52 protein-coding genes and 2 pseudogenes (1 of these 54 running past the window's edge) are annotated in these 57,671 nt (G+C 57.5%); 21 read left to right on the top strand and 33 right to left on the bottom strand.

The window, feature by feature from the left end; genetic code table 11:
* From ACP7A4_RS18300 to ACP7A4_RS18285, 4 genes are all read left to right on the top strand, one after another.
* Positions 1–347 carry the 3' end of a LysR family transcriptional regulator gene (locus ACP7A4_RS18300; protein WP_048366344.1) on the top strand. The gene continues 577 nt to the left of window position 1, outside the view, so 347 of the gene's 924 nt are visible here — the last part of the coding sequence; its start codon lies beyond the left edge, outside the window; it ends in the stop codon at positions 345–347.
* 113 nt (positions 348–460) lie between these two features.
* Positions 461–1,030, top strand: a complete 570-nt coding sequence (locus ACP7A4_RS18295) for a peptidylprolyl isomerase (RefSeq protein ID WP_203303881.1) — start codon at positions 461–463, stop codon at positions 1,028–1,030.
* A 102-nt stretch (positions 1,031–1,132) separates the two neighbouring features.
* Positions 1,133–2,965, top strand: coding sequence for an ABC transporter ATP-binding protein (locus ACP7A4_RS18290; protein WP_059762035.1), 1,833 nt, complete (start codon positions 1,133–1,135; stop codon positions 2,963–2,965).
* Positions 2,966–3,122: 157 nt separating this feature from the next.
* Complete coding sequence (locus ACP7A4_RS18285) at positions 3,123–3,416, top strand: hypothetical protein (RefSeq protein ID WP_203303883.1); 294 nt, start codon at positions 3,123–3,125, stop codon at positions 3,414–3,416.
* Between the two features lie 18 nt (positions 3,417–3,434).
* Here the strand turns inward: ACP7A4_RS18285 and ACP7A4_RS18280 are convergent, their stop codons facing one another.
* Positions 3,435–4,559 (bottom strand): GNAT family N-acetyltransferase, encoded by a 1,125-nt coding sequence (locus ACP7A4_RS18280; RefSeq protein ID WP_426247912.1) that lies wholly within the window; start codon positions 4,557–4,559, stop codon positions 3,435–3,437.
* 258 nt (positions 4,560–4,817) lie between these two features.
* Between ACP7A4_RS18280 and ACP7A4_RS18275 the strand changes: the two genes are divergently transcribed.
* Positions 4,818–6,110, top strand: coding sequence for a putative porin (locus ACP7A4_RS18275; protein ID WP_048366349.1), 1,293 nt, complete (start codon positions 4,818–4,820; stop codon positions 6,108–6,110).
* A gap of 62 nt (positions 6,111–6,172) precedes the next feature.
* Here ACP7A4_RS18275 and ACP7A4_RS18270 read toward each other — a convergent pair whose 3' ends face one another.
* The 6 genes from ACP7A4_RS18270 to aceK form a co-directional block, all read right to left on the bottom strand.
* A complete protein-coding gene (locus ACP7A4_RS18270; protein WP_059762032.1) occupies positions 6,173–6,412 on the bottom strand; it encodes an anti-sigma factor family protein in 240 nt (79 codons plus the stop codon).
* Complete coding sequence (locus ACP7A4_RS18265) at positions 6,406–7,008, bottom strand: RNA polymerase sigma factor (RefSeq protein ID WP_059762031.1); 603 nt, start codon at positions 7,006–7,008, stop codon at positions 6,406–6,408. The genes ACP7A4_RS18270 and ACP7A4_RS18265 overlap by 7 nt, the downstream gene beginning before the upstream one ends.
* 85 nt (positions 7,009–7,093) lie before the next feature.
* Positions 7,094–8,215 (bottom strand): beta-ketoacyl-ACP synthase III, encoded by a 1,122-nt coding sequence (locus ACP7A4_RS18260; RefSeq protein ID WP_059762030.1) that lies wholly within the window; start codon positions 8,213–8,215, stop codon positions 7,094–7,096.
* A 207-nt stretch (positions 8,216–8,422) separates the two neighbouring features.
* Positions 8,423–12,334 carry an ATP-dependent RNA helicase HrpA gene (gene hrpA, locus ACP7A4_RS18255; RefSeq protein ID WP_426247911.1) on the bottom strand — a complete coding sequence of 1,304 codons (3,912 nt, stop codon included), beginning with the start codon at positions 12,332–12,334 and terminating at the stop codon, positions 8,423–8,425.
* A gap of 146 nt (positions 12,335–12,480) precedes the next feature.
* Complete coding sequence (locus ACP7A4_RS18250; RefSeq protein ID WP_426247910.1) at positions 12,481–15,453, bottom strand: amino acid adenylation domain-containing protein; 2,973 nt, start codon at positions 15,451–15,453, stop codon at positions 12,481–12,483.
* 351 nt (positions 15,454–15,804) lie between these two features.
* Positions 15,805–17,514, bottom strand: coding sequence for a bifunctional isocitrate dehydrogenase kinase/phosphatase (gene aceK, locus ACP7A4_RS18245; RefSeq protein ID WP_203303887.1), 1,710 nt, complete (start codon positions 17,512–17,514; stop codon positions 15,805–15,807).
* A gap of 138 nt (positions 17,515–17,652) precedes the next feature.
* On the opposite strand from aceK, the gene ACP7A4_RS18240 reads away from it, so the two are divergent.
* A complete protein-coding gene (locus ACP7A4_RS18240) occupies positions 17,653–18,546 on the top strand; it encodes a DMT family transporter (protein ID WP_059762026.1) in 894 nt (297 codons plus the stop codon).
* A gap of 32 nt (positions 18,547–18,578) precedes the next feature.
* Here the strand turns inward: ACP7A4_RS18240 and ACP7A4_RS18235 are convergent, their stop codons facing one another.
* The 3 genes from ACP7A4_RS18235 to cysK form a co-directional block, all read right to left on the bottom strand.
* On the bottom strand, positions 18,579–19,445 hold the full coding sequence (locus ACP7A4_RS18235) for a DMT family transporter (protein WP_203303888.1): 867 nt from the start codon (positions 19,443–19,445) through the stop codon (positions 18,579–18,581).
* A 323-nt stretch (positions 19,446–19,768) separates the two neighbouring features.
* Positions 19,769–20,707 (bottom strand): aspartyl/asparaginyl beta-hydroxylase domain-containing protein, encoded by a 939-nt coding sequence (locus ACP7A4_RS18230; protein WP_203307780.1) that lies wholly within the window; start codon positions 20,705–20,707, stop codon positions 19,769–19,771.
* A 277-nt stretch (positions 20,708–20,984) separates the two neighbouring features.
* Entirely contained in the window at positions 20,985–21,959 is a 975-nt protein-coding gene (gene cysK, locus ACP7A4_RS18225) for a cysteine synthase A (RefSeq protein ID WP_059762023.1), read from the bottom strand.
* Positions 21,960–22,169: 210 nt separating this feature from the next.
* Between cysK and ACP7A4_RS18220 the strand changes: the two genes are divergently transcribed.
* Together ACP7A4_RS18220 and ACP7A4_RS18215 are read left to right on the top strand one after the other, a co-directional pair.
* A complete protein-coding gene (locus tag ACP7A4_RS18220; protein WP_047276083.1) occupies positions 22,170–23,015 on the top strand; it encodes an AAA family ATPase in 846 nt (281 codons plus the stop codon).
* Between the two features lie 21 nt (positions 23,016–23,036).
* Positions 23,037–24,215, top strand: coding sequence for a vWA domain-containing protein (locus tag ACP7A4_RS18215; RefSeq protein ID WP_059762022.1), 1,179 nt, complete (start codon positions 23,037–23,039; stop codon positions 24,213–24,215).
* Positions 24,216–24,266: 51 nt separating this feature from the next.
* Here the strand turns inward: ACP7A4_RS18215 and ACP7A4_RS18210 are convergent, their stop codons facing one another.
* The 6 genes from ACP7A4_RS18210 to ACP7A4_RS18185 form a co-directional block, all read right to left on the bottom strand.
* Positions 24,267–25,196: a biotin-dependent carboxyltransferase family protein gene (locus tag ACP7A4_RS18210; protein ID WP_426247909.1), complete on the bottom strand. Its 930-nt coding sequence runs from the start codon at positions 25,194–25,196 to the stop codon at positions 24,267–24,269.
* Positions 25,193–25,897: a 5-oxoprolinase subunit PxpB gene (gene pxpB / locus ACP7A4_RS18205; protein WP_426247908.1), complete on the bottom strand. Its 705-nt coding sequence runs from the start codon at positions 25,895–25,897 to the stop codon at positions 25,193–25,195. Before pxpB ends, ACP7A4_RS18210 begins: the two co-directional genes overlap by 4 nt.
* On the bottom strand, positions 25,894–26,643 hold the full coding sequence (locus ACP7A4_RS18200) for a 5-oxoprolinase subunit PxpA (RefSeq protein ID WP_426247907.1): 750 nt from the start codon (positions 26,641–26,643) through the stop codon (positions 25,894–25,896). Before ACP7A4_RS18200 ends, pxpB begins: the two co-directional genes overlap by 4 nt.
* A 178-nt stretch (positions 26,644–26,821) precedes the next feature.
* Positions 26,822–27,355 (bottom strand): DUF2937 family protein, encoded by a 534-nt coding sequence (locus tag ACP7A4_RS18195; RefSeq protein WP_426247906.1) that lies wholly within the window; start codon positions 27,353–27,355, stop codon positions 26,822–26,824.
* Between the two features lie 12 nt (positions 27,356–27,367).
* On the bottom strand, positions 27,368–28,144 hold the full coding sequence (locus ACP7A4_RS18190; protein WP_059762018.1) for a class II glutamine amidotransferase: 777 nt from the start codon (positions 28,142–28,144) through the stop codon (positions 27,368–27,370).
* 35 nt (positions 28,145–28,179) lie between these two features.
* On the bottom strand, positions 28,180–28,671 hold the full coding sequence (locus ACP7A4_RS18185; RefSeq protein ID WP_059762055.1) for a hypothetical protein: 492 nt from the start codon (positions 28,669–28,671) through the stop codon (positions 28,180–28,182).
* Positions 28,672–28,771: 100 nt separating this feature from the next.
* On the opposite strand from ACP7A4_RS18185, the gene ACP7A4_RS18180 reads away from it, so the two are divergent.
* Positions 28,772–30,817: a S9 family peptidase gene (locus ACP7A4_RS18180; RefSeq protein WP_426247905.1), complete on the top strand. Its 2,046-nt coding sequence runs from the start codon at positions 28,772–28,774 to the stop codon at positions 30,815–30,817.
* A gap of 29 nt (positions 30,818–30,846) precedes the next feature.
* On the opposite strand, the gene ACP7A4_RS18175 is transcribed toward ACP7A4_RS18180, so the two are convergent.
* The gene (locus tag ACP7A4_RS18175) at positions 30,847–31,140 is read right to left on the bottom strand and encodes a hypothetical protein (protein WP_048402530.1); all 294 of its coding nucleotides are present in this window, start codon (positions 31,138–31,140) and stop codon (positions 30,847–30,849) included.
* A gap of 82 nt (positions 31,141–31,222) precedes the next feature.
* Here ACP7A4_RS18175 and ACP7A4_RS18170 point away from each other — a divergent pair, with 82 nt between their 5' ends.
* The 4 genes from ACP7A4_RS18170 (at position 31,223) to ACP7A4_RS18155 (ending at position 33,363) form a co-directional block, all read left to right on the top strand.
* Complete coding sequence (locus ACP7A4_RS18170) at positions 31,223–31,909, top strand: spermidine synthase (protein ID WP_010656469.1); 687 nt, start codon at positions 31,223–31,225, stop codon at positions 31,907–31,909.
* 52 nt (positions 31,910–31,961) lie between these two features.
* Entirely contained in the window at positions 31,962–32,336 is a 375-nt protein-coding gene (locus ACP7A4_RS18165) for a YajD family HNH nuclease (RefSeq protein WP_048366367.1), read from the top strand.
* A gap of 144 nt (positions 32,337–32,480) precedes the next feature.
* Positions 32,481–32,948 carry an RNA methyltransferase gene (locus tag ACP7A4_RS18160; RefSeq protein ID WP_059762016.1) on the top strand — a complete coding sequence of 156 codons (468 nt, stop codon included), beginning with the start codon at positions 32,481–32,483 and terminating at the stop codon, positions 32,946–32,948.
* A 79-nt stretch (positions 32,949–33,027) separates the two neighbouring features.
* Positions 33,028–33,363 (top strand): DUF2892 domain-containing protein, encoded by a 336-nt coding sequence (locus ACP7A4_RS18155; protein WP_203303893.1) that lies wholly within the window; start codon positions 33,028–33,030, stop codon positions 33,361–33,363.
* 191 nt (positions 33,364–33,554) lie between these two features.
* Here ACP7A4_RS18155 and ACP7A4_RS18150 read toward each other — a convergent pair whose 3' ends face one another.
* The 9 genes from ACP7A4_RS18150 to ACP7A4_RS18110 all read right to left on the bottom strand — a co-directional run bounded on the left by ACP7A4_RS18150 (position 33,555) and on the right by ACP7A4_RS18110 (position 41,515).
* Positions 33,555–34,604, bottom strand: coding sequence for an AI-2E family transporter (locus tag ACP7A4_RS18150; RefSeq protein ID WP_059762014.1), 1,050 nt, complete (start codon positions 34,602–34,604; stop codon positions 33,555–33,557).
* Positions 34,605–34,677: 73 nt separating this feature from the next.
* Positions 34,678–35,496: a DUF4892 domain-containing protein gene (locus ACP7A4_RS18145; protein WP_426247904.1), complete on the bottom strand. Its 819-nt coding sequence runs from the start codon at positions 35,494–35,496 to the stop codon at positions 34,678–34,680.
* Positions 35,497–35,641: 145 nt separating this feature from the next.
* The gene (locus ACP7A4_RS18140; protein WP_059762012.1) at positions 35,642–36,496 is read right to left on the bottom strand and encodes an alpha/beta fold hydrolase; all 855 of its coding nucleotides are present in this window, start codon (positions 36,494–36,496) and stop codon (positions 35,642–35,644) included.
* Between the two features lie 12 nt (positions 36,497–36,508).
* Positions 36,509–37,309 carry an alpha/beta fold hydrolase gene (locus tag ACP7A4_RS18135; RefSeq protein ID WP_426247903.1) on the bottom strand — a complete coding sequence of 267 codons (801 nt, stop codon included), beginning with the start codon at positions 37,307–37,309 and terminating at the stop codon, positions 36,509–36,511.
* Between the two features lie 111 nt (positions 37,310–37,420).
* On the bottom strand, positions 37,421–37,864 hold the full coding sequence (locus ACP7A4_RS18130) for a hotdog fold thioesterase (RefSeq protein ID WP_059762010.1): 444 nt from the start codon (positions 37,862–37,864) through the stop codon (positions 37,421–37,423).
* 22 nt (positions 37,865–37,886) lie between these two features.
* The gene (locus tag ACP7A4_RS18125; RefSeq protein WP_426247902.1) at positions 37,887–39,560 is read right to left on the bottom strand and encodes an AMP-binding protein; all 1,674 of its coding nucleotides are present in this window, start codon (positions 39,558–39,560) and stop codon (positions 37,887–37,889) included.
* 134 nt (positions 39,561–39,694) lie between these two features.
* Complete coding sequence (sixA, locus tag ACP7A4_RS18120; protein WP_426247901.1) at positions 39,695–40,144, bottom strand: phosphohistidine phosphatase SixA; 450 nt, start codon at positions 40,142–40,144, stop codon at positions 39,695–39,697.
* Complete coding sequence (locus ACP7A4_RS18115; protein ID WP_059762007.1) at positions 40,141–40,470, bottom strand: DUF4389 domain-containing protein; 330 nt, start codon at positions 40,468–40,470, stop codon at positions 40,141–40,143. Before ACP7A4_RS18115 ends, sixA begins: the two co-directional genes overlap by 4 nt.
* A gap of 19 nt (positions 40,471–40,489) precedes the next feature.
* Complete coding sequence (locus ACP7A4_RS18110; protein WP_059762006.1) at positions 40,490–41,515, bottom strand: NAD(P)H-dependent glycerol-3-phosphate dehydrogenase; 1,026 nt, start codon at positions 41,513–41,515, stop codon at positions 40,490–40,492.
* 265 nt (positions 41,516–41,780) lie between these two features.
* On the opposite strand from ACP7A4_RS18110, the gene ACP7A4_RS18105 reads away from it, so the two are divergent.
* From ACP7A4_RS18105 to fabB, 3 genes are all read left to right on the top strand, one after another.
* The gene (locus ACP7A4_RS18105; protein ID WP_426247900.1) at positions 41,781–43,652 is read left to right on the top strand and encodes a response regulator; all 1,872 of its coding nucleotides are present in this window, start codon (positions 41,781–41,783) and stop codon (positions 43,650–43,652) included.
* Between the two features lie 248 nt (positions 43,653–43,900).
* Positions 43,901–44,416 (top strand): 3-hydroxyacyl-[acyl-carrier-protein] dehydratase FabA, encoded by a 516-nt coding sequence (gene fabA / locus ACP7A4_RS18100; protein WP_032859207.1) that lies wholly within the window; start codon positions 43,901–43,903, stop codon positions 44,414–44,416.
* Positions 44,417–44,427: 11 nt separating this feature from the next.
* Entirely contained in the window at positions 44,428–45,648 is a 1,221-nt protein-coding gene (gene fabB, locus ACP7A4_RS18095; protein WP_048366380.1) for a beta-ketoacyl-ACP synthase I, read from the top strand.
* A gap of 65 nt (positions 45,649–45,713) precedes the next feature.
* Here the strand turns inward: fabB and ACP7A4_RS18090 are convergent, their stop codons facing one another.
* A complete protein-coding gene (locus ACP7A4_RS18090) occupies positions 45,714–46,685 on the bottom strand; it encodes an amidohydrolase family protein (protein ID WP_238938536.1) in 972 nt (323 codons plus the stop codon).
* A gap of 176 nt (positions 46,686–46,861) precedes the next feature.
* Between ACP7A4_RS18090 and ACP7A4_RS18085 the strand changes: the two genes are divergently transcribed.
* The gene (locus ACP7A4_RS18085; RefSeq protein WP_426247899.1) at positions 46,862–47,278 is read left to right on the top strand and encodes an OsmC family protein; all 417 of its coding nucleotides are present in this window, start codon (positions 46,862–46,864) and stop codon (positions 47,276–47,278) included.
* A 64-nt stretch (positions 47,279–47,342) separates the two neighbouring features.
* Positions 47,343–48,203, top strand: coding sequence for a pirin family protein (locus ACP7A4_RS18080; protein ID WP_059762003.1), 861 nt, complete (start codon positions 47,343–47,345; stop codon positions 48,201–48,203).
* A 58-nt stretch (positions 48,204–48,261) separates the two neighbouring features.
* Here ACP7A4_RS18080 and ACP7A4_RS18075 read toward each other — a convergent pair whose 3' ends face one another.
* The 3 genes and pseudogenes from ACP7A4_RS18075 to ACP7A4_RS18065 all read right to left on the bottom strand — a co-directional run bounded on the left by ACP7A4_RS18075 (position 48,262) and on the right by ACP7A4_RS18065 (position 51,369).
* Positions 48,262–49,017 (bottom strand): methyl-accepting chemotaxis protein, encoded by a 756-nt coding sequence (locus tag ACP7A4_RS18075; protein ID WP_426247960.1) that lies wholly within the window; start codon positions 49,015–49,017, stop codon positions 48,262–48,264.
* A 102-nt stretch (positions 49,018–49,119) separates the two neighbouring features.
* Positions 49,120–49,944 (bottom strand): annotated as a pseudogene (locus ACP7A4_RS18070) (cache domain-containing protein); the annotation flags it as partial.
* A gap of 105 nt (positions 49,945–50,049) precedes the next feature.
* On the bottom strand, positions 50,050–51,369 hold the full coding sequence (locus ACP7A4_RS18065; protein WP_165599915.1) for a Na+/H+ antiporter family protein: 1,320 nt from the start codon (positions 51,367–51,369) through the stop codon (positions 50,050–50,052).
* A 306-nt stretch (positions 51,370–51,675) separates the two neighbouring features.
* On the opposite strand from ACP7A4_RS18065, the pseudogene ACP7A4_RS18060 reads away from it, so the two are divergent.
* Together ACP7A4_RS18060 and ACP7A4_RS18055 are read left to right on the top strand one after the other, a co-directional pair.
* A pseudogene (locus tag ACP7A4_RS18060) lies at positions 51,676–52,965 on the top strand (HAMP domain-containing protein); the annotation flags it as partial.
* Positions 52,966–53,067: 102 nt separating this feature from the next.
* Entirely contained in the window at positions 53,068–53,823 is a 756-nt protein-coding gene (locus tag ACP7A4_RS18055; RefSeq protein ID WP_371260616.1) for a methyl-accepting chemotaxis protein, read from the top strand.
* Between the two features lie 26 nt (positions 53,824–53,849).
* Here the strand turns inward: ACP7A4_RS18055 and ACP7A4_RS18050 are convergent, their stop codons facing one another.
* From ACP7A4_RS18050 to ACP7A4_RS18040, 3 genes are read right to left on the bottom strand one after another with little or no spacing between them, the layout of a single operon-like run.
* Positions 53,850–55,184 (bottom strand): sensor histidine kinase, encoded by a 1,335-nt coding sequence (locus ACP7A4_RS18050; protein WP_426247898.1) that lies wholly within the window; start codon positions 55,182–55,184, stop codon positions 53,850–53,852.
* A complete protein-coding gene (locus ACP7A4_RS18045; protein WP_426247897.1) occupies positions 55,181–55,849 on the bottom strand; it encodes a response regulator transcription factor in 669 nt (222 codons plus the stop codon). The genes ACP7A4_RS18050 and ACP7A4_RS18045 overlap by 4 nt, the downstream gene beginning before the upstream one ends.
* A complete protein-coding gene (locus ACP7A4_RS18040; protein WP_059761997.1) occupies positions 55,849–56,163 on the bottom strand; it encodes a PepSY domain-containing protein in 315 nt (104 codons plus the stop codon). Before ACP7A4_RS18040 ends, ACP7A4_RS18045 begins: the two co-directional genes overlap by 1 nt.
* A gap of 215 nt (positions 56,164–56,378) precedes the next feature.
* Here ACP7A4_RS18040 and queD point away from each other — a divergent pair, with 215 nt between their 5' ends.
* Positions 56,379–56,735, top strand: coding sequence for a 6-carboxytetrahydropterin synthase QueD (gene queD / locus ACP7A4_RS18035; protein WP_059761996.1), 357 nt, complete (start codon positions 56,379–56,381; stop codon positions 56,733–56,735).
* Positions 56,736–57,671: the final 936 nt, after the last annotated feature.

Genomic DNA, 57,671 nt, shown 5'->3' with positions numbered 1-57,671 from the left:
AGCTGCAAGTGGTGATCCGCGATTCGGGGCGCCAGCAACCACGGGACATGGGCTGGCTGGGCGCCGAACAACGCTGGACCGTTGGCAGCTTGGCCACCGCTGCCGCCTTTGTCGGTAGCGGCCTGGGTTTTGCCTGGCTGCCCCGGCACATGATTGAACGCGAAATACACGAAGGCGTACTCAAACCTTTGCCGCTCCATCAGGGCGGCAACCGCCACCCGGTGTTTTTCCTGTACAGCAACAAGGACAAACCGCTGGGGCCTGCCACCCAAATACTTGTCGAGTTGTTACGCACCTTTGATACAGCGCCGCTGGACGCAGCGTTTGCTGCGCCACTGCAAGCGTGAACAGCGGTGGGCAGGAACCGGATTCGCGCATATCCTGTCCAACGATCGCTACACCTCGCCCCATTGCCTGCGTGACATAGACCCGTCACCCCACTTTTCAGGATTACTGAACCATGTTTAAAAAGATTGCCCTCGCCGCTGGTGCCCTGCTGTTTGCTGCCAACCTGATGGCTGCCACGCCTGCACCGACCAAGGCGCCGCATGTACTGCTGAACACCAGCTTCGGGGAAATTGAAATCGAACTGGACCCGGTAAAAGCACCGATCAGCAGCAAGAACTTTCTGGAATACGTCGACAGCGGTTTCTACACCAACACCATTTTCCACCGGGTGATACCGGGCTTCATGGTGCAAGGTGGCGGTTTCACGGCTCAAATGACACAAAAAGACACCAAAGACCCAATCAAAAACGAAGCCAGCAACGGCCTGCATAACGTGCGCGGTACGTTGTCGATGGCACGCACTTCCAACCCGGACTCGGCCACCAGCCAGTTTTTCATCAACGTGGCAGATAACGCATTCCTCAATCCGGGCCGTGATGCCGGTTATGCCGTGTTCGCCAAAGTGGTGAAAGGCATGGACGTTGTCGATCAAATCGTTAACTCGCAGACCACCACCAAGCAAGGCATGCAAAATGTGCCGATTGACCCGGTTCTGATCAAGTCCGCCAAACGCGTGGACTGATGGATTGAGTCTTGCAGGGAGCGCTGACCGGTAAATACCACGCCATCGGGTGCTACCGGCCACACCACTAAAGGAGCGCCCGCACAGCGGGCGTCAGTGACCATGCTCTACCGTCGTTTCGAACAACTGATCGATATTTTCCGCAAGCCTCCCACCGATGCACCGCCCTCCACCGTGTGGGCGTTTTACCTCTATTACCTGCGTCAGGTATGGCCGATTTTTGCCGCACTGCTCGTGGTGGGGCTGGTCGCGGCCCTGGTTGAAGTCGCGCTGTTCAGCTACCTGAGCACCTTGATCGACCTGGCACAGGGCACGCCCAACACTGACTTTTTCAGCCTCCACAAGGGTGAACTGATCTGGATGGCCGTCGTGGCCTTGATCATTCGCCCGGTGTTCTTTGGCCTGCATGATCTATTGGTGCACCAGACCCTCAGCCCGAGCATGACCAGCCTGATCCGCTGGCAGAATCACAACTATGTGCTTAAGCAAAGCCTGAACTTCTTCCAGAACGATTTTGCCGGGCGCATTGCGCAACGCATCATGCAAACCGGCAACTCGTTGCGCGACTCAGCGGTGCAAGCGGTGGACGCGCTGTGGCACGTGTTGATCTATGCCATCAGCTCGCTGGTACTGTTCGCCGAAGCCGACTGGCGCCTCATGCTGCCGCTGCTGACCTGGATCGTGCTTTATATCGGTGCACTGTATTACTTTGTCCCCAAGGTCAAGGAACGCTCGGTGGTGTCCTCCGAAGCGCGCTCTAAACTGATGGGCCGCATCGTCGACGGCTACACCAACATCACCACCCTCAAGTTGTTTGCCCACACTCAATTTGAGCAACAGTACGCCCGCGAAGCCATCATCGAACAAACCGAAAAAACCCGGCTGGCCAGCCGTGTCGTCACCAGCATGGACGTCACCATCACCAGCATGAACGGTCTGTTGATTGTCAGCACCAGCGGCCTGGCCCTGTGGCTGTGGAGCCAGTCGTTGATCAGCGTGGGAGCCATTGCGCTGGCCACGGGCCTGGTGATCCGCATCGTCAACATGTCCGGCTGGATCATGTGGGTGGTCAACGGCATCTTCGAAAACATCGGCATGGTCCAAGACGGGCTGCAAACCATTGCCCAGCCAGTGGCGGTGACTGACCGCGAAAATGCCCCGCGCCTGAACGTGACCCGCGGCGAGGTGCGCTTCGAACACGTGGACTTCCACTACGGCAAGCGCAGCGGCATCATCAGCGACCTGAACCTGGTGATCAAACCGGGCGAAAAAATCGGTTTGATCGGCCCCTCAGGCGCAGGCAAATCGACACTGGTCAACTTGCTGTTACGCCTGTACGACCTCCAAGGCGGGCGCATCCTGATCGACGGTCAGAATATTGCCGAAGTGACGCAGGAAAGCCTGCGCGAGCAAATCGGCATGATTACCCAGGACACCTCGCTGCTACACCGTTCGATTCGCGACAACTTGCTGTACGGCAAACCGGATGCCACCGACGAACAATTATGGGCTGCCGTGCATAAAGCCCGCGCCGACGAATTCATCCCGCTGCTGTCCGACGCTCAGGGCCGAACCGGCTTTGACGCCCATGTGGGTGAGCGCGGGGTCAAATTGTCGGGTGGCCAGCGCCAGCGCATCGCCATCGCCCGCGTGCTGCTCAAGAACGCGCCGATTCTGATCATGGACGAAGCCACTTCGGCCTTGGACTCTGAAGTGGAAGCAGCGATTCAAGAGAGCCTTGAAACCCTGATGCAGGGTAAAACCGTGATCGCCATCGCTCACCGCCTGTCGACCATCGCGCGCATGGACCGCTTGGTGGTGCTGGAAAAAGGCCAGATCGCCGAAAGCGGCACGCATGCCGAACTGCTCGCCCGGGGCGGTTTGTATGCACGCCTCTGGCAACACCAAACGGGTGGATTTGTCGGGATCGATTAAGCCAGAACAATAGCCTGCCGAACTGGCAGGCTATTCCTACAACGTGAGTCGGCCGATTATCAGCCCCCCCTCTCCCCGTTGAGTCGAGCGAACACTACAGTGAAGTACAGACGCGAACTGCTCGCGTCTTCACTGACGTTTTCAATGGACTGAACTCATGAACCGACTCTGCATCTTTTTAATCACGCTCACACTTGCTTTGCCATTCACTACATTTGCCCATGCGGCAGAGGCTCACCAAGGCGATGCAGCACAGCTGCAACCCACCAAGGTCAAAAAAAACCGGCTGCCGGGCAATGGCCCTTACGTGTACATAAATTGCGTAGCCATGACCCCGGACGGGCCCCTCCCGGTGCTGCCTTTTCGCTCGACCTACTCAACGCCAGCCCAATTAATGGCCAACCAACGCGATCTGTCGCAGTGCGAAAAACGTAACGACGCACCTGCCTGATTTGAGGGTGTGCACTGCTCAGTCTTGCCTATAGGGCAAGGCTGAGCGGGCTTCTTGGGCATAGGCCAACACACCTTCACGCTCGCGCCGTAAAAAATCACTGACTGCCGCTTTCAATCCCGCGTGGCGCAGGTAATGCCATGAGTGAGTAATCACCGGTTCAAAGCCGCGAATCAACTTGTGCTCACCCTGTGCTCCGGCATCAAAGCGCTGAATACCCTGTGCGATGGCGTAATCCATGCCCTGGTAGAAACACGTTTCAAAGTGCAACCGGTCGAACTCAGCCAGGCAGCCCCAGTAGCGCCCATACAAACTGTCGCCCCCCACCAGGCTAAAGGCCATCGCCACCGGCTGATTGGCTTGTTTGGCCATCACCACGCGAATGGCCTCTGGCATGCGCTCGGCCAGCAGACTGAAAAACGCGCGGGTCAAATACGGGGTGCGGCGGCGTATGGCGTAGGTATTGGCGTAGCAGGCGTAGACGAAGTCCCATTGTGCTTCGCTGACCTGATGGCCTTCGAGCCATTCAAACTCGAACCCCTGCCCCGCCACTTGCTCACGCTCTTTGCGCATCTGCTTGCGTTTGCGTGAGCTGAGCGTATCGAGAAAGTCCTGAAAGTCGCGGTACTCGCGATTTTGCCAATGAAACTGGCAGCCCAATCGTTGTAACCAGCCCGGTTGCTGTGCCAAAGCGTTATCGGCCAACGGGTCGGTGAAGTTGATGTGCGCACTGGACAACCCCTCGCTCTCCAGATAACCGGGCAATGCCGCCAACAGCGCGAACCCGTCTTCGGCGCGGGCCGCCAGTAAGCGCGGGCCACTGACCGGGCTAAATGGCACGGCCGTCAAAAGCTTGGGGTAGTAGTCAATGCCCGCACGCTCGCAAGCATCCGCCCACTCGTGATCAAACACGTATTCGCCATAGGAGTGCCATTTGCGATAACTGGGCAACGCAGCGTGCAACTGCCCATCTTCGTAATGCAGCAAATGCTCGGGCTGCCAACCTGAATGCGGCCCAAGGCTGGCGCTGTCTTCCAGGGCACTGAGAAAGGCATGACGCAGAAACGGTTGCGAGGCAGGCACCAGCGCATCCCATTCCTGAGCGCTGACAGCCGACAGGCTGTCCAGACGATGTAACGGCATTGAAAAACCTCAGCACGCGGCGTAAGGCCGCGATGGTAACACCCCGCCAGCGACGATGACGCTGTCACAGACTTGCTATCACTCTGCCACTTTTCTGTCATATCCAGCCGCGATACTGACGCCGCTTCTTAGATCGCGGGGTTATGAGTGGTCGTCGGCCTACACGCCGCAAGTCCACCCGCACCGCTTCAATTCAGAGCCCATAAAGGGCCGTTTTTCCTGGGGTGGCTAGGGCCATCTCACCACTGGGAGATTCATATGCGTCTTGTATCTACACGGGTTGCGGCGGGACTGTGTGGCGGCTTGGCTATAGCCATGAGTATTCCGGCCAGCGCCGGGGTCGATGCCAAACTGCTGGAAATGCTCAAGGCCAACGGCTCCATTTCGCCAGCTCAATACGCTGAATTGCAAACCGAACTCACCAGTGAAAAACAGGCCCAGCAAGAAGCTGCCGCCAATCAGGTGAAGAAGTCTGATCTGAGCGCCTTCGAACAAAAAGTGGCCTGGGCGGCCAAGACTGAATTCAAGGGCGACGTACGCGTGCGTCAGGAAACGGTCAAAATCGATGGCGAATCTGACGGCAAAAACAAGGACCGTCAGCGCATTCGCGCTCGTTTGGGTGCCTACACCGAAATCAACCCGCAAGTGAACACCGGTATTCGTATTGCCACGGGCGGCGGCGACGATGCGCGCTCCACCAACCAGGACCTGGACAACTACTTCGACAAGAAGCAGCTGTGGCTGGATCAGGCCTACATCGACTACCACCCCACGGCGATTAATAACCTGCACCTGATTGGCGGCAAGATGCCACAGCCGTGGGTCAGCACCGGCGATGTGATCTGGGACAGCGACATCAACCCCGAAGGCCTGGCCGCCACCTACAAACACAACCTGGGCAACAGCGGCGTCGAGATGTTCGGTAGCGCGGGTTATTACACCCTCAAGGACAACGTCGACGGCGAAGGCGTGCAATTTCGCAATGACCTGAGCATGTACGCCGGCCAGTTGGGTGCACGTTTCGCCCCGACCGACAGCCTGAAAGTGACGCTGGGCGGCAGTGTTTACGGCTACAAAAACGACGAAGACAGCAAGTGCCCCACCACCGGCACCAAAACCACCCCGTGTGCACTGGCGGTCAACGGCAACAGCACCGACGAGTTCCGTCTTTACGAAGGCTTTGGTCAGGTCGATATTGCCAACCTGCCGTTGCCCCTGTCGCTGTATGGCCAATACGTGCATAACGCCGAGACCGACAGCGATCAGGACGATGCGTGGCTGGTGGGCTTCAAAAGCAAGTACAACGCCTTCAGCCTGGACTACAACTACCGCGATATTCAGCGTAACGCCGTGGTCGGTGCCTTCACTGACTCTGACTTCGCGAACGGCACCACCGGTTCTCGCGGCCACAAGGTCAAACTGGGCTACGAGATCGACAAGAACTTCGGGGTTGGCGTGACGTACTTCCTGACCAAAGCCGACTACGCCACCACCACCCAGAAAGATGCCAACACCAATACCTTGCAACTGGACGTTGAAGCCAAGTTCTAACGGCACCTGGGCTTAAGAGAACGCGTCGTCGATCCCCACATCCGTCGACGACGTTTGTTCTTTTAGCTTTCACTCGAGCGCGAGCGCTCACGCATCATGCGCTCAACCGTACTGTCCAGATCGGCCGGTGGCGTCTCGGGCAGTTTTTTCAACGTCGCCCCCAGCAAGCGCATTTGTTTGATGAACCGGCGGCAGTTGGGACAAAACAACAAGTGATGACGCACCAACAACCGTTCACGAAACGTCAACTGACCATCCAGATAATCGCTTGAGCGGGCTACTTGCTGTTTGCAGGTCAACATTCACCGGTTTCCTCGAAATGCTCCACGGTCGCGAAGACTTTAAGTCGGGCTCTGTGCACGAGCACCCGAACATTAGAGAGCGATATCTCCAGAAGATTACAAATCTCCTCCAGCTCCAGCCCTTGACGCTCGCGCAACACCAGCACGCTGCTTTGCAGCTGCGGCAAGCTCAACAAAGTGTGCTCCAGGCAGTCACGCAATTCGTCTTCGGTGAGCAAGGCTTCAGGTGTGTCCTGATGCCAGGCGAAAGGCGCCAGCAACCAATGGCCATCACTGGAGAAGCGCTCATCATCGATCGTGCCGTGGGGCGATGGCAGGTCGTCGAGCAGCACTTCGCGGCGATTTTGTTTATAGCGATTTTTCGCACAATTGGCCGTGATGGTCAGCAGCCAGGTTTTCAGGCTTGAGCGGCCCTCAAACCCGGCCAGGTTGCGCACCACCGACAACCACGCATCTTGCACGGCTTCATCGGCGTGCCGATTGCCGACAATCGCGTACGCCACGGCACGCATCGGGCTTTGATAGGTACTGACCAGCTCGCGAAAGGCCCGTTCATCACCGGCCAGCAAGCGGGTTAATAATTCAGTGTCTGCCATTGGGTCTCACAGCGATTGAAGTGGCTGGCGCAGGCGACGAACCTGATTGTTCGCAGCCTGTGCCCGTGACGACACCCTCAAGGGATCAACGCTTGCGCAAAATCACGCTACCAATGGAGTAGCCCGCGCCGAACGAGCTGAGGATCGCCAGTGCACCGCTTGGCAAGTCGTCCTGATAAGTGTGGAAAGCAATCACCGAACCCGCCGAGCTGGTGTTGGCGTAGGTGTCGAGAATCACCGGGGCTTCTTCAACCGACGCTTCGCGACCCAACAGTCGCTTGACGATCAGGTGGTTCATGCTCAGGTTGGCCTGGTGCAGCCAAAAGCGCTTCACATCCGCTACGTTCAATTGGTTTTCTTCAAGGTGCTGACCGATCAACTCGGCCACCATCGGGCACACCTCACGGAATACTTTGCGCCCCTCCTGTACGAACAGTCGGTCCGGGCTGTCCGCCGGCTCGTCTGAGGCACGGTTAAGAAAGCCAAAGTTGTTACGGATGCTGTTGGAGAACGTGGTCAGCAGTTTGGTGCTGACAATATCGAACTGATGCGCGGAGGTCGCCAGGTCGGCACGCTCGACGATCACGGCGGTCGCCGCATCACCAAAGATAAAGTGGCTGTCACGGTCACGGAAATTCAAGTGGCCGGTGCACACTTCCGGGCTTACCAGCAGCACGGCCCGGGCCTGACCCAGTTGCACGCTGTTGCTGGCGGTCTGAAGGCCAAAAGTGGCCGATGAACAGGCCACGTTCATGTCAAAGCCGAAACCCTGGATGCCCAGTGCCTGTTGCACTTCAATGGCAATGGCCGGGTATGGGCGTTGCAAGTTGGAGCAGGCGACGATGACGCCGTCGATATCGGCAGCGGTTTTACCCGCACGTTCCAGCGCCTGTCGGGCGGCGCCGACAGCCATTTCGCACAACACAGACATCTCGTCATTGGAGCGCTCTGGCAAATGCGGGCGCATGCGTTGCGGATCAAGAATGCCGTCCTTGTTCATCACAAAGCGGCTTTTGATACCGGAAGCTTTTTCGATGAAAGCAGCGCTGGACTCGGCCAGAGGCTCGATCTCGCCGGCCTCGATGGCGCCAGCGTTATCGGCATTGAACTGTTGCACATAGGTATTGAAAGACTGCACCAGCTCTTCGTTGGAGATGCTGTTGGCCGGGGTGTACAGGCCGGTGCCGCTGATGACGACGTTATGCACGGTCGTTCCTCTGTTCTGATCAAGCAGAAAATACTGGCACCTTAGTGCCAAGTCATAAAAAGGCTTACCCCTGCACATGAGAGGTAAACGCCTTGGATCAAATTCGTGTCTGGACTTTATAGCCGCGAAGTTTGCCATAAAAGGCAACATTTGGCGTTATGTGAGCAACAAAGCCCCTCGCCCCGACCCTCTGCCTACGGCTGAGGGTCAGGCCTCCACTCCACTCCATTGCTTGCTCAAGCGCTTGTCAGAAATCGGCACTTTGGCGCCCAACTGCTGACCGAACAACGACACGCGGTACTCCTCCAGCCACCAGCGATACAGCTCCAGTTGCGGGTCGCGCTTGCCTTCCTGGGCATGCTTGGAGGCGCGCGCCTGATACTGCGCCCATAACCCGCTCAATTCAGCGCTCCACACCCGGTCTTTCTGCACCTGACCCGGCAGTTTTTCCAGTCGTAACTCAATGGCCTTCAAATACCGCGGCAACTCCTTGAGCCACACCGCCGGCGTCTCGCGCACAAAGCCTGGGTACACCAAGTGGCTCAGTTGCTGCTTGATATCATTCAAGGCCACTGCTTGCGCCAGATCAATCTTGCCCTTGAAGCGCTTTTGCAGGCCGTGCCACAGCTTGAGAATGTCCAGCGTCAGTTTGGCCAGTTTCTCGGCGTGCTCAGTCCAGCCTGCGCGTTTGCGCTCGGCCAACGAAGCCAGCCCGGCGCCATCGCGCGGCAACACCGTCTCGCCTTCAAGGATGCAGCTGTCGAGACTGGCCAGCAGAATGTCTTCTACCAGGCTATCGACCCGGCCCAGCTCGCGGTACAGCAACCCCAACTCGGTCAGGCCCGGCAACTTGCCGCGCAGGAACTTGGCCGGCTCGGCCAGTTGCTGCATCAGCAAACGCTGTAAAGCGCGGCGGTGCTGATATTCGGCCTCAGCCGGCGTCGAAAAACGCCCCTCCTTGACCGTGTTGCCCTCTTCCACCAACGCCGGGTACACCGTCATCGAGAGCCCGGCGATTTTTTGTTGGGTTTTCTCGGCCACCGGGGCAAACACTTTGGCTTCAACCGGCTGCTGGTTTTTGGCCGTTTGCGGCACCGCCAGCGCCGCCTGACTGGCCTGCGCAAAGCGTGCCGTCAGTTCAGCCAGATCGCGGCCTTCACCGAGGAATTTGCCATCAGCGTCCACCACTTCGATGTTCATCTTCAGGTGGTTTTCGACTTGCTGCGCGGCCTCTGCCCACGCCTCGTCACTGACCCGCGCACCGGTCATGCGCAATAATTCGCGGCCCAAGGTGTGCGGCAACGAACCCTGCGCAAACGCCATCCGCTCCAGAGCTGCTTTGACGAAGTCCGGCACCGGGACAAAGTTTTTGCGCAACGCTTTGGGCAAACTGCGCACCAAGGCTATGCACTTGGCCTCGATCATGCCGGGTACCAGCCATTCCAGACGCTCTGGCGGTAACACCGGAAGCAACGGCGCGGGCACTTTGACGGTCACGCCATCGCGCGGGTGATTGGGTTCAAAGTGGTAGCTCAACGCCAGGGTCAAATCCCCCAAATGCAGGGTGTCAGGGTAATGCCGGGCAGTGATTTCGGTGGCTTCGCGGGCCAGCACGTCTTCTTCGCGCATGATCAGCAGTTGCGGGTCTTTCTGGCTGTTGACCCGGTACCAGCTGTCAAACGTGGCGGTCTGATGAATCTCGGCCGGCAGGCGCGCGTCGTAAAACGCATACAGGGTTTCTTCGTCTGCCAGGATGTCCCGACGACGGGCCTTGGCCTCCAGTTCGTCGAGTTGCTCCAGCAGTTGAGCGTTGGCGGTCAGGCACTTGGCCCGCGACAGAATCTCACCGCGCACCAACCCTTCGCGGATGAACAGTTCGCGCGACAACACCGGGTCGATCGGCCCGTAATGCACGGCCCGGCGCCCGACCACAATCAGCCCGAACAAGGTGATTTGCTCGTAAGCCACCACTTGCCCGCGCTTTTTCTCCCAATGCGGCTCGAAGAAGTTCTTTTTCACCAGATGCCCCGCCAGCGGCTCGATCCAGTCCGGCTCGATCTTGGCCACCATGCGCGCATAGAGTTTGGTGGTTTCTACCAGCTCGGCGGTCATCAGCCATTGCGGGCGCTTTTTGCCCAGCCCGGATGAGGGGTGAATCCAGAACCTGCGCTGGCGCGCGCCCAGATAATCACCGTCTTCGGTCTTTTGCCCGATCTGGCTGAGCAAGCCGGACAACACCGCCTTGTGCAGCTTGGGATAGTCCGCCAGTTCTTTATTGACCGTCAGTTGCAGGTCGCGGCAGATCAGGCTCAGCTGACGATGGGAATCACGCCACTCGCGCAGGCGCAGGTAGTTCAGGAAGTTCTTGCGGCACCAGTTGCGCAGCGGGCTGGCGGTCAGCGCCTGACGCTGCTCTTCAAAACCGCGCCATACGTTGATCAGCGCAGCGAAGTCCGAGTCCACGTCTTTCCATTGCGCATGGGCCTGATCGGCCGCTTGCTGGCGCTCGGGTGGACGTTCACGCGGGTCTTGCACCGACATTGCACTGGCCACGATCAACACTTCCTGCAAGCTGCCCAGCTTGGCCGCTTCGAGCAACATGCGGCCCATGCGCGGGTCGACCGGCAAACGCGCCAGTTGTCGGCCCAACGGGGTCAGCTGGTTCTCGCGGTTAACTGCCGACAGCTCTTGCAACAGATTGAAACCATCGGTGATGGCCTTGCCGTCCGGTGGCTCGATGAACGGGAACGCGGTGATCTCGCCCAGACGCAAATGCAGCATTTGCAGGATCACGGCCGCCAGGTTGGTGCGCAGAATTTCGGGGTCGGTAAATTCGGGCCGTGCGTTGAAGTCTTCTTCGGCGTACAAGCGCACGCAAATACCCGGCTCAACCCGGCCGCAACGACCTTTACGCTGATTGGCGCTGGCCTGTGAAATGGCTTCAATCGGCAGGCGCTGCACTTTGGCGCGATAGCTGTAACGACTGATGCGCGCCGTGCCGCTGTCGATCACATAGCGAATACCCGGCACCGTGAGCGAGGTTTCCGCAACGTTGGTCGCCAGCACCACGCGCCGTCCAGGGTGCGACTGAAAAATTCGCTGCTGCTCGGCCGGGGACAGTCGCGCATATAGAGGCAGGATTTCGGTGTGCTTGAGTTGTGCCTTGCGCAGCATGTCGGCGGCATCGCGAATCTCACGCTCTCCGGGCAAAAACACCAGTACATCACCGGGGCTTTTGCGCTCATGGCGTTCGTGCGCGGCAATCTCATCCAGCGTGGCAATGATCGCCTGATCGACGCTCAAGTCTTCTTCGACACTGTTGCCCTCCTCGTCCTGCTCGCTGGTCAGCGGGCGGTACCAGGTTTCTACCGGGTACGTACGGCCCGAGACCTCGACAATCGGCGCATCGTTGAAATGCTTGGAGAAGCGCTCAAGGTCGATAGTGGCCGAGGTGATGATGACTTTCAGGTCGGGGCGACGCGGCAGCAGGATTTTCAGATAACCCAGCAAAAAGTCGATGTTCAGACTGCGTTCGTGTGCTTCGTCGACGATGATCGTGTCGTAGCGTTCCAGGTAACGGTCGTGCTGGGTTTCGGCCAGCAAAATACCGTCGGTCATCAGCTTGACCAAGGTATTGGAATCGCTTTGATCCTCGAACCGCACTTGATAGCCGACCAGAGCGCCCAGCGGTGTACCCAACTCTTCTGCTACGCGGCTGGCCACGCTGCGCGCTGCAATGCGCCGCGGCTGTGTGTGACCAATCAGGCCATGCTGACCACGACCGATTTCGAGGCAGATTTTCGGCAACTGAGTGGTTTTACCTGAACCGGTCTCACCCGCCAGAATCAGCACCTGATGCTTGAGCAACGCGGCCTTGATCTCATCGCGCTTGGCGGCAATGGGCAAGTTTTCGTCATAGCGAATCAACGGCACACTGGCGGCCCGCGCCGTCACCTGCGCGCACGACGCCTCAACCCGCGCCACCCAGGCCGCCAACTTGGCGTCGTCCGGTTTTTTGCGCAGCTCATGCAACTGCCGACGCAGCTTATGGCGGTCGGCAATCATGGCGTGATCGAGGTTTTTCAGCAGCTTGTCGATAGCAGGCGATTCGTCAGTCATCAGGTGCGCAAAAGTCTTGGTAAAGGCAGGGGGCGGATTGTCGCAGATTTGGGGGCTATTGCACGAATCTGTGGCTGATCCGTGTTCCGATTGAAGGGCCAAACAACAGCCCTTGGGCGTGTACCCGCTCCCTCGCGCCATATGCCTCAGCCCATCAAGTGTTTGAGGTAGCGATGCAATACCTGCTGCGAGAACACCGATTCACGCACCGTGCTGTCCTTTAAAAAAAACTTGGTCTGACTGCAATCCCACCTGTAGGTATTTTGATAGAGCTCAATAATGGCTTCCCCCTTGTACATATCGTCGGTAAACATCCCGCGTAGCGGATAAAGAAACGCTTGCGTGTCGTGACTCCAAAGTTCCACCCATTGCTGATAAGGCAACAACTGGAAGTGGCGATCATAGTAAGTCTCGACGCGCTGGCAGAACGCCTGAAGGTCGAGGTTGGTTGATTCACTTTGAATGAGGTTGAACTTGTGCCCGAGTGCATCCGGATTACGCGAAATACAGGCCACTGCTTCAACCATGTAATCAACAGTGGTCAACCCTTCCAGAAGGTTTTGCAAGTCTGGAACCGCGTTGTACTTCAGGCATGTCTGAATAAAACGCCCCCACCATTGATAGTCCGCGCACACGCCTGTACGGCTATGAAATGTCGCGTAGCCCAGACGAAAAGTCATGACGGGTAGGCCCGCCGAGGCCGCCAGATCAGCGAGTTTTTCCATGACCCATTTACTTTGTACATACCCCAGATCGTGGCGAATGGACTCCAGGTTCTCGTCAATACTGTCGTTCTCGTAGACGCGTGTTTTTTGGGTGAACCGATGGCCCCAGCTATAGACCGAAATGGTCGACATCAGCATTAAAGGCTTGGTCTTTTTAGCCGCACAAAAGCGGATGATTTGCCTCATGCCTTCAACGTTGTCCTTGCGCATGAAGGCGTACGGCATGATGAAGTTGACCGCACTGGCCGAGTGGTACACGACATCAATCTTTTCAGCGAGGTTGAGGTACTCGGGTTCATTTATTCCCATTGCGGCGTCTGATAAATCAGCCGCATAGACGTGAATACGCCCCCACTCACGCTCACTTAATGAAACCTGATAGCGCTCGCTGACTTGTTGTAACCGCGTCAATGCAATGTCGGTATTCGCACACCGCACAGGGCAGTGAATCTCAGCCGACGTGGTGGCCAGCAACTGCCCCAACAAATGAATGCCGACGAAGCCTGTCACGCCCGTCAGCAAAATATGTTTGGGCTCGGTGATTTGGCGCAGATCAAACACGGGGTCGATCTGCGTATCAGCACTGAGTCTGACGTCATGTTCAAATTCACTGTTTTTACGGATGTGCGTAGCGTCCCCAGAAACACGGGTGCGGTGCAGTAACTGCGCGACTAAATCCTTAAAAATCAAATGATCATAAATATCGCTGACCCGCACGTTGATGTTGAAGTGCGTCGACAAGCGCCTGGCGAGTTCAGCGGCACGCAGCGAATGGCCGCCCACTTCAAAAAAACTATTCTCCCGCCCAAAATCACCATGCTTGAGCAAGTCAAACCAGAGGGAAGCCACTGCCCTTTCGACATCGTTGGCAAATCGTTCTTTATTCAAGGGTATGGGCGTGCACTGCTTCAACCATTCCAGCAACGCAGGTTTATCGGTTTTGCCATTGGTATTGGCGGGGAGTGCCTCAAGGCAATGGTATTGCTCAGGCAACATATAGTCCGGGAGATCGGACGCCAGGCTGCGTCGCACCGTTGCGATCACCCGTTCGGGATGAGCCTGTTTATTGCGCTGTACGATGAAAGCGACCAAGCGTTTGCTGGCCTGTAAACCCGCGTCATCTAACACCACCGCCACAGCGTTGACTTCAGGCTCTTTTAGCAGCCGCGCCTCGATTTCTCCGAGTTCAACTCTGTACCCCCGAATCTTCACCTGGCCATCCAGACGCCCCTGAAACTGAATACTGCCGTCCTCAAGACGTCGCCCCTGATCGCCACTGCGGTATACCCGACACCCCAAGGCATCGGAATAAAGAAAACGCTGTGCGGTCAATTCAGGCTCTCCCAGGTAGCCTCTGGCCAGGCACTTACCGGCAATACACAGCTCTCCTGTTTCACCGGCAGGCACTTCAATCATGTTGTCGTCCACGATATAAATCGTGCAGTCCGGTATGGGAAACCCAATGGAGTCAGGTCGATTCAGACGTTTGCTCTCGACAACTTTCGATGTCACAAAAATAGTCGCCTCGGTGGGACCGTAATAGTCAATCACGGTGTAAGGCAAGTGCTTTACTTCCACCGGGTGGAGCTTTTCCCCGGCGGTATAGAGGTACTTGAGTTTCAGCCCTTGCGGCTGCACAGACGTTAACAGGTCATACACTTTGAGCGTAGGAACGAACGCATGAGTAATACGGTTCACCACACAAAATTCGAGAAACGCATCACTGCTTAACAAAGCCTCTTTATTCAATATATGCAGGCATCCCCCCGCCGTTAATGCTGACCAGATTTCTGATTGGCACACATCAAAACCGACGGAAGCCATCAACGTACAATGACTGTCGCCGCTCACTTGCAGTGTGTGGTTATGGTGCGCTATTAGCGCCGCCACAGACTGATGTTCGATCACCACCCCTTTCGGATTGCCGGTCGTACCTGACGTGAATATTACGTAGATGACGTCGTCTGGCCGGACCTCAACCGGTTGAAACGGTCGTTCAACCGGTAACCCCACAAGCGCTTCAATCGTTTTAACCGTGCAGGACAACAGCGGCGCCTGATCATTAACGTTCGTTGAAATAACCCAGGAAGCCGAACATTGCCGGGCAATATATTCTTTGCGTTTTTGCGGCAACCGTCGGTCCAGAGGAACAAAGGCAGCCCCCAGCTTTACGATAGCCAACACGGCAACAATGAACTCAATCGAGCGCTCCGCTTGTACTAAGACCACTTCGCCACGGCCAACACCTCGCGCTTGTAAATACGCTGAAACGCGAGAACTCCTTTCGTCCAGTTGCGCATAAGTGATGCGCTCATCGGGGCTGACCACCGCCCAATTCAGCGGGTTGATCAATACGTGATGCTTGAAGTGTGACAAAACGGTAGCCGGGTTCATCGTCATGATCCTTTAATCCGCGCAGCCAAAGGAGCCATTGTCTGGTCGACCTTTCAGCCCGCGCAGCGCGATCACTGCGCGAGTTCCAAACACTTGCAACTTGGGCATTGAATAATGTGCAGGGCACGCAGCGCCAGCACTGCACCGAGCACTATCATTGTTCAACTACGGCGGATCGACGACTGTTAGAAATGACAGCTTTTAATACAATAACGCGCTAAACAAATGACGCTTAATTATAAAAATGTGGCTGCTATATACGCGCCTAACTTATGAGTCACTCGTTGAGTGCCAAACGACCTGCTGCGCAGGTCGTTCACGTGTGTTTCAGCCCGGACCAGGCACCGCACGCTACAGGCGGCGCCGATAAGGAAACACATCAATCACCTTGCCCTCGGCAATAGCCGCTTGCAGGCTTTTCCAGTAATCGGCGTCGTAGATTTCACCGTGCAGCTCATCGAACAGGCGGCGCTGAGCGGCGTCGGCAAACAGGAAGGGCGGGAATTCTTCCGGGAACACGTCCAGCGGGCCAATCGAGTACCACGGCTCGCTGGCCATCTCGTCTTCCGGGGTGCGCGGCTGCGGGATGTGGCGAAAGTTGGCTTCGGTCAAAAAACAGATTTCGTCGTAGTCGTAGAACACCACGCGGCCGTGGCGGGTGACGCCGAAGTTTTTCAACAGCATGTCGCCGGGGAAAATATTGGCAGCGGCCAGTTGCTTGATCGCCAGCCCATAGTCATCAAGGGCTTCACGCGTTTGCGCCGCACTGGCGTTTTCCAGGTAGAGGTTGAGCGGGGTCATGCGCCGCTCGGTCCAGCAGTGACGAATCAGTACGCTGTCGCCGTCGAGCACCACGGTTGAAGGCGCAACCGCCAGCAGTTCGGCCAGGCACTCAGGTTCGAACTTGCTCAGCGGAAAGCGAAAATCGGCGAACTCCTGGGTATCGGCCATACGCCCGACCCGGTCGACACTTTTCACCAGCCGGTATTTCTCAATCACCGTGGCCCGACTGACATTTTTCGACGGCGAAAAGCGGTCTTTGATCAGTTTGAATACCGTATTGAAGCCCGGCAGGGTGAATACGGTCATGACCATGCCGCGCACACCGGGGGCCATGACAAAGCGGTCATCGGTGCTGGCCAGGTGATTGATCAGGGCACGGTAGAACTCGGATTTGCCGTGTTTGTAAAAACCGATCGAGGTGTAAAGTTCGGCAATGTGCTTACCGGGCAAGATGCGTTTGAGAAAGCCGATAAACTCCGCAGGCACCGGCACATCGACCATGAAGTAGGAGCGGGTAAACGAGAAAATGATCGACACCTGTGCCTCGTCGGTGATCAAGGCATCGATCTGAATGCCCTGGCCTTCGCGGTGCAAAAACGGGATCACCAGCGGCCACTGCTCATCTTGGGTGTACAGCCGCCCCACCAGGTACGCACCCTTGTTGCGGTACAGCACCGAACCAAACAATTCGATGGCCAGGCTCGGGTCTTTGCACACCCAGTCGGGCAGGCTGTCGCGCAGTTCGGCTTCCAGTCGTCGCAAGTCACCCGGCAAGTCGGCGTAGGCCTCACTGAAGGCGTAGTCGGTAAAGATCTGCGCCAGGGTGTTGCTTAATTGCCCCGCCGGGCGATAGAGGCGGGTTTGCGCGGCCCGCGCCTGGCGCAAGGCCGGGCGCGTGGTGTGAATGAACATGCAGTCGTCGCTGATCAGGTCATGACTGAACAGGCTGCAAAAGGTCGAGTTGTACCAGGTCTCGGCCAACTCATCGTCAAAACGCAGGTCAATCAGGCGGATGTAAGCGCCTTTAACGAGCGGCCAATGGCGGGCCTCAAACAAGCCTTGCCCGGCATACGTCGACTGCAACCGCTGGCTGACTTCACTGACCTTCTGTTCGTAGAGGTTGATGCGCGCCGCTGAAGCTGCCTGCGCGTCTTGCCATAACGCGCCTTCAAAACGGGCACGAGCACCGTCGGTGATCTGAAGGAAGTGTTCCCGGTAGTCGTCAAAGCCTTCCAGAATCATGTTTGCAATGGCAGCGGCAGGCCAGGACTGGGGCATGGGTGAACCTCGGTACGCACAGCGTTGATTATGTTGTTATGCGCCTGAGCTTAGTGGCCAATTGTAACCAGACGCAACCATTGCCTTGCGCGCTGCATCCCCTACACTGCCCCGCTCAAACCTTGTAAGGAAACAACCGTGAGACTTGTCGATATCGTACGCATGCTGTCGCTGGCAGGCATTTGGGGCGCCAGCTTTTTGTTTATGCGGATCATCGCGCCGGTCCTCGGCTCCATCCCTACGGCGTTCTTTCGTGTCTCCATCGCTGCGACGGGGCTGCTGGTGATACTGGCGTTGATGCGCGTCAGCTGGAACTTCGGCGGCAAGTTCAAGGTGGTATTGATCCTGGGGGTGATTAACTCCGGGATACCGGCCACGCTCTACTCAGTGGCCGCCCAGGTATTGCCGGCGGGTTATTCGGCCATCTTCAATGCCACCACACCGCTGATGGGTGTGTTGATTGGCGGGCTGTTTTTTAGTGAAAAACTCACCCTGACCAAAATGGCCGGGGTGTTTCTGGGCTTGCTCGGGGTCGGGGTGCTGACCCGTGCCGGGCCGGTGGCGTTTGATATGGATTTGCTGATGGGTGCCCTCGCCTGCTTGCTGGCCACCACGTGCTACGGCTTCGCAGGCTTTTTGGCGCGTCGCTGGCTGGATCAGCAAGGCGGGCTTGATCCGCGTCTTTCTGCGCTGGGCAGCATGCTCGGCGCTACGCTGTTCCTGCTACCGCTGTTTGGCATCAGCCTGATCAACCAACCACCCGCCAGTTGGGGCGGTATCAGTGTGTGGCTCTCGCTGCTGGGGCTTGGCCTGTTGTGCACAGCTTTTGCCTACATTCTGTACTTCCGTTTACTGACCAGCATTGGCCCGGTCAAATCCATGACCGTGACCTTTATGATCCCGCCGTTTGGCGTGTTATGGGGCGCATTGTTTCTGGATGAGCCGCTGTCGATGGCACACATTTATGGCGGCGTCCTGATTGCCCTGGCGTTATGGCTGGTGCTCAAGCCAGGGGCCATCGCCAAAGCCTGATGTAAGGCGCGAGCACGCTCGCGCCTTGGCACTTATGGGCGGGTTTTACGGAACACGAACATCAAACCGATGATGATCATGGCCATGCCCAGCAGGCTCAACGCTGCCAGCTTATTGCCGAAAATCATGTAATCCATGACTGCTGTCACCGCAGGCACCAGGTAAAACAGGCTGGTGACATTGACCAGATTGCCCCGGGCAATCATCCGGTACAGCAGCAAGGTCGCCAGCACGGAGACCACCAACCCCATCCATAACACCGGTACGACAAAGCCTGCGCTGTGTTCGAAATGAAACGGTTGAAACGGCACAAACACGGCGCACACCAGCAACCCGGCGGCATATTGCAAGGGCAAAGTGCCCAGCGGGTTGTCTGTGATGCGTTTTTGCATCAGCGTGCCCACGGTCATGCTCAGCAATGCCAGCACGGCAAAGAGCATGCCTTGCCACGACATACCCGCCAGCCCCAGGCCCTGATACACCACCAGCACCAACCCCGCCAAGCCCATAAACAGCCCCAGCAGACGGCTCCAGGAGTGACGCCGCTCCATGATCACGGCGGTCAGTATCGGTTGCACGCCCATCACCGTGGCCATCACCCCCGGGGTGACATTAAGGTCCAGCGCCAACAGGTAAAAAATCTGATAGGCGCCGAGCAGCACCGCGCCCGTGGCCAAGGCATACCGCACGGCCTGCGCACTACGAGGCTGTTTGAATTTCAGTAATGGGATCAACAGCCCCAGTGCCAGTAGCGCGATGGCAAAACGAATCAGCAGAAAGGCAAACGGCGACGCGTGGGCCAAGCCCCATTTAGAGAAGATCGCGCCGCTGCTCCACAGCAACACAAACAGGCTCGTGGAGGCCGCTGCAAAGGCAGATTCTTTAGAGATCGAAAACATAAGTCACACCTGTCATCAGGCAAAAAAGCCAACTCAGCCAAAGCTGAAGTTCATGGGTTTTTCAGACGGGTACGGCCAGCTGAACGCTCGGTTCAGCCCACCACCACACCCGGTGGCGATACGACGACGTACACCACAGTGCGGCTGACAGGAGGAGGATAGTGACTGATCTGCTCAGGCTGTTTGCTCGCGCACGGCACTGCCCCAGCAGTCACTGCTGAGTCGACAACGCGGTGGGAAAGGAAAACCGGCATGGGCTGATCTTTTTCAAGAGGGATATCGAGCGCCGACTATAACCAGCGCCCGATACAAATTGCAACGACTTAGCCGAACAACCAACGCCACAACAACAGCAGCACAATCACCGCCAGTACCGGGCGCATGATGCGGTACAGCTTGGGATTGCGGCGCTTCCACTGCTTGACCACGCCACTGAAGCGGTCGCTGAAGGTTTTGCTCCACGCATAGGCTTTGTTGATACCGCCAACGCGTTCGTCGTCCAGGTTTTGTGGCGCTGTGGCTTTACCCAATTGCGCGCTGACCCAGCGGTTGATCGAGGTCATGAGGCGGCTGGTCAGCGGGCGCTCAACGTCACAGAACAGGATCACGCGGGTGACGTCGGTTTCGTTCTTCACCCAATGCACATAGGTTTCGTCAAACATCACGTCTTCACCATCGCGCCAGGCGTACTCTTCACCGTCGACAAAAATGCGGCAGGCATCGGAGTTCGGTGTCGACAGCCCCAAGTGGTACCGCAAGGAACCGGCAAACGGGTCGCGGTGCGGGTTGAGGTGGCTGCCACCCGGCAACAGGGCAAACATCGCCCCTTTGACGTTGGGGATGCTGTTGACCAGCTCTACCGTTTTAGGGCACAGCAATTCGGCCGATGGCAGCGGTTTGTCGTACCACTTGAGGTAAAAACGCTTCCAGCCTTTTTTGAAGAAGGAACCGAAGCCGGCATCGTTGTTCTTCTCGGCGGCGCGAATATAACCCTCGTCGAACAGGTGCATGGCCTCTTCACGGATGGCTTGCCAGTTGTCTTTGAGCACATCCAGCTCAGGGAACTTGCTGCGGTCCAGGTAAGGCTTGGACGGCACGCCCGAAAACAGGTACATCAGCGCGTTGTACGGCGCAAAGAATGCGGAGTGGTTGACGAACTGACGCAGCACCGGCAAGCGCGCTTTGCCGCGCAAATGCACGTAAAGGATGCTGGCGACAAACAGCAGTATCAGCCCTGCCTTGATGGCGAAGGATAAGGTCATGCAACAACTCCTCGAAAAAACCGTGCGGCACCGATGGCCCGATGTGGCAGCCGCGCATGATAAACACTACCGGCGCCGGACAAAACCCGCGTGATCCAACATTCAGCATTAAGGATTACGTAACAACGTATTAATTAGCATAAGCCGGGTTGAAACCGCTTGATGTGGGTCAGGCAAAATCCTCGGTCGCTGCGAAGGGCTGCCAAGCAAGCCGTGCATTGGATTGCTTCACAGTCCCTTCGCAGCCTTCGACAGCGACGACGAGATAACGCCGGGTTTACTGCTCCAGTTCCTGCTCGCTGAACACGTCGCTGAACAGAAAGCTCGACAGGTAGCGCTCGCCCGAGTCCGGCAGGATCACGACGATGGTTTTACCTTGCATCTCCGGGGTTTCGGCCAGACGCACCGCCGCCGCCATCGCCGCGCCGCACGAGATCCCGCACAGAATGCCTTCTTCGTGCATCAAGCGCAGGGCCATTGCTTTGGATTCGTCATCGCTGACCAGTTCGACTTTATCGACGATGGACAAGTCGAGGTTTTTGGGCACAAAACCGGCGCCAATGCCCTGGATTTTGTGCGGTGAGGGCTTGATCTCTTCACCCGCCAAGGCTTGCGTGATCACCGGCGAGGTCATGGGTTCGACCGCCACCGACAGCAGTGGCTGGCCCAATGTGTGCTTGATATAGCGCGAAATGCCAGTAATGGTGCCGCCCGTGCCCACACCTGAGACCAGCACATCGACGCGGCCATCGGTGTCATTCCAGATTTCCGGACCGGTGGTTTTCTCGTGGATGGCGGGGTTGGCCGGGTTTTCAAACTGTTGCGGCATAAAATAGCGCTCAGGATCGCTGGCCTGAATGTCGGCCGCTTTGTCGATGGCGCCTTTCATGCCCTTGGCAGGTTCGGTGAGCACCAGCTGCGCGCCGAGTGCCTTGAGCACTTTGCGCCGTTCCAGGCTCATGGACGAGGGCATGGTCAGCGTCAGCTTATAGCCGCGTGCAGCCGCGACAAAGGCCAGGCCAATGCCGGTATTGCCCGACGTTGGCTCGATGATGGTCATGCCCGGCTTGAGCACACCACGGCTTTCGGCGTCCCAGATCATGTTGGCGCCGATCCGGCATTTGACCGAATACCCCGGGTTACGCCCCTCGATCTTGGCCAGAATGGTCACGCCGCGCGGTGCAATGCTGTTGATCTGCACCAGAGGCGTGTTACCGATGGACTGCGCGTTATCTGCAAAAATGCGGCTCATGACGGGTCCTTAAACACATTTTGGGAAAGGCCCCAAGGGTAGGCTCCGTGTTCGTATGCGTCCAGTCATGGCGTGACGCCCCATTCAGAGACTGAATGGGGCGTCTGCGTTCACGCAGCGCGGGTGTCGCGCTATAGTCGTCCCTACTTTTTTAGTCGCCCGCCCTGCCCTGCCCTGCTCAGGTCGGGGTTCTGGTTTGAGGAATGACACATGAAGTTTGAAGGCACCCGCGCCTACGTGGCCACTGACGACCTGAAACTGGCGGTCAATGCGGCGATCACCCTGGAGCGCCCGCTGCTGGTCAAGGGCGAACCCGGCACTGGCAAAACCATGTTGGCCGAGCAACTGGCCGAATCTTTTGGCTGCAAGCTGATCACCTGGCACATCAAGTCCACCACCAAGGCCCATCAGGGTTTGTACGAGTACGACGCGGTCAGCCGCCTGCGCGACTCGCAGCTGGGTGTCGACAAGGTGCACGATGTGCGCAATTACCTGAAGAAAGGCAAGTTGTGGGAGGCTTTCGAAGCCGAAGAACGGGTCATTTTGCTGATCGACGAAATCGACAAAGCCGACATCGAGTTCCCCAACGACTTGCTGCAAGAACTCGACAAGATGGAGTTCTACGTTTACGAGACGGACGAAACGATCAAGGCCAAAGTGCGCCCGATCATCATCATTACCTCAAACAACGAAAAGGAACTGCCGGACGCCTTCCTGCGTCGTTGCTTCTTCCATTACATCAGCTTCCCGGACCGTAACACCTTGCAAAAAATTGTCGACGTGCACTTTCCTGATATCAAGAAAGAGTTGGTCAGCGAAGCGCTGGACGTGTTCTTCGATGTGCGCAAGGTGCCGGGGCTGAAGAAGAAACCGTCGACCTCCGAGCTGGTTGACTGGCTCAAACTGCTGATGGCCGACAACATTGGCGAAGCCGTGCTGCGCGAGCGCGACCCGACCAAGGCCATCCCGCCATTGGCCGGTGCGCTGGTTAAAAATGAGCAAGACGTGCAATTGCTTGAGCGCCTGGCGTTCATGAGCCGTCGTGGCAATCGCTGATTTTTGCAGAAGGCGCCAAGCATGTTGCTGAATCTGTTCAATGAAATGCGCGCGGCCAAAGTGCCGGTGTCGGTGCGCGAACTGCTGGACTTGATCAACGCGCTCAAACACCGTGTGACCTTCGCCGACATGGACGAGTTTTACTTTTTGGCGCGCACGATCCTGGTCAAGGACGAGCGTCATTACGACAAGTTCGACCGTGCGTTCGGGGCTTATTTCAACGGGCTGCAAAACCTCAACGAACACCTTGAGGCACTGATCCCGGACGAGTGGCTGCGCAAAGAATTCGAACGCTCGCTCAGTGACGAAGAGCGCGCGCAGATCCAGTCACTGGGTGGCCTGGACAAACTGATCGAAGCGTTCAAACAGCGTCTGGAAGAGCAAAAGGAACGCCATGCCGGTGGCAATAAATGGATCGGCACCGGCGGCACCAGCCCGTTTGGTTCGGGCGGCTACCACCCCGAAGGCATCCGTGTGGGCGATGCCGGAGCGCGTCAGGGCAAAGCGGCCAAGGTCTGGGAGCAGCGCGAGTACAAAAACCTCGACGACCAGGTCGAATTGGGTACACGCAATATCAAGGTTGCGCTACGGCGCTTGCGTAAGTTCGCACGTCAGGGCGCGGCCGAAGAGCTGGACATCGACGGCACCATCGACCACACCGCACGTGATGCGGGACTGCTCAATATCCAGATGCGCCCTGAGCGGCGTAACACCATCAAGTTGCTGCTGTTGTTCGACATTGGCGGCTCGATGGATTCACACGTCAAGATTTGCGAGGAGTTGTTCTCGGCCTGCAAGACCGAGTTCAAACATCTGGAGTATTACTACTTCCATAACTTCATTTATGAATCAGTGTGGAAAAACAACCAGCGCCGTCAGGTTGAGCGTATTGCCACACAGGATGTACTGCACAAATACGGTGCCGATTACAAAGTGATTTTTATCGGCGACGCGGCCATGGGCCCGTACGAAATCACCCACGCGGGGGGCAGTGTCGAGCACTGGAACGAAGAGCCGGGCTACCTGTGGATGCAGCGTTTTATGGAGAAATACAAAAAACTCATCTGGATCAATCCGTATCCCAAAGATACGTGGAACTACACCGCGTCAACCCGCATCGTGCGCGACTTGATTGAAGACCGCATGTATCCGTTGACCCTGGACGGGCTGGAACAAGGCATGCGGTTTTTGGCCAAGTAATGGCGTTGGCTCGCAGCCCCTCAGTCCAATCCTCTCCCCTGAGGGAGAGGGTCAAGGAGAGGGGCTTTTAAGGCGCTGCATAAGTTCCACCTGCTGACGCTGCGCGGCCTGCTGTGTGGTGGGGCGCAATTGCACCAACTCCCCCGGCAAACACTGCGCCAGCCGCGCCAGCGCCAAGGGGGTCAACGCCCCCAACCGCGGATACCCGCCAATGGTCTGTCGGTCATTGAGCAGCACTATCGGCTGACCATCGGGCGGCACTTGAATCGCCCCCAACGGGATACCTTCCGAAATCATCGGCGCCCCCTGATACTCCAACGTCGGGCCTAACAGGCGAATGCCCATGCGATCAGCACGGCTGTCTACCGTCCACGGCCGGTTGAACACATCGAAGGTGCTTTGCCCGCTGAACGCACCGATTTGTGCGCCCAGGATCACATCCAGTACTGGCCGGGCGGCGAATTCGGGGATCAGCGCGCGGCTCAGCTCGCGCAACGCAGGCCCGGCGCCGCTGTAACTCAACTCGCCTCCTTTGACCAAGGCATGGCCAAAACCGTCAGGCCCGCCCAGCGCTTCACGCACCACGGTGGCGCAACTGCCCAGCACCTGCGGCGCAGTAAAGCCCCCCGGTGCAGCCAGATACGCCCGTGCCCCCTTGAGCGGCTGAGCAAATTTCAACGTTTGACCCTGATGTAACGTAAAACTGCGCCAGGGTTTAAGTGCCTGACCCTCCACGGTCGCGCCAAGGTCAGCGCCCGCCAGTGCCAAGGTGCAATCGGCCTGCGCAATCAGGGTGAGCCCGCCCAGGGTGATCTCAATCACCGGGGCATCGAGGTCATTGCCCAGCAACCCGTTGGCCAATGCCATCGACCGCCAATCAGCCGCACCGCCCTGGGTCACACCCAAATGCCTGACACCAAAACGTCCTGCGTCCTGCAACTGGCACAACGCAGTGCTGGCTTGTATCAATAAACGGCTCATGCCAGTGCCTCCTGCGGGGTGTCATCGCCACCCAAGTTGATGAACTCGGCATGGCTGATGGGCGCAAACTGCACGCGATCACCGGGTTGCATCAGGCTGTAGCCTTCGCGCTCGCGGTCAAACAAGGCGCTGGGAGTACGCCCGATAAGGTTCCAGCCACCGGGAGATTGCGCCGGATAGGCGGCTGTCTGGCGCTCGGCAATGCCCACGCTGCCCGCCGCCACCCGTTTGCGCGGGGTCGACAGACGCGGTGCGGCTAACGCCTCGTCCATCAACCCCATAAACGCAAAGCCCGGCGCGAACCCCAGGGCGAATACCTGGTACTCGTGCTCGCTGTGGCAACGGATGACTTCGTTGTGCGACCAGCCGGTACGTTGGGCAAGCAATGCCAGCTCAGGCCCGACACTCAGGTCGTACCACACCGGCACCACATGGCACTGGCCTTGACGCCGTGTGTCCGGTTGCAGGTCGCTCAGTGCGTGGGCAATCAGCTCCCGCGCCTGAACCGGGCTGAGCTCCAGCCCATCGTAGTGCACCATCAAGGTGGTGTAGGACGGCACCACATCAATCAACTGCCCGGCAAACACACTGCGTACGCGCTCAGTGGCGGCCAGCATCCACGGCATGTTGGCTTCGGCAATGTCATCGAACAGGCGCAGCATCAGGCAGTCGATGGCCACCACTTCAATACGCAGCTTCATGCCTGTAACTCGTTGAGGGCATTGCGTATGCGCTGCACGGCGGCCACCGAGCTGGCGTTGTCGCCATGCACACACAGGGTGTTGGCGTGCAGATACAGCGCGCTGCCATCACTGGCAATCAGCGACTGGCCTGCCGCAAGGGTCAGGGCCTGACGCACGATGGTGTCTGCGTCATGGTGCACGGCACCCGGCAATTGCCGTGAGACCAAACGCCCTGCGTTGTCGTACGCCCGATCAGCAAAGGCTTCAAACCATAACGTCACGCCATACTCATCGCCGATGGCTTGGGCCTCGCGGTTGTCGCGGGTGGCCATCAGCATCAACGGCAAGCGGGCATCGTAGGTCGCCACAGCGTGCACCACGGCGCGCAATTGTTCGGGGCTGGCCATCATGTCGTTGTACATCGCTCCGTGCGGTTTGACGTAACCGATACGCGTACCCTGGGCACGGCAAATGCCGTCGAGCGCGCCAAACTGGTAGTGCAACAGGTCTTGCAGCTCTGCCGCGGTGTAGGCCATAGAACGGCGACCAAATCCTGCCAGGTCCTGGTACGCCGGGTGGGCACCGATTTGCACGTCATGCTTGAGCGCCAGGGCCACGGTTTTGCGCATGATGCCCGGATCGCCCGCATGAAAACCGCAGGCAATGTTGGCGCAATCAATGAAGGGCATCACTTCGGCGTCCAGGCCCATGGTCCAGCTGCCAAAGCTTTCACCCATATCGCAGTTCAATAACAGGCGGCTCATGCGGATGCTCCTGTGGTTTTTTTATAGTTCAGAGGTAGGACATTTTTCGGCAGGCGTACGCGTTCGTCCAACTAATAAAAGCCGGGCGCGGGGATAAGAAAAGTTGATCGCTGGCGGCGATGAGCATCATGGGCCCCTTTGGAAGGGGCCGCCTGGCAGGCCATTGCAGCCTAGAGGTTCAGTAGCTGCGCTCGCGACGGGCGATGCGTTCGCGCTGGCGTTTACCGCCCAGCACGACCCAATCGATCAGGCGCAAGAAGCCTTCGATGATGAAGGAAAACAACAACGCGCCCGCCATAGCCCAGCCAATGGCCGTCGGCGAGAGCAAGACTTGGTAGGTGTAGGCGTCGAAGGTTTCCTGGCGGATGGCCGGGTCTGCGGCATACGCCACTTGCAGGGCGCGCATGTACCACGGGCCTTGCATGGCCTGGAACTGGTTATCCAGCAGGCGCTGACGGGCCAGCAGCGTGTTCAGGCTGGTGGCGTCGCTGCGAAATACCGGGTCATCACTGGCCTGGTAGTGAGCCACCAGTGCTTGCAGGTCACCCTTGAAAAACTGATTGGCCGTGTTTTGAAAGCCTGCCAACCCGGTTTGGGCTTCGATCAGGTGAGCTTCTACACGATTGGCGTAATCATTGATAAACCCCGGCACTTGCACGCCGAGCAGCAGGCCCAACGTAAATAGCACCAACCGCAGGTAGCTCAGGAACATACACGCCCTTCCTTATTCGGTTGTGCCGCGGCTGACGCATTCGCCGCCACGCCACAAGCTCCATTGCCCCGGTTCGTAGCGGGTCCAGGTTTCGTTTTCAGTCAACGGTTCGGTGGCAATCACGGTGACCACGTCAGCAGGCGTGGTTTCGGCCTGAAAGTCCACGATCACGTCGACATCTTTCAAGCGCGCCGGACCAAACGGCGCCCGCCGGGTGATGTGGGCCAGTTTGGTCGAGCAGTAGCAAAACAGCCAGTCGCCATTGCTCAGCAAGCCATTGAACACGCCTTTAGTGCGGTATTGGGCGCAGGCCGCCACCAGCACGGGAAGCAATGTTTCGACGTCTACGGGTTCTGGAAACGCCTCGCGCACCCGATTGAGCAGATCACAAAAGGCCGCTTCGCTGTCGGTGTCGCCAATGGGCCGGTAAAAACTGACGCTCGGGTTGAAGTCCGCCAATTGCCCGTTGTGCGCAAAGCACCAGTTACGGCCCCACAACTCACGCACAAACGGGTGGGTATTGGACAAGCACACCTGGCCCACGTTGGCCTGGCGGATATGCCCAATCACCACTTCACTTTTGATCGGATAACGCTGCACCAACAAGGCGACTTCAGAATCGCAGCTGGCACCCGGGTCCTGGAACAGCCGCAGGCCACGCCCTTCATAGAAGGCGATGCCCCAGCCATCGCGGTGCGGGCCGGTACGCCCGCCGCGCTGCATCAGGCCGGTGAAACTGAACACAATGTCGGTCGGCACGTTGGCGCTCATGCCCAGTAATTCACACACGCTCGTACGCTCGCATTCAGGCTTGACGAAAAAGTTTACAGCCGTGGCTCAACCCGTGAGGAGCCAGCAGGCCGCGGTACAGCCGTATGGCCATAGCGATCATCGGCGGCGCCGAAAGGTTGATCGTCTTCGGGCTCGCTTTTGCGGGCCGCTTCATTTGCAGCCAGCCGAGCACGCCGCGCTTTGCTGGCGCGCTCGATCGGCCAGCGAATCAGCACAAACACTGCGTACAGGCAAAACGCGATGATGGCGTACATCAACAAGTCGGACACCGCGCGCCAGGCGTTATTGCCCACCTTGAAAGCAAGGTCGAGGGCGGTGATGGCGATCGCGGGGGCAAATTTTTCCTTGACCGGGTCAATGATGGTCGGGCTGAACAACAGCACGGCCATTAATATACGCAGGGGTTCACGCAGCCAGCGCCACATGAAGCGGGTCAGGCGGCACCACACGAGCAGGCAGCCCAAAGCGGCAAAGGCGTAAAGGCCCCAAGCGAGCAGATAGTCGTTCTCGGTCATGGTATCCATGGTCGGCAGGCAATGAGGCGCTATGATAACGGCTTTTGACAAGGGCGGCTGCACCGCCGTCAGCACGACTTCTTTTCATGCAGGTTTGTGAGAACACTTAATGACCGAATCAGCCCACGCAAACAGCGCGCCTATCGCACATACCGTAGAGGGTCCTGACCCGTATGTATGGTTACAAAATCGCGACAGCAAAGAGGTTTTGGACTATCTGAAAGCGGAAAACAGTTATCAGGAGGCGCAGTTGGCCGATCAGGCTGAACGGCGTGAAGCCCTGTTTCAAGAGATCAAAGGCCGTATTCGCGAAACTGATTTGTCGCTGCCCTCGCCTTGGGGACCTTTCCTGTATTACACCCGCACCGTGGCCGGTGATGAGTACCCGCGACACTTGCGCTGCCCGCGCCCGGCCGATGACAGCCAGCAGGTTGACGAGCGTGCCGAGCAATTGCTGCTCGACCCGAACGCCTTGGCCGACGGCGGTTTTATTTCACTGGGTGCGTTCAGCATCAGCCCGGACCATCAGCGCCTCGCGTATAGCCTGGACATCAACGGCGAAGAAGTTTTCCGTTTATTCGTCAAAGAGCTGAGCACCGGCGTGGTCACCGAACTGCCGTTTGACGACTGTGATGGCAGCATGACGTGGGCCAATGACAGCCAGACGCTGTTTTTTGCCGAACTGGATGACACTCACCGCCCGCACAAACTGATGCGCCATACGCTGGGCGAGTCGGGGGCGCATGAAGTGTTTCATGAGCCGGACGGGCGATTCTTCCTGCATTGCTATCGCTCAAGTTCCGAACGCCAACTCATCCTGCTGCTCAGCAGCAAAACCACCAGTGAAAGCTGGGTGCTGGATGCGCATCAGCCAACAGGCCCGTTCACTTGCCTGGCACCCAGGGTTGAAGACCACGATTACAGCGTCGATCACGGGCTTTACCAAGGCGCCTGGAGCTGGTTCATTCGCACCAATCAGGACGGCATCAACTTTGCCCTGTACTGCGCCGCAGGTGATGTGCCGACCCGTAATGAGTGGACGCTGCTGATCGCCCATGACGACAAGGTGATGCTGGAGGGCCTGACCCTGAACGCAAACGCCTTGTGCTTGAGCCTGCGCGAAGGCGGACTGCCGATCATCGAGATTCGTCCTGCGGGTTTGGCGCCGTATCGCGTTCAACTGCCGGACGCCGCCTACAGCCTGTATGTACAAGACAGCCTTGAGTTCGACAGTCCTTGCATCCGACTGCGCTACGAAGCGCTGAATCGCCCGGCGCAAGTGCGCCAGCTGACCTTGTCCAACGGCGAACAACGGGTGCTCAAAGAAACACCCGTACTCGGGCCGTTCAATGCCGATGATTATGTCAGCCAGCGTCTATGGGCCACGGCGCCCGATGGCACGCAGGTGCCAATCAGCCTGGTGGTCAAGCGCAGCGCGCTGGGCCAACCCACTCCCTTGTATTTGTATGGCTACGGGGCCTATGGAGAAAGTCTGGACCCGTGGTTTTCGCACTCGCGCCTCAGCTTGCTCGACCGCGGTGTGGCCTTCGCCATCGCCCATGTGCGCGGCGGCGGTGAGTTGGGTGAGGCCTGGTATCGCGCAGGTAAACAGGAACACAAGCACAACACGTTCAGCGACTTCATCGCCTGTGCCGAACATTTGATTGCCCACGGGCTGACCGACGCCGGGCAACTGGTGATCAGCGGCGCCAGCGCGGGGGGCCTGTTGATTGGCGCCGTGCTCAATCAACGCCCAGAACTGTTCAAGGCGGCGATTGCTGAAGTGCCGTTCGTCGATGTACTGAACACCATGCTCGACCCCGAGCTGCCGCTGACCGTCACCGAGTATGACGAATGGGGTAACCCGCAGGAGCCACAGGTGTATGCCCGGATCAAAGCCTATGCGCCGTATGAAAATGTACGCGCTCAGGCCTACCCGGCGATGCTGGTTATTGCGGGCTACAACGACAGCCGCGTGCAGTATTGGGAAGCGGCCAAGTGGGTCGCCAAACTGCGCGTCACCAAGACTGACAACAATCTGTTACTGCTCAAGACCGAACTGGACGCCGGTCATGGCGGCATGAGCGGGCGCTATCAAGCCCTGCGCGATGTGGCGCTGGAGTATGCCTTTGTGTTCAAGGTGCTGGGCCTGTAGGGGCGCGCCTGTACATGCAATCAAGCCCATTACTCTGCCGGGGGCTTGGCCTTGGGGTCTTTGACCTCAAGCCCCGGCAGTGGCTGGTCTTTGGGCGGCTGGGGCAAGTCGATGGGTGGCAGCGGGATCAAACTGCCACTTCCGGCAACCGGCTTGCGCACGGCCTTGGGGGTGATCTGCGGATACGGGGTGGGCGTCGCCGTGCCGGGTGAGCCCGGCGCCGCAGTCACAGGCACCACCGGCACAGGCGTCAGCTCTGCTGCCTGTGCCGCACTTATCGGGAGCGCAGCCCACACAATGGCCGTTAGAATAGTGCGTTTCATCAATCACTCCGTTGCCAGACCGGCTTGTCTGCCCTCAGGCTACTCGTAACCTGCGGTTTTTGTCCCCTTCTATGAGATATCCATGAAACGTTTTGTTTTGCTCGACACCACTCCGATCCCCGAAAACGGCGGCGCCTTGTGCCTGTTCGAGTATGGCGAGGACTTCGTGATCAAGATCCAGGGCGGCGACGGGGGGCAATTGATGAACACCCGCATGCACGGCTCGGAAGATGCGCTGGCCGAAATCCCGTGCCGCAAGGTCGCCGGTCGTCCGCAGTCACGGGTGCTGATTGGCGGACTGGGTATGGGTTTCACCTTGGCTTCGGCGCTCAAACACTTGGGCAAAACTGCCGAAGTGGTGGTGGCCGAACTGGTGCCGGGGGTTGTTGAATGGAACCGCGGGCCGCTGGGAGAAAAGTCCGGTAATCCTTTGCAAGACCCGCGCACCGTCATCCGCATGGAAGACGTGGCCAAGGTGTTGCAGGCCGAGCCCAATGGCTTCGACGCGATTATGCTGGATGTCGACAACGGCCCCGAAGGCTTGACCCAAAAAGCCAACAGCTGGTTGTATTCAGCCGGTGGCCTGAGCGCCTGCGCCAAAGCCTTGCGCCCTAAAGGCGTGCTGGCGGTGTGGTCGGCCAGTGCCGACAAACAATTTAGCGACAAGCTGCGCAAGGCCGGTTTCAAGGCTGAAGAAGTGCAGGTATTTGCCCACGGCAACAAGGGCACGCGGCACACAATCTGGATTGCTGAAAAAATCAAAGGCTGATCAACAGCTAAACTTAACGACCTGACCGTCATTCGTCCTGAAAGGTAACCCCATGAGTTCGGCCAACCCTCCCTCCCATACCGCGAAGCTGGATCGCATCCTGGCCGATGCCCAGCGTGACCGTGAAATGGGCTACCGCGACAAAGCCCTGAAAATGTACCCGCACGTGTGCGGTCGTTGCGCCCGAGAGTTTGCGGGCAAGCGCCTGAGTGAACTGACTGTTCACCACCGCGACCACAACCATGACAACAACCCGCAAGACGGTTCCAACTGGGAGCTGTTGTGCCTGTACTGCCATGACAACGAACACTCGCGCTACACCGACCAGCAATACTTCTCGGACAGCTCCACCAGCAGCCCGAAAGTCGCCAAGGCGACTCATAACCCGTTCGCGGCACTCGCCGGCTTGATGAAAAAAGACGAGTAAGACGGCTTGCTCCGCAGCCACTGGCGCAGGCGACGTCCAAATCCGGGCCGCGGGGTGTGTGGGCGAACGCACCCTGCGCCAGCGGCTACGGCTATGCAGTAACAGGGGGTATACTCGCGTCTTTTTTCTGAAGGGCTCGGGCACGTGGCGAACAAACGGTACAGCTGCATTGGTTTGTATAACCCCAAATCACCGGAAAACGTCGGCTCGGTGATGCGTGCGGCTGGTTGCTACAACGTGGCCTCGGTGTTTTACACCGGCAAACGGTACGAACGTGCCCGCGACTTCATCACGGACACCAAAAAGGTGCATCAGGACATTCCGTTGATCGGCATTGATGACCTGAAAAAAATCCTCCCGCTGGGCTGCATTCCGGTCGCGGTTGAGCTGGTCGAGGGCGCACGCTCCCTGCCTGAGTACACGCACCCGGATCGCGCGCTGTACATTTTTGGCCCCGAAGACGGCTCACTGGACAAAGAGATTCTGGACTGGTGCGAGGATGTGATTTACATCCCGACCAACGGCTGCATGAACCTTGCGGCCACCGTCAACGTGGTGCTTTACGACCGTTTGGCCAAGGGCAACAACACCCGTTCCGGCCCCAAGTTCTAATCCTCGCCCGCCATTGAATGGAACAACCCGCCCTCCCCGGCAGTCAGCTCTGTATCCACCTATCCCTTGGAGACAGAGCATGAGCAACACAAAACCTGTAGAGCGCATTGAATCCACTTCGTACGAAGACGTGCGTTATCAAAACGTAGAGGGCTGGGAGCGCGTTGGCTCGCTGGCAGGCGGCGTGGTGATGCTGGGCAAAGGCATTCGCCGTGGCGGCTTTATCGGCTTGATCCAGGTAGGCATTGGTGCGATGGCGCTCAAGCGCGGCATTACGGGCCACAGCTCGACCAAACGTCTGCTGGAAAAGAGCCGCCAGCAATTGCACAGCGTGCGTTCGGACATCGAGCAGGCGGGTGACGAGTTACTGCGCATGAAAGATGAAGTTGAAGCCAGGGTTGTGAAAAACACCTGATACGTTCCTGGCTGCACCTGCGATTAACGGCGCCATGTGCCGTCATTGAGCAGTGATGTGAGGCTGCGATTCGCGGTGAAGCCTTCATAAACCCTTCAACCCGGTGCTTTCGTCACACCGCAATCACCGGGTTTACGCCGCTTCGCAACCCATCACAGCCTCCCGCCTCAACAGCACTACAGCGTTTGGTCTCAGATTTTGTCTTTGTTCTGCTGGCTCGCGCTCCAGTCCACCAGTAGGCTGTAAGCCAGCGCCAGCAACGTCGGGCCGATGAAAAGACCGATAAAGCCAAAGGCAATCAAGCCACCAAACACGCCGAGCAATACGATCACCAAGGGCAAGTTGCCGCCCCGGCTGATCAAATAAGGTTTGAGCACGTTGTCCACGCCACTGATGATCAACGTGCCCCAAATTCCGAGAAAAATTGCCAGCCCGTAATCGCCCTTCCAGGCCAGCCATGCCGTGGCCGGAATCCAGATCAACGGCGGCCCCATCGGGATAAGACTTAGCAGAAAAGTCGCCAGCCCCAGCACCAGTGCGCCCGGTACACCGGCAATCAAGAAGCCGATCAGCGCCAGCACCGCCTGCGCCGCTGCCGTGCCGATCACACCGTTGACCACTCGCTGAATGGTGCCGGCCACCAGATCCTGATAGTAGGAGGCGCGTTCGCCGATCAAGCGTTCAAGCAAGCGATGCACGAACATCGCCAAACGCGGGCCATCACGGTAGAAAAAGAACACAAACACGATACTCAGTGTCAGCTCCAGAATGCCGCCGCCGATCTGTGCACTGCGGGCCAATAGCCAGTTGCCGACCTGCCCCAAGTACGGTTTGACGGCCACAATCAGCGCCGCGCCCTGCTCATCGATGGTGTCCCAAATACCCACCAGGCGCTCACCGATTAACGGAATACCCGCCAGCCAGCCAGGCGCCTGCGGCAAGCCTTCAAGCTGAACATCCTTGACGAAGGTCGTGGCGTCGCGCACGTGATCCGCCAGGTTGAAGCCCAGCCACACCAGCGGGCCTGCCACCAGCAGCATCCAGCCCAAAGTCAGAATGCCCGCTGCCAGCGACTCACGGCCATTGAGCCAGCGCGTCAGCAAGCGCATTAACGGCCAACTGGCAAACGCCAGCACCGCCCCCCAGAACAGCGCCGACCAAAAAGGCGCCATCACCCACAGACTGGCACCGAACAACACCAGCAGCAGGATCTGCACCAGCAGGCGATCGTTATTGAGCATGTGTGTTCCACAGAAAATTCATAGGCAAAAAAAGACGACGGCTACGCAGAGTGTAGCCGTCGCAGACAAGCGTTTAACGGAGCAGTTCGACCCGCAGCCCCTGGGCCGGGCTCTCGCCCAGTTCAATGCGCGCAGCCCTTACACCGCTCTTGATCAGACCGTCGCGCCATGCGGCGGCGTGAACACCGCTCAGGCTGACCCTGGAGGTTGCATCCAGGTTCAATGCGCGACTGATCAAGGTGAGCCACTGTGCATCTGGCTCTGCCGTGAGCGCAGGTAAATCCAGTTCGCCCGTGCTTTTTAACTGGCGCTGCAAGGTGGCTGAGGTGGGCAGTAATTGGCCCAGATCACCACTGGCCTGAAGCTGCTCGACATGCAGGTAGGCTTTGCGGTTGCCCCGCGTGATGCCATACAACGCGACCAACTGATTTTGCTCAGGCGCCGCCAGGCGGATCAACAGGTAGGACTGCTCACCGTCGGCGCCCACCAGCTTGGAGTTACCAAAAATCTCATTTGCCCACAGGCTGCTTTCGCCACAATCACGGGCCTGGCACCAGAACAACAACTGCGCATCTTTGGCTTGCAGGGCTTCACGCGCAGCCGTAAAGGCTTCGGTGGCCGAGTGCTCAGCGGGTAATTCATAGGTGATCGCCGTGGTTTGGCCACGGGCATTGACCTGCCCTTCAAAACGCAGCCGACCGCTGATTTTTCGAATGGCGCCCATCGGGTAGATGCGCTCGACATCGGGCTTGACGGTGTAATCGACAATTTGCGCGTCCGCCAGCCGTGGCACGTCTCGCAAGTCATGACTGCCGGGCACGTCAGCCGCCCACAGCAGAGGGCTGAGGCAGCTCAGGCCCAGCGCACAGATAAAACGATTGGTCGGTTTCATCGGCACGCGTCACCCGCAGGTGAGGTGTGTTTGAGCCTGCTCACGATAGAGACCGGGTGGCCTTCCGAGGTCGCAGCGGTGTAGAGATCTATCATGGTTGTCTCCCATTTCAACCCGCCAAGCCTCGGCAGTTGGCCGCCGCAAGTCAAGGAGCGGCGAAGAACCGATTGAAACAGTCTGCAACAAGGATTGCCCCCGCGTCGTCATTGACGTGTAAATGATGGCCGCCGGGTAACCGTTCCAGCGTGAAGGGTAGCCTATCCAGCAACGTCGGATGGGAGGTCAACATCCCGTCCTCAGCGACCACTAACGTGGTGGGACAACTGACACGCTGTACGAATGACATGGCCTGTTCATCGGTAAGACGCAGCGGGGACGGCAAGGTCAAGCGGCTGTCACTGCGCCAGCTGTAGCCCCCCGGCACCGGCATCAAACCGCGCTGGGCCAACAACTGCGCAGCCTCACGGCTGACCGCGACCATGCCTTTCATGCGGGCCTCGACGCCTCCCTCCAGGGTTTTGTGCACCGTTTTACGCTTGTGCGTGAGTGCCAATTGGGCCTGCAGCGCCTGCCCCATGCGCTCGGCTGTGCCCTGTTCAGACCCCATGTGCGGCATGACGCCATCAATGAGCGCCATTCGGGTGATCCGCTGCGGGCATGACCCGGCCACGATCACTGAAACAATCGCCCCCAGCGAGTGCCCTAACAGCGCAAAACGCTCCCAGCCCAGTTGTTCTGCCACGCTGAGCACATCAAAGGCGTAGTCCCACAGCGAGTAACCCGCGCCCTGCGGCCTGTGCGCAGAGTGACCATGTCCTGCCAGATCAAGCGCAACGATGCGCAAGCCCTTGAGCCTGGGTGCCAGCCGCGCAAAGCTGTTGGCGTTGTCCAGCCAGCCGTGCAACGCGATCACTGGCAGGCCGTCTTCAGGGCCAAACACATGCGCGGCAAGCTCGATGTGGGGCAGGCTCAGACGAATTTCTTCAACCACGGGATTCATGCAGAGCACTCTTCAGAGGCCGGGATGACGCAGTTCCCAGCGGGTAAAAATGTCTTTCAGCAGGCTGGCGGTGTCTTGCGGCTGTTCCAGCGGGAACATGTGGCCACCCGGCACGCTTAACGCCTCCCCCAGGGGCAGGCGCGCGACGGCGTTGGCATGATGGCGCATCACCACCCGACTGTCGCGCCCACGCACCACGGTCAGCGGTACTTGCAACTGCTTGATCAGCCCCGGACTGGTATGCGGCACGCCCCGGTAGATGTCAATTTCGGTGGCCGGGTCGAAGCTTAGCCGCAGACGATCATCCATCGCGCACAACCCATGCTCCAGATACGCCTCAAAGCAGTCCGGGTCAAAGCTGCGAAACAACGACTTACCCGCAAAATAAGCCCGGGCGGCGTCACGGTCTGCAAACTCTTCGCGCCGTCCCAGTGTGCGCCCGGCCGGCGTCAGGCGATCAATCAGGCCAAAACGCTTGGCCGCGCGAATCACCCATTGATCGGTGCGCGTCAACACAGGTGAGTCGAGCATCACGACCCCACGGTAGAGGTGCGGGCAGCGTATGGCCGCGTGCAAGTGCAGCATTCCGCCCAACGAATGGCCGACGCCCAATACGGGTTCGTCTTGTTGTTGCAGGTGGTAAATCAGTTCGTCGACCAGGTTGCGCCAGTTGTTGTCCACCGGAAAGCGCGGGTCGTGACCGTGCTGCGACAAATGGGCGACGTGAAAGTCAGGCGCCAGGGATGCAAATAATTTGCCGTAGGTGGCCGAAGGGAAGCCGTTGGCATGGGCGAAAAAAATCTGCCGGGACATACAAGGCATCCAGTTGAAAAGGGTGGCCTTATTGTCAGTAGGATTATTCCCAACATCAATGACCGTATACGCCATCGAGGACGCCAGTACGGCCATTGCGTGCCCCTTTGCTCAGCGCACAGGCGGGGTATCACCCAGCGCGACCACGGCAATGGTCAGTCGGGAAATGCAGTTGAGTTTGCCGTTTTCATCCGTCAGGCGGATGTCCCACACATGGGTTGTACGCCCGATATGCACCGCACGCGCAACAGCACTCACCCGCCCGCTGCGCACCCCACGCAAGTGATTGGCGTTGACCTCAAGGCCGACGCAGTAGAACTTTTGCTGATCAATGCACAGATAACTGGCCATCGACCCCAAGGTCTCGGCCAACACGACCGAGGCGCCACCATGCAATAAGCCAAAGGGCTGATGCGTGCGGTGATCGACCACCATGCTTGCCGTGATGGAGGTGTCATCGAAGGCATCAAAGGTGATGTCCAGTACATCGCAGATGGTGTTTGTGCGCAGTGAATTGAGGTGCGCCAGGTCGGGCGTGGTGGTCCACAAGCTCATGGGTCAGTCCTTGGAGAGTGATTTAGTTGCCGTCTTGCCACTGGACGGCTCGACTGTCTGCGCCCCACCGTTCAAACCATTCGCTGTAGGTGTCTTCAATCACTGTGCGTTTGATCTTCAAGGTGGGGGTTAAAAAACCGTTGTCCGTGCCCCAACTATCTTTCACTACCACCAGGCTGCGCAACTGTTCGTGTTTGTCCAGGCCCGCATTGACCGCATGCAACAACGTTTCCAGGCTGACTTGCAGGCGGGCACGCGCCACTGTTGCGGCCTCTTCCCGGCCCCGCGCGGACAACACGCAAAGTCCCAACGGCCCCGCCAGACCATCGCCTACCACGCACACCTGTTCAATTTTTGCGTGCGCGGCAAGCTTGCCTTCAATCGGCCCTGGCGCGACGTATTTGCCTTTACTGGTTTTGAAGATCTCTTTGATTCGCCCCCGCAGCCGCAAATGCCCCAAGGTGTCTTGCTCACCTTTGTCACCGGTGCGCAAATATCCGTCACGGGTAAACGCTTCGCGGGTCAATTGCGGGTTTTTGAAGTAGCCCATCATGAGCGCCGGACTGCGCATTTGCACTTCACCCTCAGGATCGATCCGCACCTCCACGCCCTCGCAATGTCGGCCTATCCAGCCCGGTTTATGCTGGCCCACGCGGCACACATGGGAATAGCCGCAGTTTTCGGTCATGCCATAAATTTCGACCACTTCAAGGCCCAGTCGCCGATACCACAGCATCAACGCCTGGGGGACGGTCGAGGCGCCGATATAACCCATACGCACCGCGTCCAGGCCCAAAGCGTGCAGGATGTGGCGTGCCACCCGCTGACGCACCATTGGCACGCTCAACAACAGGCTCAGCCGACGCTCGCCCATGCGGCTGTAGACCGCCTGTTGAAATTTGCTCCAGATCCGTGGCACGCCTAAAAACACAGTCGGGCGGGCGCGCTGCATATCGAGGGCAAACGTCTCCAACGACTCAGAGAAATAGATGCAGTGCCCCGCATAGAACGATGCAAGCTCAACGAACAGACGCTCAGCCACATGGCACAAGGGCAAGTAAGAGATCACCCGGTCATGCTCATGCAGCCCTAACAGTTGCGTGGCATGACTGGCGGCGTAACCCAGCGCGCCGAAGTTGTGCATGACGCCTTTGGGCTCGCCAGTGGTCCCTGAGGTGTAAATCACGGTCGCCAGTTGCTCGGCCGCAGGCGTGGGCGAGTCGGTGATGGGGGGACAGGCCTGGAGGTCGTCCCAATTGAAGTCAAAACTGTCGAGTGGCGCCTGCGGCAAGCTGACCGTCACCCGCTCAGGCGTGATGCCCTCAACCATGTGCGACCAGTCATCCAGTTTGCCGACAAACACCAGCACGCTTTCAGAATGCGCCAATACGTGGGCCACCGAGGCCGCTGTCAGGTTGGGGTACAGCGGCACCGTCACATGCCCGGCCATCCAGATCGCCAGATCGGTGATCAGCCAATGGGCGTTATTTTTCGAAATCAGGGCGATATGACTGCGGGGGGCAAGGTTCTGATTGCGTAACCACTGTGCGACCCGCCGGGCTTGCTGCCCCACTTCATACCAGTTGAAGGCGTGCACGCGCCCATCGCTCGACGGTTGAATCATGTAGGGTTTTTGTGGATGACGCCTTTCACGTTCGTAAAAGGCTTGCAGGGGTAAGCATGTAGCGCTGGACATGGCGCCCTCCTTGGCTCATGGCGGATATCCGGACTCCTTGATGAGTCCTGACCGGGCCGACTCCTTCGGCCACACGCAATGAATGTAGAGCACGCGTTGAAACTTGCCGTTAAACCGCCACACCGCCCGGCAGGTTACGGATGCCGGACCGTGCGCAGGTGCATGCAGCCAGCCAGCGCCCCGTCGCCCTCAAGCTGCGCCAGACTGGCGGTCTGCATGGGCTCAGGACTGCGGTAATGGCCGTATTGCAGCAGGCTGATCAACTCGCCCACAAAAGGCTGATGGCTGACCAGCAGCACATTACCGTTGTCCGGGAGTTGACCGACGGCGCACGCAGGATCGCTCTCGGGCGTCAACCAGGGCACAGTCTTGAGTGCGGGTGTGCCCCCCAAAACCTTGCGCACGATTTCGGCTGTTTGCTGCGCCCTGACGTAAGGGCTGACCAACATTGTGTCGATGGACTGGCCGATCAAATGGGCCGCTGCCTGGCGCACTTGCTCACGGCCGTGCTCAGTTAAATTTCGCTGCGCATCAGAGCGGGCGTGGGGCTCGGCTTCGCCGTGGCGCAAAATCCACAGTTTCATGGCTGCTTGGTTTCGCGCACGGGTTGTGCATAAGGCGCTTCACCTTCCGGGGCGCGCGGCGCTGGCCAATCAGCAAATGGCCAGGGTTTTTGGTCCGTGTGAAAACTGCCAAAACGACCGATTTGCGCCAGATACACGCTCAAGCTGTCGCCAAAATTCATCAGGCCACCATTGGGGGCCCCATAGATCAGGCGGTAGATCAATTGCACCAGCACCAACCCGCCGAGCACGAGTTGCGCAACGTGCCAGATCATTAAAAAAATCAGCATCCACAGCACACGCAAAATGATGGACTCGTACTGGGGTGCGTTTTGGGTGTCACGCATGGCGCGGCTCCTGTTGTGTTCAGTTAAAACCACTGGTGGAAATAAAGTCGACGTCGGTTTTGGGTTCGGCACGCATCAGCAATTCAATCACCTGGTTCAGGGTGCGGCCCTCAAAAAGGATAGCGTGCAGGCCCGCCACCAACGGCATGTAGACGTTGAGCTCCTGTGCTTTGACCTTGAGCACTTTGAGCGTGTTGACACCTTCTGCCACTTCGCCCAAACGTGAGACCGCCTCTTCCAGGCTAAGCCCTTCACCCAACGCAAAACCGACTTGATAGTTGCGGCTTTTAGGGGAGGAGCAGGTGACGATCAGGTCGCCTACACCGGCCAACCCCAGAAAAGTCATCGGGTTGGCGCCCTGACTGACAGCAAATCGAGTCATCTCTGCCAATGCTCGGGTAATCAGCATGCTTTTGGTGTTTTCACCCATGCCCAGCGCCACGGCCATGCCGGCAATAATCGCATAGACGTTTTTAAGCGCCCCGCCCAGCTCTACACCAAAACGGTCCGCGCTGGCGTACACGCGAAACGTACGACCGTGCAGCACCTCTTGAACCCGCAAGCAAAGTGCTTCGTCGGCACTGGCGATCACCGTGGCGGTCAGCGCGTGCTCAGCCACTTCACGCGCCAGGTTGGGACCGGACAAAACACCAATCCGCGCCTGAGGGGCGATTTCTTCAAGGATTTCACTCATCAGCTTGAAGCTGTGGGCTTCGATGCCTTTCGTCAGGCTGACCAGCATTTTGCCGCTCAAGCGCTCGGCATGGACCGCCAACACCGCACGCAAGGCACTGGACGGCAATGCAACGAAACACAAATCACAGTCATCAAGCGTGGCTTGCAGGTCGGTGACCGGCTCTACACCCGGATGAATTTTGATGCCTTTAAGGTAGCGAGGGTTTTCACGGTTAAGGCGAATGGCCTCTGCCTGCTGCGGATCGCGCATCCACTGACGTACGTGATGGCCATTTTCGGCCAGCAGGTTGGCCACCGCAGTGCCAAAGCTCCCGCCTCCCAAGACCGCAATAGCGCGCTGTTCAGTCATATGCAATCCCGTCATCCATCTAGCAGTGGCAATGGCGGCATTATACGGAGCACACTCTTGGCGACCAGCCCCCCCCGTGCAGTGACCTGCGGCAACTGATCCCGCAGAAAATGCATGGCCTTGGCTGGAAAACGGCTTCAGCTCAGTTAACATGCCGCCCATTCATTCACCCCTGACGAGGCAGCCTGGCTGCGCACCTGCATGACCCACCGCAGGTCACGGATGACTTCAGCAAGCTGGCACTGGCTCATGGAACACTTCACGCATGACTGACCGTGGTCGATGGGATATTCACGCCCGCACCCAAATGATGAGTTTGGGCCCGGCTTTGTTGCTGACCTTGCTGCTTATCAGCTTTTTTACCTTCGTGCGCCTTCAGGATTTACGCCAGGAGCTGAACCACACCGGCCAATTGATTGCCAGCCAACTGGCCCCTGCGTCCGAGTACGGGGTTATTTCTGGCAACACCCAGGTGCTCGAAACCCTGATGGCGGCGTCGCTCAACACCGCCCATGTGCAATTTGTGCAAGTACAGGACAGCGCCAACAATGTGCTGGTCCATGCCGAGCAACCGCAGCTCGACCCCCACCATCGCGCCGAGATCGAGGTGTTTCAGGCCCCCGTCAGGGTCAGGCGCAGCTCCAGTCAATCCAATGCCCCTGCCGAGGACTATATGGGTCGGGTACTGGTGGGGATGTCCAGTGACGCCTTCAATCAGCGCCAGCAAGACATCTTGCTCAAGGCCGTGATTCTTGCGCTGTTTGCGCTGGGTTTCACCTATTTGCTGGCCAGACGCCTGGCGTCCAACCTGTCCAAACCGATCAGTGACATGAGCGATGCGGTCAAGGCCATTCAACAAGGGCACTACAACACACCGCTACCGGTGGTGGACGAAGGTGAACTCGGCAGCCTGGCGCGCCACATCAACAACCTCGCCGAAGGTTTGGCGCAAGCGAGCCGTGAACAGCAAACAGCGATCGCCCAATTGATTGAGACACGCGAAGAAGCCGAGCGCGCCAACAGCGCCAAAACCGATTTTCTGGCGATGATGAGCCATGAGTTGCGTACCCCGATGAATGGCGTGCTGGGGATGCTGCAACTGATGGAAACCACGCAAATGACCGAAGAGCAGGCTGAATATGCCGCCCTTGCGTCGCAATCCACCGAGCATTTACTCAAGGTCATCAACGACATTCTCGATTTTTCGAGGATCGAACGTTCAACCCTGGAACTGGAACATATTGCGTTCAACCTTGGCGAATTGGTGAGCAACTGCGCGCAGGCCTTCCAGCACAATGCCGGGCAACGTGGCTTGCACTTGCGCACGGTGGTGCCAGAGGGCCTGCAACATTTGCACGTACTGGGTGACCCCACCCGTATTCGGCAGATTTTGGTCAATCTGATCGGCAATGCATTGAAATTCACCGAACGCGGGCACGTCAGCATCGAACCTGCATGGCAACCGCTGGACCACGAGCTGATCTGGTTTACCTGCACCGTTCGCGACAGCGGCATCGGTATCAGCACCGAGAAGCTGGACTCGATGTTCAATGCCTTTAAGCAAGCTGACAGCTCTATTTCACGACGTTACGGCGGCACCGGCCTGGGCCTGCCCATTGCCCGTTCATTGGCTGAACGCATGGGTGGGCGCTTATTGGCCCAGAGTGAAGAAGCGCAAGGTTCGGTGTTCACCCTAGAAATCCCGCTGGAACTGCACCAGCCCACCGCCAGCACCACTCGCGCCGCACTTCAAGCGCCTCCCTTGTGCATCAAAGGTCGCAAAGTGCTGCTGGTGGAGGACAACCCGGTCAACCAGACGGTGATTGAGGCCATGCTCAGCAGCCTTGGGTATGAGGTAAGCGTGGTCAGTGACGGCGCCCAAGCCATTCACCGGGCCAATACCGAGTGCTTCACAGCCATTTTGATGGATTGCCGGCTGCCGATCATTGACGGTTATGAAGCAACGCGCCAGATTCGCCAGCTAGCTGGCTGCACCCAGGTGCCCATTATTGCGTTGACGGCCAACGCCTTGCAGGGTGACCGTGAAGCTTGCCTGCAAGCAGGAATGAACGATTATCTGGCAAAGCCGTTCAAACGCACTGATCTGGAACAAATCCTGCTGCGCTGGGTCCAGTAACTTATACCCATGACCTTCCTGCGACTGGCGTAAAACTTAAAAGTGCGGCAGTCTTAGCCACCCGATTGGGGGCCTGAACGGGCCTGATTTTAAATTTCAGTGAACAAGTGTACATTTGTGTCCTTGGCGCTGTGACTTTCACTACTACGCAATAGTCTATGTGTAGGCTGGCGAACTGAAGCGCGACTGTTTCAGTTGGTCGGGAAGTTTTGCCCCACCTTGCCGCATGGGATTATTGAGGAGCTCGCATGACCAAACAAAACGCCTTTACTCGGGAAGATTTGCTGCGCTGTAGCCGCGGCGAACTGTTCGGCCCAGGTAACGCGCAACTGCCCGCCCCTAACATGCTGATGGTGGATCGCATTACCCATATCAGTGAAGAGGGTGGCAAGTACGGCAAAGGTGAATTGGTCGCCGAGCTGGATATCACCCCTGACCTGTGGTTTTTTGCCTGTCACTTCGAAGGCGACCCTGTGATGCCAGGCTGCCTGGGCCTTGATGCCATGTGGCAACTGGTGGGCTTCTACCTCGGCTGGCAAGGTCTGCCGGGCCGCGGCCGTGCCCTGGGTTCGGGCGAAGTGAAATTTTTTGGCCAGGTCTTGCCGACCGCCAAAAAAGTCACCTACAACATTCATATCAAGCGCGTCCTCAAGGGCAAGCTGAACCTGGCCATTGCCGATGGTTCGGTCACTGTCGACGGTCGCGAAATTTATACCGCCGAAGGCCTTCGGGTCGGCGTTTTCACCTCAACTGACAACTTCTAAGGGTTATCCGAATGCGCCGCGTCGTTATCACTGGTCTGGGCATCGTTTCGTGCCTGGGCAATGACAAAGAGACCGTCTCCGCTAACCTGCGTGCAAGTCGCCCTGGCATCCGATTCAACCCGGAATATGCCGAAATGGGTCTGCGTAGCCAGGTTTCCGGCTCCATTGACCTGAACCTCGAAGAGCTGATCGATCGCAAGATTTATCGTTTCGTTGGCCACGCCGCTGCTTACGCTTACCTGGCCATGAAAGACGCCATTACCGATTCGGGCCTGAGCGAGGAGCAAGTCTCCAATCCGCGTACCGGTCTGATCGCAGGTTCTGGCGGTGCGTCGACCTTGAACCAGATGGAAGCGCTGGACATCCTGCGCGAAAAAGGCGTGAAACGTGTTGGCCCATACCGTGTGACGCGGACCATGAGCAGCACCGTGTCGGCTTGCCTGGCAACGCCGTTCAAGATCAAGGGTCTGAACTACTCCATCGCTTCTGCCTGCGCAACCAGTGCTCATTGCATCGGTACGGCCATGGAACAGATCCAGATGGGCAAGCAGGACATCGTGTTTGCCGGCGGCGGTGAAGAAGAACATTGGAGCCAATCGTTCCTGTTCGACGCTATGGGCGCTTTGTCCAGCCAGTACAACGACACGCCAGAAAAAGCCTCCCGTGCCTACGACGCCAAGCGTGACGGTTTCGTGATTGCCGGTGGTGGTGGCATGGTGGTGGTTGAAGAGCTGGAGCATGCCCTGGCCCGCGGCGCCAAAATCTACGCCGAAATCGTGGGTTACGGTGCAACTTCCGATGGCTACGACATGGTTGCTCCAAGCGGCGAAGGTGCTATTCGCTGCATGCAGATGGCGATGTCTACCGTTGATGCGCCTATCGACTACATCAATACTCACGGCACCTCGACCCCGGTCGGTGATGTGGCCGAAATGAAAGGCATCCGCGAAGTCTTCGCCGACAAAGCGCCGCCTATCAGCTCCACCAAGAGCCTGTCGGGCCACTCCTTGGGCGCCGCCGGTGTTCACGAAGCGATCTACTGCATGCTGATGATGGAAGGTAACTTCATTGCTGGCTCCGCCAACATTGATGAGCTGGACCCGGCCGTCGCTGACATGCCGATCCTGACCAAAACGCGTGAAGATGCCAAAATCGACACCGTGATGAGCAACAGCTTTGGCTTTGGTGGCACTAACGCCACCTTGGTGCTCAAGCGCTGGGAAGGCAAATAAGCCCTCTGCCCGCTCATAAAAAATGCCCTGACTGGTTCAGGGCATTTTTTTGTCCCCGATTTGGCCTATCGAGTCTTTTTCGGCAAAACCTGCAAAAAGTTATCCTTCGCCACTTTATGCGCAACCTCGACAGGCAGTGCATCCAAAAAGGGGTCAAAGCTGTGCAGCTCCTGGCCCAGCTTGTCAAAACGACCTACAACATCTGACCCCAGCATAAAGCGTTCAGGGAAGCGCTCAACCAGCGCCACCCACTCCGGCCTTGCCCTGCCCTGCTCATCCAACAGATAAGGCGTGAGCATGCTCCAGGACAGGTCGACGTAAAGGTTAGGGTAAGTCGCCAGTAATCGGGTCAGCGTTGGCAGCAAAAAATCCATCTGTGTTTGGTGGCGGTGAATCTCTGCGCTTGTGCCCGCATGCGCCCAGATGAAGCGAGTGCGTGGATGCTGCCCCAACGGTTGTTCAATTTCGGCCAGGTACAGCGGGTTTTTCTCACGCTTGGAGGTGATATTGGAATGCACCAGAACGGGCAAGTCGTGTTGGGCCGCCAAGGTGTAAATGCGCATCAAGGCTTCGTTGTTCGCACGCGGGGTATCACCTGAAATCAGGGCGGTCAGATCATCATGGCGGGTGAACACTTCGCCAATCCCCTGCCACAACCCGGGGTTGAGGTCGAGCATGCGCTGGATGTGCGCCGCCGAGTTTTTGTCATTGGGGTTAAAGCCCGACAAAAACGGATGAAAATGCTCGCGCTGCTTTGCACTCAGTTGCTTGACCGCATCTGCCACCCAGACATCGGTGGCGCTGTACCAATAAGCGTCAGCATCGTCACCCGCGTAATAGCGCGGGCGCTTGGGTTCGTCTTCGTGCCATTTTTTGGCCACCGGGATGCCGGAAATCATTACGTGTTCAATACGATTTTTTGCCATGGCCGCCAACAGCGCTGGCATACCCGCACTTTCCTGGAAGAAATCGACGTAATGCAGATGGGCATCGCTGTAGGCGTATTCGCGCGATTGGGCCAACGTGCTCACGGCCAGCGCCCCAAAAGCCAAAAGTAATGATTTGATTCGCACCCGGTCATCCTCATCAGTAGAGACTGATAGACCCGAGCACAGGCTTAAGGGTTCAGGCCCACATGTTAAATGGAACGCACGATCCGCCACATGCTCTATAAAGATCAGGACCTTTAATCACTGCCAAGCTGAGGTTTGCCATGACTGTTACCGTTAATACCGTGTCGCATGAGGGTTTTCGTCACAGCATCAAGATTGATGATTACGAAGTGTTCACCGATGTGCCCAAAGCGCTGGGAGGCGAAGGCTCAGCACCTGGGCCGCATGATTACTTCGATGCCGCACTGGCCGCTTGCAAAGCCCTGACCCTGAAAATGTACGCCAAAAAGAAAGACATTCCCCTCACGGGCGTCACCGTCGAGATAAAACACGATGCCGAGCAAGAACAACAAGGCAGGTACAAGCTGCACGTCAAGCTCACACTCAAGGGCGTACTGACGGACGCCCAGCGAGATGAACTGCATCGCGTTGCGGACAAATGCCCGATTCACAAACTGATGACCACTGCTGACATCAGCATCGAAACGCATTTGTCCGAAGGTGCGTTTAGCCAGTAACCGGCAAGCGTGATCCTGAAGCGTTGGGTTATGCTCAACGCTTCTTGATTGGCGGGACTGATTCATGTCGGCACTTACTGTGATTCGGCCGCGTGCCGAAGAGGTTGAAGGGCAACCCATTCTGCGTCCACTACCCTCGGCCAAATGCCGAAGTGTCGGACCTTTCGTTTTTTTTGATCACATCCTGCACACCCACTATCCTCCCGGTCACGGGATGGACATCAAACAGCACCCCCACATTGGTTTGTCGACCCTTACCTATTTGTTTGAGGGCCGTGTGCAGCATAAAGACAGCCTGGGTTCAGATCAGCACGTAGGCCCTGGGGACGTCAGTTGGATGACCGCCGGCCAAGCCATTGCCCACATTGAACGCACACCGCAACCCTTGCGCGCTGAAGGCTCGGTGATTCACGGGTTACAAGTGTGGCTGGCCTCGCCCAAAAGCCACGAGCAGGGCCCCGGTCACTACAGCCATCACCCGGCTGCCAGCCTGCCAGTCAGCGACAACCTGGGCGTTAAGATTTGCCTGATCGCGGGTTCGGGGTTCTGCCTGACCTCGCCTGTGCCCGTGTTATCCCCCACGCTCTACGCCGACGTGCAGATGCAAACCGCCACCACCCTGCTGATTGCAGCCGAACATGCTGAACGCGCGGTGTATGTGCTTGAGGGGGAGGCTCAGATCGATGGCCAGCCACTTGAGCGCCATACGTTGGTGGTGTTGCCGGCGGGTGAAGCGGTCACGGTGTGCGCCGACAGTGATTGCCACGTGGTGATCATTGGCGGCGCCCCACTGGATGGGCCGCGCCGGATGAACTGGAACTTTGTCGCCAGCGATCCGGCCTTGATTGAACGCGCCAGGGCACGGTGGGCGGCCGGTGATTGGCCGACCGTGCCGGGAGAAACAGGCCGTATCGAGTTGCCGTGAGCGTACAGAAGCAGCCGATGGCGGCGAGCCGCACACAGCCATCAGCCACTGCGCACTGTCAGATGCGGAACTGCCCGACCAGATCACCCAAGCGCTGGCCCAATTGCGCCAGGCTGCGGGTGGTTTGGGCGCCTTGCTGGGTTTCGTCCGCCACATTGTCGACCGCGACTGCAATCTGGTGAACGCTGCGGTTGATCTCTTCGGCAACGGCGGTTTGCTCTTCCGCTGCACTGGCAATTTGCGCATTCATTGAGTTGATGGTGCCAATCAGTTGCGCCATCGTGTCCAGGGAGGTCCCGGCCTGATTGGCTTGCGCCGAGGTGCCATCCCCCGCTTCACTGGACCGGCGCATCGCTTGCACGGCTTGATCGGTGCCCTGTTGCAGGCGATCGATCATGCCTTGAATCTCTTGCGTGCTTTGCTGCGTACGGCTGGCCAGCGCTCGCACTTCATCAGCAACCACAGCAAAACCACGGCCCGCTTCACCCGCTCGCGCAGCCTCGATGGCGGCGTTGAGGGCCAACAGGTTGGTTTGGTCTGCAATCGAGCGAATCACCCCCAAGACGCTGACAATCGAGGTGACATCTTGTTGCAAGCTATCCAGCGATGTCCCGCTGTTGCGGATATCGCTGACCAGCGCATGAATCTGTTGAATGCTGCCATCCACCACGCGTTTAGCGAGCTGACCCTCTTCATCGGTTTTTTGTGCCGCGACCGAAGCCCCTTGCGCACTGCGGGCCACTTCCTGCGCCGCCGAGGACATTTCATTGATTGCCGTAGCCACTTGGTCGGTTTCGTGGCGCTGACGCTCCATCGCCTGCTCAGAACGGTGCGCCTGGTCTGACACCTGCCCGACCAGCGTGGTCAGCTGGGAGGTCATGTCGGTGATTTGTCGCACCATGGCGTGGATTTTGTCGACGAACCGGTTGAATGAACCTGCCAGCTCACCCAGTTCATCCTGGCTAGTAATCGCCAGACGGTGGGTCAAGTCACCTTCCCCGGCCGCAATATCGTCCAGATTGGCTTTCATCAAGTGCAATGGACGCAGAATGGTATTGGCCACCAGCATGCCAATGACGGCGATGACCAACAGCACCAGCACCGTAATGGCGGCAATGCTGAAGATCATGCCTTCCATACGCTCTTTAACGTCGGCCTGGACGTCGGCGACCTGCGCCTCGATACCGTCAAGATTGACCACCGTCCCCATCACCAGGTCCCACTTGGGCAGATATTCGGTGTAGCCCAATTTGGGGACTAGCAGCTTTTCATTGCCGGGCAATGACGAACTGTACTGAGCGTAGTGCGTGCCGTCTTTAGCGGCGCGAACCAATTCGCGGTTGGTGTACACGCCATTCGGGTCGCGATTGTCCTGAAAGTTTTTGCCTACGCCTTCCGGGCTGTTGCCTTTAAACAAGCGTACGGTTTGCGAGTCATAACCAAAGAAGTAACCATCGGTGCCATAGGTGATATTGGACAACAGCTTGATCGCCTGCGCCCGTGCGGCTTCATCACCCGGCTGCGCCGCGTCGTACAGCGGCTTGATGGCCGTCATCGCCACCTCAACGTAGCTGTGCAGCGTCGCCTTGGCGTCATTGAGCAAGCGTTGACGGGTTTCTTCGACCTCTTTAGTGGCCTGATCTTGCAGAATCCAGACCGTCGTCACGCTGATGACCAAGGCAAACAACAAGACCGGCAACACCGCGAGGGACAATACTTTTGCCTTCAGGCTCAGGCGCATGGCTTTTACTCTTTTTAAGGAACTACGTACTGCGTTAACGGCCTGAAACGTTCAAAGTTAAGACCCCATACACAACTTGTTTAACGGCTAAAGGTGCCAGGTTACTTACAACGTCATGGCCGCCACCCAGCCAAAGGCCAGCAGCGGTAGGTTGTAATGCAGGAACGTGGGCACCACCGTGTCCCAGATATGGTGATGCTGGCCATCTACGTTCAGACCAGAGGTCGGCCCCAGTGTTGAATCGGAGGCAGGCGAACCGGCATCACCCAGCGCGCCCGCGGTGCCCACAATGCAAACGATCGCCATCGGGCTGAAGCCGAGTTGCACGCACAGCGGGACAAAAATGGCCGCCAGGATCGGCACCGTCGAAAAGGACGAGCCAATCCCCATCGTGACCAACAAACCGACCAACAACATCAGCAGCGCACCCACACCCTTGCTGTGGTTGATCCAGCCCGCAGAAGCCTCTACCAGCGATTTCACTTCACCGGTGGCCTTCATCACTTCAGCGAAGCCTGAAGCCGCAATCATGATGAAACCGATCATGGCCATCATTTTCATGCCTTCGGTAAACAGATCGTCCGTTTCACGCCAGCGCACGATGCCTGAGGCCGAGAAGATCAAGAAACCCACCAGTGCGCCAATAATCATCGATCCCAGCCACAGCTGAACGATAAACGCAGCGGCAATCGCCCCTCCGGCGACCAGCAGGGTGCGTGGGTTGTAGCTCACGGCCACTTGCTCAACCTGTTCAATTTTTGACAGGTCATATTCACGTTTTTTTCGGTAGCTGATGAACACCGCCACCAACAGACCAGACAACATGCCCAATGCCGGAATGGCCATGGCGTGCGTCACATTGACCTGGCTGATATCCACGCCACCCTTGCTGACGTTGGCCAGCAAAATTTGGTTAAGGAAAATATTGCCAAAACCTACAGGCAAGAAAATGTAGGGCGTGATCAAGCCAAAGGTCATGACACAGGCGATCAAACGCCGGTCAATCTTCAATTTGGTCAGCACATACAGCAGCGGCGGAACCAAAAGCGGAATAAACGCAATGTGGATGGGCAGGATGTTCTGTGAGCAGATCGCAACCACTAACAGCAAGACAATGAGTAGCCATTTGACCCGATTGCCACCCGCGCTTTGCTGTTTGTTCACCAGCGTCAGGGCTTTGTCGGCCAAGGCATGTGCCAAACCGGACTTGGCAATCGCAACGGCGAAAGCACCCAACATCGCGTAAGAAAGCGCAACTTGAGCACCGCCACCCAACCCGCTGTTAAAGGCATTGAGGGTTTCTTCAATACCCAGCCCGCCCACAAGACCACCCACGACTGCACCGACAATCAGGGCGATGACCACATGCACACGGGACAGACTGAGCACCAACATGATGCCGACCGCGGCAACTACTGCATTTATCATTACAACCTCATGGCACGCACAACGTGAGCAACACCGTCATGCGGATGATTCCGGGCAAATGACTGCTGTGCCAGTCGCCGGATTTGGAAAGGAGGATTTATTTGAGGGCGCACACTTTGAAGCAGCATCGCCGCCTTGTCAAAGTGCGTTCCGGGACCTGTCAATAAACATCGCAAAAACGGCTTTATCCCTAATAAATACAGGGCTAAATGGGCATTTAATAAACTGGGTTTTTACGTTTCAAGCATAAAGAAACGCGCCTGTCGGCCGCTAACAGACAAAGCCTCTTTTTAGGATGTCTCCATGTCGATTAGACAGCTTTCCATCCAATGGAAAATCACCCTGCTTTCCGGACTTTGTTTGTTGGCGATAGTGACATTGCTGGTGGGCCTTTCCCTGTATCGCATGGAGCACAACTCCGAACTGGTGAAAGCCTCCAGTGCCCAGATGCTCAACGAATCGGCGCAAGCGCGCATCGAAGCTCAGGGCGAGGCCCAGGCGTTGGCCATCAGCCGCCAGTTTATGGATGCCTACCAGTACGGCAATGGTTTCGCCCGTCAGGTCCTGTTTTTACGTGAGCAATCGGAGAAGCGGTTTCTGGATGCTTTCGATTTGCGTGAAGACCTGACGCGTCAGGTTAAAGCGGCCCTACAGGCAAACCCTGACTTGTTGGGGTTGTCGCTGGTGTTCGAAGCCAATGCGCTGGATGGCAAAGATCAGCTGTTTGATCACCAAAAAGAGTTGGGCAGCAACGATAAAGGCCGTTTTGCGCTCTATTGGTCGCAACCCACGCCAGGCAAGTTAACGTCGATGGCGTTGCCGGAAAGCGACATGGCCGATACGAGCATCGGACCCAGCGGTCAGGCCAATAACACGTGGTTCACATGCCCGCGCGCAACGCTGAAACCGTGCATCATCGAACCCTATTTCTATGAGATCGACGGGCAAAACGTATTGCTGACCAGCATCGTGTTTCCGTTGATGGTCAATGGCAAAGTGATTGCGTCGCTGTCGGTTGATATCAACCTCAATAGCCTGCAAGCCATCAGCCAACAGGCCAGCCAAAAGCTCTACGGCGGCCAAACCAATGTCGGCATTATCAGCTCCGTGGGCCTGTTGGCAGGCTACAGCCTGGATGCCAGCAAACTGAGCCAGCGTCTGGACGCGGTAGACAGCAATGATGGTGCGCAACTGATTCGCATGATGGCCAGTGGCGACGAGCCGCAAAGCATTCGCAGCCATGAGCGCCTGAAAGTCCTGACCCCTTTCCACCCGATCCCTGGCAGCCAGCCTTGGGGCGTACTGCTGGATGTGCCTGAAAAAGTACTGGTTGGACCGGCAGAAACGCTGAAGGCCGAACTGGACGCACGCAGCTATGCCGGGACGTTGATCGAACTGGCACTCGGCTTACTCGCCGCGGTGGTGGGACTGGTGCTTGTGTGGCTGATGGCCCGCAGCGTAACCCGCCCCATCCTCAGCGTGGCGAATATGCTGGAAGACATTGCCAGTGGCGAAGGTGATCTTACGCGGCGTCTTGCCTACGACAAAAAAGATGAGCTGGGCCAACTGGCGGGCTGGTTCAATCGTTTTCTGGATAAGCTGCAACCGATCATCGCCGAGGTTAAGCGCTCGGTGCAGGATGCCCGTAGCACCGCAGACCAGTCGGCCGCCATCGCCGCCCAGACCAGCGCTGGCATGGAGCAGCAGTATCGCCAGGTCGATCAGGCTGCCACCGCGTCTCACGAAATGAGTGCGACAGCGCAGGACGTCGCCCGCAGTGCGGCTCAAGCGGCACAAGCCGCGCGTGATGCCGACCAGGCGACGCGTGATGGTTTGACCATTATTGATCGGACCACGCGCAGCATTGACCACTTGGCCGCTGATATGAGTAATGCCATGACCCAGGTTGAAGGTCTTGCGGCCAACAGCGAAAAAATCGGGTCGGTACTGGAAGTGATTCGCGCCATCGCCGAGCAGACTAATTTGTTGGCACTCAATGCGGCGATTGAAGCGGCGCGCGCGGGTGAGGCAGGTCGTGGATTTGCCGTCGTGGCTGATGAAGTGCGCAATCTTGCTCGCCGTACACAAGAGTCCGTGGAAGAAACGCGTCAGGTCATCGAACAGCTACAGGCCGGCACTCAAGTGGTGGTGAGTTCGATGAGCAATAGCCATCAACAGGCCCAGGGCAGTGTTGAACAAGTCGGGCAAGCCGTCACCGCGCTGCAACAAATCGGTAATGCGGTAACGGTGATTACTGACATGAACTTACAAATTGCCAGCGCAGCGGAGGAGCAAAGCGCCGTGGCGGAAGAGATCAACAGTAACGTGTCGACTATCCGGGATGTGACGGAGTCATTGTCTGAACAAGCCAATGAATCGGCGCGGGTGAGCCAGTCGCTGAATTCACTGGCCAATCAACAACAGCAACTGATGGATCAGTTCCGCGTCTGATCACGCAGCAAAGGCAGCGACATGCATCAGGCTGTCGTCGCCTTGTCAGCCGGGTCAGGCAAATTGATTGTGACCAATAGACCGCCCCACTGCCCTGCCGCTAATTGCATCTGCCCCCCCCATGCATCGACGATATCGCGAACGATACCCAACCCCAAACCATGACCGTTGGCTTGTTCGTCAAGGCGAGTACCACGACTCAATACTTGATCGCGCTCATCTGGCGCAATGCCGGGACCATCGTCTTGCACCTCAATTTCATAACCGTTGGCTGTTTGACGCAGGCTCAGCTCGACCCGTGAATCAGCCCATTTACAGGCGTTGTCCAAAATATTGCCCAACAGCTCAAGCATGTCTTCACGGTCCCATGGCAGGTGCACATTGTCGGGGGCCTGGAACGTGAGGTTCACATGTTGCCCATGAATCATGGCCAAGGTGGCCAGCAGACCGGGAAGTTCTGCCTGCGGGTCAAATTGAGCCCCCGGCAACGCGTCACCCGCAAGACGAGCACGATTTAGCTCGCGGTTCACGCGCTGTTCAACTTGCTCCAGCTGGGCACGCAATGTTGTTTGTATGTCGGGATACGTGGCAAGCCGTGGGTCATTGGCAAGGCTGATCAGCACTGCCAGCGGTGTTTTCAACGCATGCCCTACATTTCCTAACGCATTGCGCGAGCGTTTGAGCGTGTCTTCGGTATGCGTCAGCAGGTGGTTGATCTGTTTGACCAGCGGTTCAAGCTCTATGGGCACCTGAGCGTCGAGCTGCGAACGCTGTCCTTTTTGCAATTGGGCAATTTGCATGCGTGCTGTTTCCAGCGGCCGCAGCGCTCTGCGAACCGTAATCCGCTGCAACAGTAAAATAACCGCCAACGCTAACGTCCCAAGGCCTAGCCCGATTCGCTGAACCTGTTGGAAACTGTTGCGTATGGGCGAGTAATCCTGTGCCACGGTGATGGAAACCGACTGACCGAAGCGTTTGTAGTCACTGCGCAAGACCAACAGCATTTGGCCTTCGGGGCCTGGTTGAAGGGTGTTATTGAGCCCGGAGTGTGCTGTCTTGGGCAACTGCGCATCCCACAGTGAGCGCGACCGCCAATGAATGTCACCGAACTCAATACTGAAATAGTGCCCGGAAAATGGTCTCTGATAAGCCGGAGACAGACGCCGCTCATCAAGCTGTAACCCCTGAGGGCCGCGACTCAACGCAAACAGCAAATTCTCGCTGTCATCTTGAAGACCCGACTCAAGATAACGTTGCAGACCACTCTCAAAAAGCCACAGGCTGACTTGGCCGACCACAATACCGGCCACCAGCAAGACACTGACAAGTCCAAGGCTAAGCCTGCGCTGAATAGACTTCACTGGGCCGCTGTTCCGAAGATATAGCCCTGACCACGTCGCGTTTCAACAACGTCACGGCCAAGCTTACGCCGCAGGTGGTTGACGTGAACTTCCAAAACATTGGAATCGCGCTCTGTTTCGCCATCATATAAATGCTCGGACAGATGGCTTTTAGAGAGGATTTGCTGCGGGTGCAACATGAAATAGCGCAGTAAGCGAAACTCGGCAGCGGTCAGCTGGATCTCAACACCGTCACGGGTAACACATTGGCGAGCTTCATCGAGTTGCAGACCCGCAGACTTCAAAAGTGGCTGATTGGCATGCCCATGCGTGCGTCGCAACAGGGCCTGAACCCGTAACTGTAATTCTTCGGGATGAAAAGGCTTGGTCAAGTAATCATCCGCTCCCGCCTTGAGCCCCTCTATTCGTTCGGCCCAAGAGCTGCGTGCGGTGAGGATTAAAACGGGTGTTGTCACCCCTGCAGAGCGCCACTTTTCAAGCACATCAATACCCGGCATTCCAGGTAAACCCAGATCGAGAACAATCAGGTCATAGGGTTCACTCTGGCCTTGATGAAGGGCATCGCGACCATCCGCCAACCAATCGACTGCATAGCCTTGGCGAGTAAGTCCGGCGATCAACTCATCAGCGAGTGGGACATGGTCTTCCACCAATAACAAACGCATTAATCGTCTTCCTTATCTTTAGTCAGATTGCCACTACTGGCATTGAATTTGAGTTCCCGGACAACACGTTGAGGGGTTACCAATTCGACCTCATAGACATAGGCACCCTGCTTTTCTTCCAGTTCGACCTCTAATAATTTTGAGTCCGGATAGCGTTCAAGCGCGAATTTAAGAATGTCCTCAAGGGGTAAGATTTCACCCCTCTCGCGTAAGCGAAGCGCTTCGTCTTGACCCAAATCCCGCGCGGAAGCCAACGAGCAACATGCACAGAGCATCAGCGCTAACAGTTGGCTAAAGCGTACATTGATGTTCATGGCTACTCCGGTGGAACATCGGGTGAAATGAAAGACACTATCGAAAGCGATGACTGTAACGAAAGTCGCTTAATTGAAACTGAATAAACTCGGCGTTTGGTCACCCAGCGCGCCTTCAAGGCGGGTGGCTACTCGCGTGTACAACGTTAACTGTTAAACTGCGCACCTGCATTCGTCGCACAGGCGACAGCCATCTCTTCAAGAGCTAAAACACTGTGGAAATTTTTAAAGAGTTTACATTCGAATCTGCGCATCGGCTGCCATTTGTTCCTGAGGGGCACAAATGTGGTCGTTTACATGGCCATTCATTCAAAGTTGCCATTCATCTAAGCGGCGACATTGACCCCAATACCGGCTGGATCCGTGACTTTTCTGAAATCAAAGCGATTTTTAAGCCCCTGTACGAGCAGCTTGATCATAATTATTTGAATGATATTCCTGGCCTGGAAAACCCAACCAGTGAAGTCCTGGCCAAGTGGATCTGGCAGCAGTTGAAACCTTTATTGCCTGAGCTGTCAGCTATTCGAATTCATGAAACATGTACCAGTGGCTGTATCTACTACGGGGATTAGTAATCCCTCGCTGGGAATTCCAGCTGCATGCCTAATAAGATGCCAGTGCTTACACCCTTCGAGAGTGATGCTTTCGCGGGGTGTTTTTTATGGTGAGCTGGTAATGCCGCTCCGATATGACCACGCAGAATCCCTCGCTGGTCTGTGTGGCCAAAAAGAGTTTCCTCGCACAGTGATTCATCACGAATCTGAAACAAATACACTTACACGGCTGCACCCTTAAGGGCATAGGTGAAAACGTCAACGAAAAAACTGACCACCTACCGGATCGGCGCTGCGAAATGCAATTGCAGCCACTGATTGATGTGCTGCGTGAAATCGTACTTGCTTACGTCCAGGACTAAACCCCGACAATTACCACCCTGATCAAGGCGATGAAGTACGATTCGCTTCCTAGTCGATCAAGTCCTGAGATATTGAAAAGGAACGTTGGACTGAAAGGACTAGGTGGACTACAAACCCAGTTTTGCATTCAGTGTCACGGAAATAGCTTGCCCGCCTATTCCAGGTGCAAGCTCTACAGTGTGCTCACACTTACTTGCGGCATTAGCATTGCGATACACCGCAGCTTTATGGGGTGGGCCACTGACTCGTCCAGCGGTAAATCTGACACCCTGCGAGCGTCAACCGGATCTGGCATATAAGGAGTCTCTGGCTTTGAAATGACTGCGCCCATTCTAGTGTGCGGAGCATGAAATGACTGCGTCTATTTGTAGGACTTTAGGTGAAGCACGCCGCAGTTGTACCCGGCATGGCTGGTCAGTGACCTGAGATCACGTTGCAGGCTGAGCCGATAATCATTGTTTTTCGAGCGCACAAACAAAATCCCCATCTGCGTGAGCAGACAGGGATTCTGGAATTTAATCTTGACGATGACCTACTCTCACATGGGGAAACCCCACACTACCATCGGCGATGCATCGTTTCACTACTGAG

This window comes from Pseudomonas sp. TWR3-1-1 (assembly GCF_049896545.1).
In the GTDB taxonomy this organism is placed as follows: Bacteria; Pseudomonadota; Gammaproteobacteria; order Pseudomonadales; family Pseudomonadaceae; genus Aquipseudomonas; species Aquipseudomonas weihenstephanensis.
Note: the sequence above shows the minus strand (reverse complement) of the source record. Positions and strands in the feature narration are given on the sequence as shown.

Bases quoted from the DNA above. Each gene is read 5' to 3' on its own strand.
- ACP7A4_RS18230 (WP_203307780.1), bottom strand. From the start codon at position 20,707: ATGACCTTATCCTTCGCCATCAAGGCAGGGCTGATACTGCTGTTTGTC.
- fabA (WP_032859207.1), top strand. From the start codon at position 43,901: ATGACCAAACAAAACGCCTTTACTCGGGAAGATTTGCTGCGCTGTAGC.
- pxpB (WP_426247908.1), bottom strand. From the start codon at position 25,897: ATGAAGCTGCGTATTGAAGTGGTGGCCATCGACTGCCTGATGCTGCGC.
- ACP7A4_RS18180 (WP_426247905.1), top strand. From the start codon at position 28,772: ATGACCGAATCAGCCCACGCAAACAGCGCGCCTATCGCACATACCGTA.
- aceK (WP_203303887.1), bottom strand. From the start codon at position 17,514: ATGCCCCAGTCCTGGCCTGCCGCTGCCATTGCAAACATGATTCTGGAA.
- ACP7A4_RS18040 (WP_059761997.1), bottom strand. From the start codon at position 56,163: ATGAACATCAATGTACGCTTTAGCCAACTGTTAGCGCTGATGCTCTGT.
- ACP7A4_RS18135 (WP_426247903.1), bottom strand. From the start codon at position 37,309: ATGTCCCGGCAGATTTTTTTCGCCCATGCCAACGGCTTCCCTTCGGCC.
- ACP7A4_RS18115 (WP_059762007.1), bottom strand. From the start codon at position 40,470: ATGCGTGACACCCAAAACGCACCCCAGTACGAGTCCATCATTTTGCGT.
- ACP7A4_RS18200 (WP_426247907.1), bottom strand. From the start codon at position 26,643: ATGAGCCGCCTGTTATTGAACTGCGATATGGGTGAAAGCTTTGGCAGC.
- ACP7A4_RS18290 (WP_059762035.1), top strand. From the start codon at position 1,133: ATGCTCTACCGTCGTTTCGAACAACTGATCGATATTTTCCGCAAGCCT.
- ACP7A4_RS18110 (WP_059762006.1), bottom strand. From the start codon at position 41,515: ATGACTGAACAGCGCGCTATTGCGGTCTTGGGAGGCGGGAGCTTTGGC.
- ACP7A4_RS18150 (WP_059762014.1), bottom strand. From the start codon at position 34,604: ATGCTCAATAACGATCGCCTGCTGGTGCAGATCCTGCTGCTGGTGTTG.
- ACP7A4_RS18075 (WP_426247960.1), bottom strand. From the start codon at position 49,017: ATGGAGCGTCAGCGCCACGAAACCGACCAAGTGGCTACGGCAATCAAT.
- hrpA (WP_426247911.1), bottom strand. From the start codon at position 12,334: ATGACTGACGAATCGCCTGCTATCGACAAGCTGCTGAAAAACCTCGAT.
- ACP7A4_RS18275 (WP_048366349.1), top strand. From the start codon at position 4,818: ATGCGTCTTGTATCTACACGGGTTGCGGCGGGACTGTGTGGCGGCTTG.
- fabB (WP_048366380.1), top strand. From the start codon at position 44,428: ATGCGCCGCGTCGTTATCACTGGTCTGGGCATCGTTTCGTGCCTGGGC.
- ACP7A4_RS18085 (WP_426247899.1), top strand. From the start codon at position 46,862: ATGACTGTTACCGTTAATACCGTGTCGCATGAGGGTTTTCGTCACAGC.
- ACP7A4_RS18210 (WP_426247909.1), bottom strand. From the start codon at position 25,196: ATGAGCCGTTTATTGATACAAGCCAGCACTGCGTTGTGCCAGTTGCAG.
- ACP7A4_RS18250 (WP_426247910.1), bottom strand. From the start codon at position 15,453: ATGAACCCGGCTACCGTTTTGTCACACTTCAAGCATCACGTATTGATC.
- ACP7A4_RS18295 (WP_203303881.1), top strand. From the start codon at position 461: ATGTTTAAAAAGATTGCCCTCGCCGCTGGTGCCCTGCTGTTTGCTGCC.
- ACP7A4_RS18285 (WP_203303883.1), top strand. From the start codon at position 3,123: ATGAACCGACTCTGCATCTTTTTAATCACGCTCACACTTGCTTTGCCA.
- ACP7A4_RS18045 (WP_426247897.1), bottom strand. From the start codon at position 55,849: ATGCGTTTGTTATTGGTGGAAGACCATGTCCCACTCGCTGATGAGTTG.
- ACP7A4_RS18155 (WP_203303893.1), top strand. From the start codon at position 33,028: ATGAGCAACACAAAACCTGTAGAGCGCATTGAATCCACTTCGTACGAA.
- ACP7A4_RS18140 (WP_059762012.1), bottom strand. From the start codon at position 36,496: ATGAATCCCGTGGTTGAAGAAATTCGTCTGAGCCTGCCCCACATCGAG.
- ACP7A4_RS18175 (WP_048402530.1), bottom strand. From the start codon at position 31,140: ATGAAACGCACTATTCTAACGGCCATTGTGTGGGCTGCGCTCCCGATA.
- ACP7A4_RS18145 (WP_426247904.1), bottom strand. From the start codon at position 35,496: ATGAAACCGACCAATCGTTTTATCTGTGCGCTGGGCCTGAGCTGCCTC.
- ACP7A4_RS18055 (WP_371260616.1), top strand. From the start codon at position 53,068: ATGGAGCAGCAGTATCGCCAGGTCGATCAGGCTGCCACCGCGTCTCAC.
- ACP7A4_RS18270 (WP_059762032.1), bottom strand. From the start codon at position 6,412: ATGTTGACCTGCAAACAGCAAGTAGCCCGCTCAAGCGATTATCTGGAT.
- ACP7A4_RS18170 (WP_010656469.1), top strand. From the start codon at position 31,223: ATGAAACGTTTTGTTTTGCTCGACACCACTCCGATCCCCGAAAACGGC.
- ACP7A4_RS18125 (WP_426247902.1), bottom strand. From the start codon at position 39,560: ATGTCCAGCGCTACATGCTTACCCCTGCAAGCCTTTTACGAACGTGAA.
- ACP7A4_RS18280 (WP_426247912.1), bottom strand. From the start codon at position 4,559: ATGCCGTTACATCGTCTGGACAGCCTGTCGGCTGTCAGCGCTCAGGAA.
- ACP7A4_RS18235 (WP_203303888.1), bottom strand. From the start codon at position 19,445: ATGTTTTCGATCTCTAAAGAATCTGCCTTTGCAGCGGCCTCCACGAGC.
- ACP7A4_RS18220 (WP_047276083.1), top strand. From the start codon at position 22,170: ATGAAGTTTGAAGGCACCCGCGCCTACGTGGCCACTGACGACCTGAAA.
- ACP7A4_RS18130 (WP_059762010.1), bottom strand. From the start codon at position 37,864: ATGAGCTTGTGGACCACCACGCCCGACCTGGCGCACCTCAATTCACTG.
- sixA (WP_426247901.1), bottom strand. From the start codon at position 40,144: ATGAAACTGTGGATTTTGCGCCACGGCGAAGCCGAGCCCCACGCCCGC.
- ACP7A4_RS18185 (WP_059762055.1), bottom strand. From the start codon at position 28,671: ATGGATACCATGACCGAGAACGACTATCTGCTCGCTTGGGGCCTTTAC.
- ACP7A4_RS18105 (WP_426247900.1), top strand. From the start codon at position 41,781: ATGACTGACCGTGGTCGATGGGATATTCACGCCCGCACCCAAATGATG.
- ACP7A4_RS18215 (WP_059762022.1), top strand. From the start codon at position 23,037: ATGTTGCTGAATCTGTTCAATGAAATGCGCGCGGCCAAAGTGCCGGTG.
- ACP7A4_RS18080 (WP_059762003.1), top strand. From the start codon at position 47,343: ATGTCGGCACTTACTGTGATTCGGCCGCGTGCCGAAGAGGTTGAAGGG.
- cysK (WP_059762023.1), bottom strand. From the start codon at position 21,959: ATGAGCCGCATTTTTGCAGATAACGCGCAGTCCATCGGTAACACGCCT.
- ACP7A4_RS18265 (WP_059762031.1), bottom strand. From the start codon at position 7,008: ATGGCAGACACTGAATTATTAACCCGCTTGCTGGCCGGTGATGAACGG.
- ACP7A4_RS18165 (WP_048366367.1), top strand. From the start codon at position 31,962: ATGAGTTCGGCCAACCCTCCCTCCCATACCGCGAAGCTGGATCGCATC.
- ACP7A4_RS18195 (WP_426247906.1), bottom strand. From the start codon at position 27,355: ATGTTCCTGAGCTACCTGCGGTTGGTGCTATTTACGTTGGGCCTGCTG.